The sequence below is a fragment of the Parabacteroides distasonis genome (assembly GCF_004793765.1).
GTDB classification, from domain to species: Bacteria; Bacteroidota; Bacteroidia; order Bacteroidales; family Tannerellaceae; genus Parabacteroides; species Parabacteroides distasonis_A.
Window position 1 is genome coordinate 1 of record NZ_SRYM01000022.1, and the last position, 57,671, is coordinate 57,671.

40 protein-coding genes, 3 pseudogenes and 2 riboswitches (1 of these 45 running past the window's edge) are annotated in these 57,671 nt (G+C 45.3%); of the genes and pseudogenes, 23 read left to right on the forward strand and 20 right to left on the reverse strand.

Annotation, left to right across the window (positions count from 1 at the left end; genetic code table 11):
* Window positions 1–365: 365 nt before the first annotated feature.
* On the reverse strand, window positions 366–1,373 hold the full coding sequence (locus E5342_RS09385) for a winged helix-turn-helix domain-containing protein (RefSeq protein ID WP_121735153.1): 1,008 nt from the start codon (window positions 1,371–1,373) through the stop codon (window positions 366–368).
* A gap of 192 nt (window positions 1,374–1,565) precedes the next feature.
* Between E5342_RS09385 and E5342_RS09390 the strand changes: the two genes are divergently transcribed.
* The 13 genes from E5342_RS09390 to E5342_RS09450 all read left to right on the forward strand — a co-directional run bounded on the left by E5342_RS09390 (window position 1,566) and on the right by E5342_RS09450 (window position 20,074).
* Window positions 1,566–1,784: an NVEALA domain-containing protein gene (locus tag E5342_RS09390; RefSeq protein WP_005867482.1), complete on the forward strand. Its 219-nt coding sequence runs from the start codon at window positions 1,566–1,568 to the stop codon at window positions 1,782–1,784.
* An 8-nt stretch (window positions 1,785–1,792) separates the two neighbouring features.
* Window positions 1,793–2,842, forward strand: coding sequence for a TolB-like 6-bladed beta-propeller domain-containing protein (locus E5342_RS09395; protein WP_121735151.1), 1,050 nt, complete (start codon window positions 1,793–1,795; stop codon window positions 2,840–2,842).
* A 12-nt stretch (window positions 2,843–2,854) separates the two neighbouring features.
* Window positions 2,855–3,709 (forward strand): DUF1573 domain-containing protein, encoded by an 855-nt coding sequence (locus E5342_RS09400; RefSeq protein ID WP_121735150.1) that lies wholly within the window; start codon window positions 2,855–2,857, stop codon window positions 3,707–3,709.
* A 213-nt stretch (window positions 3,710–3,922) separates the two neighbouring features.
* Complete coding sequence (locus E5342_RS09405; RefSeq protein WP_121735149.1) at window positions 3,923–4,138, forward strand: NVEALA domain-containing protein; 216 nt, start codon at window positions 3,923–3,925, stop codon at window positions 4,136–4,138.
* 71 nt (window positions 4,139–4,209) lie between these two features.
* Window positions 4,210–5,313, forward strand: a complete 1,104-nt coding sequence (locus tag E5342_RS09410) for a 6-bladed beta-propeller (RefSeq protein WP_121735148.1) — start codon at window positions 4,210–4,212, stop codon at window positions 5,311–5,313.
* Window positions 5,314–5,524: 211 nt separating this feature from the next.
* Window positions 5,525–6,436 (forward strand): signal peptidase I, encoded by a 912-nt coding sequence (lepB, locus tag E5342_RS09415; protein WP_135959269.1) that lies wholly within the window; start codon window positions 5,525–5,527, stop codon window positions 6,434–6,436.
* On the forward strand, window positions 6,433–7,842 hold the full coding sequence (locus E5342_RS09420) for a transglutaminase domain-containing protein (RefSeq protein WP_121735146.1): 1,410 nt from the start codon (window positions 6,433–6,435) through the stop codon (window positions 7,840–7,842). The genes lepB and E5342_RS09420 overlap by 4 nt, the downstream gene beginning before the upstream one ends.
* A gap of 2 nt (window positions 7,843–7,844) precedes the next feature.
* Complete coding sequence (locus E5342_RS09425; protein ID WP_121735145.1) at window positions 7,845–9,653, forward strand: O-antigen ligase family protein; 1,809 nt, start codon at window positions 7,845–7,847, stop codon at window positions 9,651–9,653.
* Between the two features lie 101 nt (window positions 9,654–9,754).
* Complete coding sequence (locus tag E5342_RS09430) at window positions 9,755–10,822, forward strand: efflux RND transporter periplasmic adaptor subunit (RefSeq protein ID WP_121735183.1); 1,068 nt, start codon at window positions 9,755–9,757, stop codon at window positions 10,820–10,822.
* A 20-nt stretch (window positions 10,823–10,842) separates the two neighbouring features.
* Entirely contained in the window at window positions 10,843–13,965 is a 3,123-nt protein-coding gene (locus tag E5342_RS09435) for an efflux RND transporter permease subunit (protein WP_135959270.1), read from the forward strand.
* On the forward strand, window positions 13,962–15,455 hold the full coding sequence (locus E5342_RS09440) for a TolC family protein (protein ID WP_121735143.1): 1,494 nt from the start codon (window positions 13,962–13,964) through the stop codon (window positions 15,453–15,455). The genes E5342_RS09435 and E5342_RS09440 overlap by 4 nt, the downstream gene beginning before the upstream one ends.
* The gene (locus tag E5342_RS09445) at window positions 15,445–18,675 is read left to right on the forward strand and encodes an efflux RND transporter permease subunit (RefSeq protein ID WP_121735142.1); all 3,231 of its coding nucleotides are present in this window, start codon (window positions 15,445–15,447) and stop codon (window positions 18,673–18,675) included. Before E5342_RS09440 ends, E5342_RS09445 begins: the two co-directional genes overlap by 11 nt.
* A 52-nt stretch (window positions 18,676–18,727) precedes the next feature.
* Window positions 18,728–20,074, forward strand: coding sequence for a family 10 glycosylhydrolase (locus tag E5342_RS09450; RefSeq protein ID WP_135959271.1), 1,347 nt, complete (start codon window positions 18,728–18,730; stop codon window positions 20,072–20,074).
* 130 nt (window positions 20,075–20,204) lie between these two features.
* Here E5342_RS09450 and E5342_RS09455 read toward each other — a convergent pair whose 3' ends face one another.
* From E5342_RS09455 to E5342_RS09485, 7 genes are all read right to left on the reverse strand, one after another.
* The gene (locus E5342_RS09455) at window positions 20,205–21,893 is read right to left on the reverse strand and encodes a hypothetical protein (RefSeq protein ID WP_121735140.1); all 1,689 of its coding nucleotides are present in this window, start codon (window positions 21,891–21,893) and stop codon (window positions 20,205–20,207) included.
* Between the two features lie 12 nt (window positions 21,894–21,905).
* Window positions 21,906–24,644, reverse strand: a complete 2,739-nt coding sequence (locus tag E5342_RS20330) for a TonB-dependent receptor (RefSeq protein WP_121735139.1) — start codon at window positions 24,642–24,644, stop codon at window positions 21,906–21,908.
* Window positions 24,644–25,363, reverse strand: coding sequence for a hypothetical protein (locus E5342_RS19665; protein WP_246867085.1), 720 nt, complete (start codon window positions 25,361–25,363; stop codon window positions 24,644–24,646). The genes E5342_RS20330 and E5342_RS19665 overlap by 1 nt, the downstream gene beginning before the upstream one ends.
* A 35-nt stretch (window positions 25,364–25,398) precedes the next feature.
* Window positions 25,399–26,496: a DUF4249 domain-containing protein gene (locus E5342_RS09470; protein ID WP_121735138.1), complete on the reverse strand. Its 1,098-nt coding sequence runs from the start codon at window positions 26,494–26,496 to the stop codon at window positions 25,399–25,401.
* A gap of 83 nt (window positions 26,497–26,579) precedes the next feature.
* Window positions 26,580–27,017, reverse strand: a complete 438-nt coding sequence (locus E5342_RS09475; protein ID WP_121735137.1) for a hypothetical protein — start codon at window positions 27,015–27,017, stop codon at window positions 26,580–26,582.
* A 311-nt stretch (window positions 27,018–27,328) separates the two neighbouring features.
* Complete coding sequence (locus E5342_RS09480; RefSeq protein WP_121735136.1) at window positions 27,329–28,432, reverse strand: DUF4249 domain-containing protein; 1,104 nt, start codon at window positions 28,430–28,432, stop codon at window positions 27,329–27,331.
* A gap of 95 nt (window positions 28,433–28,527) precedes the next feature.
* A complete protein-coding gene (locus E5342_RS09485) occupies window positions 28,528–28,935 on the reverse strand; it encodes a hypothetical protein (protein WP_121735135.1) in 408 nt (135 codons plus the stop codon).
* 823 nt (window positions 28,936–29,758) lie between these two features.
* Here E5342_RS09485 and E5342_RS09490 point away from each other — a divergent pair.
* Complete coding sequence (locus E5342_RS09490) at window positions 29,759–30,193, forward strand: DUF6078 family protein (protein ID WP_183128533.1); 435 nt, start codon at window positions 29,759–29,761, stop codon at window positions 30,191–30,193.
* Between the two features lie 218 nt (window positions 30,194–30,411).
* Here E5342_RS09490 and E5342_RS09495 read toward each other — a convergent pair.
* A pseudogene (locus E5342_RS09495) lies at window positions 30,412–30,669 on the reverse strand (AAA family ATPase); the annotation flags it as partial.
* A gap of 322 nt (window positions 30,670–30,991) precedes the next feature.
* Between E5342_RS09495 and carB the strand changes: the two are divergent.
* The 3 genes from carB to E5342_RS09510 all read left to right on the forward strand — a co-directional run bounded on the left by carB (window position 30,992) and on the right by E5342_RS09510 (window position 37,927).
* The gene (carB, locus tag E5342_RS09500) at window positions 30,992–34,210 is read left to right on the forward strand and encodes a carbamoyl-phosphate synthase (glutamine-hydrolyzing) large subunit (RefSeq protein ID WP_121735134.1); all 3,219 of its coding nucleotides are present in this window, start codon (window positions 30,992–30,994) and stop codon (window positions 34,208–34,210) included.
* A 77-nt stretch (window positions 34,211–34,287) separates the two neighbouring features.
* Window positions 34,288–36,348 (forward strand): transcriptional regulator, encoded by a 2,061-nt coding sequence (locus E5342_RS09505; protein WP_168354473.1) that lies wholly within the window; start codon window positions 34,288–34,290, stop codon window positions 36,346–36,348.
* Between the two features lie 202 nt (window positions 36,349–36,550).
* Entirely contained in the window at window positions 36,551–37,927 is a 1,377-nt protein-coding gene (locus tag E5342_RS09510) for an NAD(P)/FAD-dependent oxidoreductase (protein WP_135959272.1), read from the forward strand.
* A gap of 164 nt (window positions 37,928–38,091) precedes the next feature.
* Here E5342_RS09510 and E5342_RS09515 read toward each other — a convergent pair whose 3' ends face one another.
* Genes E5342_RS09515 through E5342_RS09525 form a run of 3 tightly spaced genes read right to left on the reverse strand, consistent with a single transcriptional unit; the run spans window position 38,092 to window position 42,342 of the window.
* Window positions 38,092–39,210 carry an ABC transporter substrate-binding protein gene (locus E5342_RS09515; protein WP_121735132.1) on the reverse strand — a complete coding sequence of 373 codons (1,119 nt, stop codon included), beginning with the start codon at window positions 39,208–39,210 and terminating at the stop codon, window positions 38,092–38,094.
* Window positions 39,210–40,322 (reverse strand): DUF5074 domain-containing protein, encoded by a 1,113-nt coding sequence (locus tag E5342_RS09520; RefSeq protein ID WP_135959273.1) that lies wholly within the window; start codon window positions 40,320–40,322, stop codon window positions 39,210–39,212. Before E5342_RS09520 ends, E5342_RS09515 begins: the two co-directional genes overlap by 1 nt.
* 16 nt (window positions 40,323–40,338) lie before the next feature.
* Window positions 40,339–42,342 carry a TonB-dependent receptor plug domain-containing protein gene (locus tag E5342_RS09525; RefSeq protein WP_135959274.1) on the reverse strand — a complete coding sequence of 668 codons (2,004 nt, stop codon included), beginning with the start codon at window positions 42,340–42,342 and terminating at the stop codon, window positions 40,339–40,341.
* 38 nt (window positions 42,343–42,380) lie between these two features.
* A riboswitch (cobalamin riboswitch) is annotated at window positions 42,381–42,585 on the reverse strand.
* Between the two features lie 49 nt (window positions 42,586–42,634).
* On the opposite strand from E5342_RS09525, the gene E5342_RS19345 reads away from it, so the two are divergent.
* The 5 genes and pseudogenes from E5342_RS19345 to E5342_RS09545 all read left to right on the forward strand — a co-directional run bounded on the left by E5342_RS19345 (window position 42,635) and on the right by E5342_RS09545 (window position 47,918).
* Window positions 42,635–42,808 (forward strand): hypothetical protein, encoded by a 174-nt coding sequence (locus E5342_RS19345; protein ID WP_160217463.1) that lies wholly within the window; start codon window positions 42,635–42,637, stop codon window positions 42,806–42,808.
* A 194-nt stretch (window positions 42,809–43,002) separates the two neighbouring features.
* Window positions 43,003–43,251: pseudogene (locus E5342_RS09530) on the forward strand (TerB family tellurite resistance protein); the annotation flags it as partial.
* A gap of 243 nt (window positions 43,252–43,494) precedes the next feature.
* Entirely contained in the window at window positions 43,495–45,702 is a 2,208-nt protein-coding gene (locus E5342_RS09535; protein ID WP_135959275.1) for an anaerobic ribonucleoside triphosphate reductase, read from the forward strand.
* Window positions 45,703–45,714: 12 nt separating this feature from the next.
* Window positions 45,715–46,215 carry an anaerobic ribonucleoside-triphosphate reductase activating protein gene (gene nrdG, locus E5342_RS09540; protein WP_008772872.1) on the forward strand — a complete coding sequence of 167 codons (501 nt, stop codon included), beginning with the start codon at window positions 45,715–45,717 and terminating at the stop codon, window positions 46,213–46,215.
* Window positions 46,216–46,481: 266 nt separating this feature from the next.
* Window positions 46,482–46,605, forward strand: a riboswitch (cobalamin riboswitch).
* Window positions 46,581–47,918 carry a threonine/serine ThrE exporter family protein gene (locus E5342_RS09545; protein WP_432707218.1) on the forward strand — a complete coding sequence of 446 codons (1,338 nt, stop codon included), beginning with the start codon at window positions 46,581–46,583 and terminating at the stop codon, window positions 47,916–47,918. Its footprint overlaps the riboswitch before it by 25 nt.
* 114 nt (window positions 47,919–48,032) lie before the next feature.
* Here E5342_RS09545 and E5342_RS09550 read toward each other — a convergent pair whose 3' ends face one another.
* From E5342_RS09550 to E5342_RS09565, 4 genes are all read right to left on the reverse strand, one after another.
* A complete protein-coding gene (locus tag E5342_RS09550; protein WP_135959276.1) occupies window positions 48,033–49,136 on the reverse strand; it encodes a PepSY-associated TM helix domain-containing protein in 1,104 nt (367 codons plus the stop codon).
* On the reverse strand, window positions 49,133–49,963 hold the full coding sequence (locus E5342_RS09555) for an alpha/beta hydrolase (protein ID WP_121735126.1): 831 nt from the start codon (window positions 49,961–49,963) through the stop codon (window positions 49,133–49,135). Before E5342_RS09555 ends, E5342_RS09550 begins: the two co-directional genes overlap by 4 nt.
* A gap of 9 nt (window positions 49,964–49,972) precedes the next feature.
* The gene (locus E5342_RS09560; protein ID WP_135959277.1) at window positions 49,973–51,388 is read right to left on the reverse strand and encodes a DUF4374 domain-containing protein; all 1,416 of its coding nucleotides are present in this window, start codon (window positions 51,386–51,388) and stop codon (window positions 49,973–49,975) included.
* Between the two features lie 63 nt (window positions 51,389–51,451).
* On the reverse strand, window positions 51,452–53,833 hold the full coding sequence (locus tag E5342_RS09565; RefSeq protein ID WP_135959278.1) for a TonB-dependent receptor: 2,382 nt from the start codon (window positions 53,831–53,833) through the stop codon (window positions 51,452–51,454).
* Between the two features lie 287 nt (window positions 53,834–54,120).
* Between E5342_RS09565 and E5342_RS09570 the strand changes: the two genes are divergently transcribed.
* Window positions 54,121–55,113, forward strand: coding sequence for a sugar phosphate isomerase/epimerase family protein (locus tag E5342_RS09570; RefSeq protein WP_135959279.1), 993 nt, complete (start codon window positions 54,121–54,123; stop codon window positions 55,111–55,113).
* A gap of 134 nt (window positions 55,114–55,247) precedes the next feature.
* Here E5342_RS09570 and E5342_RS09575 read toward each other — a convergent pair.
* The 4 genes and pseudogenes from E5342_RS09575 to pflB all read right to left on the reverse strand — a co-directional run.
* Window positions 55,248–55,493: pseudogene (locus tag E5342_RS09575) on the reverse strand (alkyl hydroperoxide reductase subunit F); the annotation flags it as partial.
* A gap of 83 nt (window positions 55,494–55,576) precedes the next feature.
* Window positions 55,577–56,167 (reverse strand): Crp/Fnr family transcriptional regulator, encoded by a 591-nt coding sequence (locus E5342_RS09580; RefSeq protein WP_121735179.1) that lies wholly within the window; start codon window positions 56,165–56,167, stop codon window positions 55,577–55,579.
* A 200-nt stretch (window positions 56,168–56,367) separates the two neighbouring features.
* Complete coding sequence (gene pflA, locus E5342_RS09585; RefSeq protein ID WP_409072530.1) at window positions 56,368–57,087, reverse strand: pyruvate formate-lyase-activating protein; 720 nt, start codon at window positions 57,085–57,087, stop codon at window positions 56,368–56,370.
* Between the two features lie 3 nt (window positions 57,088–57,090).
* Window positions 57,091–57,671: the 3' portion of a formate C-acetyltransferase gene (gene pflB / locus E5342_RS09590; protein ID WP_135959280.1), read on the reverse strand. 1,660 nt of this gene lie beyond the right edge of the window; the window shows 581 of its 2,241 coding nt (coding positions 1,661–2,241); the start codon falls outside the window, past its right edge; it ends in the stop codon at window positions 57,091–57,093.

Here is a 57,671-nt window from a genome sequence, read left to right on the forward strand (position 1 = left end):
TGGGCCAAATTTATTTAATGTTTAACTAGTCCCTATTTTTTATGGGACACTAATGTCGCATCTTATTTATAAAGCAGGTTGACCGGTTTGCGACTTAGTAATAAAAGAGGTTGACCATGTTCTATCTTATTCATGAACGAGGTTAAGCCGGACAAAAATAATTAACATTGTTTGCACAAATTCATTCAACTCACGATATAAATAGGTGACCTTAGACTGGCAATCCTAAGACCAATACAGACTTGGCTAAGTAATATATACTGTGTTGGGCAAGTCAGTATATATTACTTAGCCAAGTCAGTACTACTGCCGATAGCAAACTCATCACACAAATAAACCATCAAATGAACGTTGAGATAGAGAATTTACTCTCCCGAAACGATCTTTAGCGAATATCCTTTACCCCGAGCACTCTCTATCACCAAACCCGGAATAGGAGACAAATCCTCTTTAAGCCTTTTAGCCGTAGCGGTAAGAGCATCTTTGGACACACTTCCATCCGGCCAGATTTCTTCTTTCAGCTGATCGGACTCAATGAAATATCCTTTATGTTCTAATAAAATACAAAACAGTTTCAGCCGTTGATTTGCCAATTCGATACGATGCCTATGATAATGCAATACGCCATGTGTTTCATCGAACAAGATATCTTCTGTTATTTGTATCATCTCTTTAGGTGCTTCTTGTAGCGGTAAGATATTTATCCTTGGTCTTTTCCATGTCAAGACAATAGCGATAACCCAGAGAATAACCATTGCCAGAATCCAAAATATATTTCGCAAAAACACTTCACCTACTATATAAAGGAAAGGAAATTGAACAAACGCTTGCAAAACGATCGCCCGATTCGCTCCAAAAACAATTTCTTTTAATGGTATGAAAGATTGATAAAAAGAAGTATCTGAAGAGCTACATTCCGTCTTGTCTATAAAGGTATAACAAGTTACGGTCTGAGCCGAAATCGCATGTTCATACAAAGATGCACGAAAAGCGCTATCCAGCAAGGCGACCTGAATCGGATTCTCCATGGACAAAAAAAACTGGAGACAAAAATCGGACTTCTCCTGTGAAGACATCCTTCGTGCCACCTCCTTATTATTCTTCATATGTATAATCGTATCGGCAGTCTGGATCGTAATGGTATCTCGTTCCAATCGATTAGCACCTGAATAGGAAAAACAAAAAGCATCCCCTAAATCTTTTATCCGCCTATTTGTATCATCTTGAACTGCCTGCTGAAATAAAGTTTGAGACTCTTCTTGTAATTCATACTTTACATTGTGGTATGATTTATAAAAAGACAACAAGCAAAGCATCGTCATCAGAACAAATACACTCCACTTCCAATAAAATTTCCAATTTTGCTTCTCCATAATGATTCCTCGTTGAAACTACAAAGATACGTTTTCCATCCCTTTCTACGAATAAATTCATTCAACTCGCAAGATGAAAGATGACTATAGGTAGACTAAAGGCTTATTTTTCAACTGTCAGCTAAAAGTCACCTAAAAAGATTGGCTATCCAAAGACCAAGCCGTACGTTTGTAACAAAAATTAGAAACGACATGAAACAAATTACTTTTAAGAAAGCTTTCGCTATCATTTTCATTTGCGCCTTGTGTGCTTCGTATTTTCTTTTGAAAGAAGGAAAACAAAATTTCACAGATCTTACTTTCTCTAATATTGAAGCTCTAGCTTCCGGTGAAAGTGGATCCGGAGATTGCTATGGGGCTGGTTCTCTATCATGTAATGGAGGATATTACAAATATATATACAACCGTTAAAATAAAACATGAGCTACTACGTATACATAGTTCTATTAATAGGTAGTCTGGTATCCTGTTCGGAATCCTCACAGCACTTCCCCCGCTACGAGGATTTTCCCGATGAAAAGGCATTAAATGCGCAGGTTATCCACCTAGATACCGCCTTGTTCCGCTATCCTTTCCGGGTAGCGGTCAAGGATGGTATCGCTATTATCATGGACTTGCACAACGTAGATTATTTCTTCCATGCCTTCTCTTACCCCGAATGGGAATATATGACATCGTTTGGCAAACGAGGCGAGGGACCCGAGGAAATGGTATCGGCAGATTGCTTCCGATTTATCTCCAAGGATTCTATCTGGACGCTCGATGCGAACAAAATGCGAACAACCCGGTGGAAGATTGAACAAAATATGAACAACATCATCCCCGTAGAAACGATCGATATGGACAAGCGGCTGGTTAGGGCATTGGACTTTTACCCGATGGAATCGGGCTTTTTGGTATCTGACTACCTCGGTGAATATAGACAAAAGTGGACAGACCGAGAAGGGAAATGGATTCACTCCGCTAATCAGATCCCAACCGAAAATAATTATGAGGACATTGCTCGCCCCGCATTGGCGCAAGCGTGGCGAAGCTTCTTCGACTATAATCCCCAAAAAGGCATCTTGGTCATGGCAACCCAACTAGGAGAAGCATTAGAAATATACAACTTCACAGATACTACACGAACCGTACGATACGGACCTAATGGAGAACCTCAATTCGCAATCTCACGATCGGAGGGAATTCCAACCGGCATCATGGGATTCAGTGATGTTCATATCACAGACCATTTCATTTATGCCGTATTCCATGGGCGTAGCTTCAAAGATATCGGGCAGGCATACCAACGAGGGGAAGAGATTGAGGATGGAGGACGATATATCTATGTATTCGACCTCAAAGGAAACCCCGTCCAGAAATATGTGCTCGACCATGCCATTTACGGTATCAACGTAGATGAGGATACGGGGACGATCCTTGCCACGGATGTAAACAGCAACGATCCGATTCTTTCATTTAAAATATAACGACAAAATATCATGAAATACTTAAATCTAATCATACTATTATTATTCCTTCTAGCTTGCCAAGACAAGAAAAAAGACAAGATCAAGCATTTAGTATCCGAATGGCAAGGAAAAGAGATACGATTTCCGCAGAACATGGTCTTTACACGGTTTGCAACCGATACGGTAGACTTCACCCTGCCAAAATCACCCCACAAGGTGCTGGTTTTCGTGGATTCCATAGGATGTACCAGTTGCAAACTCCAACTGCACCGATGGAAAGAACTGATTCAATACACCGACTCCATTACCCAAGGCAGCATACCGTTCTTGTTTTTCTTCCAGTCCGATGACAAGAAAGAAATACGGTATATATTGAAAAAAGACAATTTCGACAAACCTATCTGTCTGGATCAATCGGACAGGCTGAACGAACTAAATCATTTCCCGGCCGATGGGAGATTTCAAACCTTCCTATTGGATAAGGACAATAAGGTCGTAGTGATAGGAAATCCTATCCACAACCCGAATATCCGGGAGCTATACCTAAAAGAGGTCACCGGAAAACAACCCGCTTCACAAATACAGACCACCGTGAAAGTGGAAGAGGCATCCATACAGCTAGGAACTATCCAAATGGGAGAAAGCAAAGAGGCTGTTTTCCGATTAACAAACACAGGAAACAACCCGTTAGTCATACTAGATGCGGCTACGACCTGCGGCTGTGCCCGCCCATCTTTCGACAAACATCCCGCCAAGCCGGGGGAGACCCTTCAAGTAAGAGTCATCATGACACCGAAAGACAAAGGAGTCTTTGACGAGACGATTACCGTGAAATGCAATACGAATCAACTGATAAAATTAAACATTCGGGGGATGGCTCAATAAATAAAAAAGAAGGGAGAGCTTGGCGGATATATTGGAACGATCACAAGCAAGCCTCCCACCCCACTTTTACTCATGAAGCAGAAAGGAGGTGACACAAAAGTAGTAAATTAAATTGAAAGAGGAATTCGAGAATATCCTTATCTTGCAGAAGAATAGTAAGCAAGAGATTAAATTCTCAAAAACATAAAACATAAACAATAAAAAATAAGATACATGAAAAAAGGAATTTTCGGCTTAATTATTATAGCCGTAACAGCAATCGCAGGTTGGAATTACAGTAAGAATAATAACGATGTTAAGTTATTAGACTTAACCCTCAATAACATTGAGGCCTTGGCTAGTGATGAGTATCATGACTCAATATGGGACATATACTCAACATCAACAGGCCACTCTTGTGTACGAGGAGGTTCACATAGTTGCTTATAACAAAAAATCTAATAAAAAATTCACAGAAGCCTATAAATAAAGACTTCTGTGAATTTAAAATACAAATACCCATGAATAAACTATCATTCTTTATTATCTTTATATCAATAGGTTTACTTTCCGGTTGTTCTCAGAAAGAAAATAGAGCAGACTCTCCTATCATTGATTTTGGAGAGTCCATCAATTCTATAAAAGCTAGTCAATTAATCAAAATAGAAAATTCTGTCAAACTTGAGACAAAAGACGAGTGTTTAATTGGTCATATAGACCACGCATGTGTTTATGATAGACATATATACATATTAGACTCATGGATTTCTAAAAGCCTATTTGTCTTTAATGACGAAGGTAAATATATAACAAAGATATCTGCTGCATCTGGTGGGGAAGGAGAATTTTTAATTCCTTACAACTTTGAAATAGATAAAGAAAACAACACTCTTTTATTAAATGACATCGCACAAAACAAGTTGCTATTTTACGATATAAAAGATTTTAAATATATCAAGTCAATAAACTACAAAGAAAAGTATAACGCTATTTGTAAATTAACAAATAAGGACTTATACATTGGTTACAAACCGATGCGTAATATTCATGAAAACAATAATACACAAATAGATATCCTAGATAGCGACCTAAATAAACAAAAAGGACTAATAAAAGCAGATCCTCGCACCTCTATATTAAGTGGAAAGGTTTTCAATTTTTATAATACGAAACAAGGTGTCGTTGTCTTTCCTTTTTTCTCTAACAAGCTATACAACATCACAGCTGACACTGCAATGGTTCGCTACGAGCTAAGATTTGGAGAATACGATTTCCCACCAAATGATTTTTTCAGTTCAAAGCAATACGAGCCTATCCCTATATTCCAACAGTTAGAAAAAGAAGAGTTTATACAAAACATATATCCATACGAAACGACAGATTATCTTTTAGTTAAATATGATGTCAAAAAAAATAATTTTATGGCCATACACAACAAACATACAAAGAAAAGCATTAATATCGCTTATAACAACATCATCAATGATCTAAATATAAGCAATTTCCCTATACCTATATTTAATGAGGGAGAGAATATTACAGGATATATAGATGCCAGCAACATTGACAGTACTATAAAAAAAGGAGACAATCCTATTCTTATCACATTTAAAATAATTATCTAATAAACTGTGAGATATATTTGCATCATAATAAGACGTGAATATATCTCTTATAAATTACACACTAGACCAAGGAGTCTCCTCCATCGCAGTAGACAATCAAAAGCGGAAGATTTATGGCATCAGCGATGGTCCGGAATATCATAGTGGAGTTCTGCTATTAATAGATCTCCAAAGAATTGGGATATAGGAGAAAAATTATAAGTACAAAAGAATGAGAATAAAAAAACGTATATACAAAACAAGTATAAATCAGATACTAGACTATCTGGCACTTATACTCTATGGAACATTTGGAGTCTGTTGTATATACATATTACTCCTTATCTTTTGTTTCAGCACGTTCAAAATCCCTTCCGATTCCATGGAGCCTCAACTCCAAACCGGAGATCAAGTATTAGTAAACAAATGGATCGCCGGACCTAGGCTATTCAATATTTTCGCATCTATGAAAGGGAAGCGGGTAGATATATACAGAGTACTCGGAGTCGGGCAAATCAAACGGAATGATATTCTCGTATTCAACTACCCGCATCCCTATTCATGGGAGCGGATCGAAATGCACATCATGCAATATTATATCAAACGCTGCCTCGGGTTACCGGGAGACTCCATCCGGATCGAACAGGGATTCTACCGAAACAACCATACAAAAGAGCCTTTGGGGAATGTGGAAAGTCAAGCGAACCTATCCAGACAAAAAGCGGATCGGATGCCGGACGGTGTCTACCGTTGTTTCCCTTTTGATTCTACATTCAATTGGAATGTTCATGATTTCGGTCCTTTGTATATCCCCCGAAAAGGGGATAGAATTACCGTGAATCAAACAAATTATAAGCTATACAAACAAATGATCGAGTGGGAATCAAAAGATTCCCTATCGTGGAAAGAGAATAAGGCTTATAGGGGGAACAAAATCATAGAGCACTATCAATTCCAAAACAACTATTACTTCGTGGCGGGAGATAAAACCGAAAACTCCCGGGACTCGCGATATCTCGGGCTTATACCGGAGGATTTCATCGTGGGTATCGCTTGGAAAGTGTGGAAATCCAAAGATCCTTACACGGGAAAATACAGGAAAGATCGTTTTTGGAAAAATATTCGTAACAATCAAGAGCCATGAATAGAATCATTACATTTCTGCTATGCGCGACAAGCCTGCTTGCTTGCGACTTCACCTCTAGTCCGGAAGAAAGAATGCTGGAGTATGCTTTGCGACAAGCCGGTGATAACCGAAAAGAGTTGGAATACGTTATCGAACATTACGAAGGTGACTCATTAAGAAGAGAAGCCGCCTGTTTTCTTATACGTAATATGGTCTATCACTTCGGATTTGATAAACGAGACAAGGTTCCTGACATTACATCCATATCCTCAAGCTACTTAATTAATAACATCGAGTTAGCATTCCAAGTCTGGCCTAAACCTTGGAACCGGAATGTCTGCTTTAACGATTTTTGCAGGTATATACTTCCCTATCGAAGTTTACATGAACATCCCTCCAGCCTGCGAGAGACACTTATGAAAACATATCTTCCTTTGCTAGACAGCCTGCATATCAACAATACATACGATGCGGTAATGACAATGCAAAAGATTTTAAAGACCCGAGTGGCCTATCACGAAGTTATCCCCCAATATTATCCTACAGCGGAAGAAATTCATGAAACCGGACTTGGACGTTGTGACGGGATGGTGATGTATGGTGTTAACATGATGCGTGCGGTTGGTGTTCCCACCGTAGCAGAACATACCATTTGGACTCGGAGGAATAGTGAACATTATTGGTGTGCCTTTTTAAATGATGATGGGAAATTCTTACCTTTCGCCCCGGAAAATGAGGGGCCGGACTCTTTAATTTATAATCTTACAAGGCCATTTCTAACCCCCGCCAAGATATACAGATACGGATTCGCTCCTTTTGAGCCGGTAATTCTCGAATCATCCGATGAATACCGGACTTTCCTAAAGAACCCTTTATTAACCGCTGTCACCGAGCAATATTTACCTCCCGTCACTGATATACAGACAATTTGCGACTTCCCCGTGAAATCGGAGAAAGCACCTGTTTACCTTTGTACCTACAATTACAAAAACTGGCGACCTTTCGCCCTAAGTGAACGGATCGGGAAACAGTGCGCATTTTCCAAGATCGTAGGTGATGACGTATTCATCATCGCAGAGTATGACAAAGACACGCATGGATTCTTACGCTTTATCACATATCCATTTCATGTGAGTGCCAACGGTATTATCACTAAAATAAAACCGGACTCCACTCACTTCGAATCGATCTTCATTAATTCGGATAACGCTTATCAACAAAAAGTCCCCCATACACTCTGTTATTGGGAACAAGAGCAACAATGTTTTAAAACCGGACATTTCCCGATGGAGACATTGCCGAAAGGTATCATTATTCGCGACATCCCCAAAGGCAGCTTATTAAAAGGCATGATATCTTGGCCGGGAAAAGCCGCAGAAGACCGCATTTTCTTGATCGACAACGACACGATAAAAAGATATTAAACATGAAAGATCTACCTTTTTCCGGAACATACGCATTATTGGGGGTTCTTTTATTAGGTAACCCCCTCATAGACTTGGGGCAGCTATTCTCTAGCCTAACAGCGCAGAAAGTCTTTTGGATTCAGCTCATCGCACTTTTCCTCGCTATTACATGCTTATTATCGTTACTTTTTCACAAAGGTCGAATCTTCTATGCATGGACTTGGGTAGATACCCTGCCAATCGTATGCTTTGTCTGGACCCTCTTTTCCTATCCTTATCCTATAGATGCGGAGCCGGAAAAAATTCTATTTATCGGGCAGGTCATTGTCTTATGGTATGTTTTTAGGCACATAACACACAGGTTTCCGGTTCTCAATGGCTATTATCTATCCATCTTTCTCTCCATTGGCCTCATTGAAGCGATATGGGGCTTCCGGCAATTACAGGGTTGGGAGTATTCGAATCATTCTTTATTCCGTTTAACCGGCTCTTTTTTCAACCCGGGGCCTTATTCCGGCTATTTAGCGGTAACGCTACCGGTCGCTTTAGGCATCTTGCTGAAACAGCCCAAACAGAATATCATATATTATTTTTCCGCGGCATGTGTACTTTCAATCATCATGGTTCTTCCAGCAGGGATGAGCCGGTCGGCATGGATAGCCTCCATTAGCTCTTGCCTTTGGGTATACGCTATGTACCGACTGAATTGGGAACAGATAAAAGCAAAAGTAAGACAACATAGAAAACTATATATAACAAGTACCATCCTCGGATGTATTTTGCTATCCGGAGGTAGTATCGCCCTTTATTCCTTAAAAAAAGATTCCGCGGACGGAAGGTTCCTAATGTGGAAGATCACGGCAAAAGCGATACAGAAACAACCGATTACAGGTACCGGCCTAGGTGGGTTCCCTGCCGCTTACGCTGAAGCGCAAGCGGAATATATGGCTTCGGGAAAGGCTACCGAACAGGAAAAACGGATAGCCGGATGTCCGGAATATGCTTTCAACGAATATCTACAAATTGGATTGGAGCAGGGAGTCGTTGGGCTGACTTTATTTACCGCATGGCTAGGGCTTCTATTTTATAAAGGAATAAAGAACAAGAGATATGCTTGTTGCGGGGGATTGATGTCTCTGGCTCTATTCGCTTTCTCTTCTTATCCATTGCAATTGCCGGAGTTTTGGGTAGTATTGATATTCCTAGGGGTGATGAGCGTAACACCGGACAAGGATGAGATCCGTGAAAACCAAGCCGAATCAAATGCCCATAGATGGGGCAAACAGATATTTTTTATGGGAATCTCTATCCTTGGAATTGGTTTGTTCTGGATGCAAAAAGATCATTATAAGGCTTATCAAAAATGGAACAAGGCGCAAATGTTTTACAACAATAAAGCTTACGAAGCGGCCTTGGAGGTATATGAACCTTTGTATCCATTATTGAAGCATAAACCGGAATTCCTTTTCGAGGCCGCTCAATCTCTTAGCAAAACCGGACGATATGAGAAAGCGAATGAATATCTGGAAAGAGCTATCTTATTAAGCTCCGATCCCATGCTTTATTACGTAATGGCTAAAAATGAGCAGTGTTTAGGTGAATACCGACAAGCGGAAAAGCACCTGTTACATGCCATTGATATTTTACCGGAACGTATCTATCCGTATTATCTGTTAATGAATCTTTATACGGAACCATCTTATTTTCAACCTGCAAAATTGAAAATGGCGATTGATTCCGTATTAACTAAGAAACCCAAAGTGGAAAGTTCCGCTATTAAAGAAATGAAAGAGAAAGCACGAAGTATGTTAAACAACACATCAATATGAATACAATATACTTATTTTTATGGCAATTACGACTATATCGTAACAATAAAATACTTACATTTGCAAATGATAAATTGTACAAACCGATCAATCATACGAGTATGAAGTACTATAAATTGTTGACCTTTACGCTCTTATTCTGTTTAAGCGCATGCGGTGGAGAAAAGAAAGATACAGATGCCACACAGGATTCCGTAGAAACCGTATTGCCGGATGAGGCGAACGAAGTCACGATTATAACATTGAAGCAAATGGAATTTAATCATGAGTTGATAAGCAATGGTAAATTATCCGCTCGCAAGTTGGTGGACTTACGGTTTGAGTCGGCGGAACCCGTCGCCCGAATCTACGTGAAGAACGGAGACCGGGTAAGCAAAGGACAGAAAATAGCGGAACTCGCCACTTTCAGGCTCACCAACAAAACAGCGCAAGCCAAAGACGCCTTAGAGAAAGCGAGACTTGAATTAAAAGATGTATTGATCGGCCAAGGCTATATGCTGGAAGACTCAGCGAAAGTCCCGCCTGCGACGCTCAACCTAGCACGGGTAAAAAGTGGATATGATCTGGCGCTCGCCCAATATCAACTTGCCCTATATGAGGAACAGAACGCGACGCTAATCGCACCTTTCGATGGTATTATCGCAAACCTTTTCGCTAAACAAGAGAACGTGGCATCTACGACGGACGCATTCTGTACCGTTATCGATCCTCATAGTCTGGAAGCCTCTTTCACCGTATTGGAAAGCGAGTTGCCGCTTATCCAAAACGGAGATAAAGTGGAAGTTACCCCTTTCGCTACCACCAGCTTAAAGACTGAAGGCCGTATATCCGAGATTAACCCGCTAGTGGATGAGAACGGGATGGTACAAGTGAAAGCGGCGGTAAACGACAAAGGTAAATTATTCGAAGGCATGAATGTACGGGTTAGCGTACAACGCTCGCTCGGGAAGCAATTGGTCGTACCGAAAACGGCCGTGGTATTACGTTCTGGAAAGCAGGTCGTGTTCACTTTAGTTGATGGGCACGCTTATTGGAACTACGTGCGCACCGGACTGGAAAACGCAGATAGTTATACCCTTTTAGAAGGATTGAAAGAAGGGGATGTCGTGATTACAAGCGGCAATATTAATCTGGCGCATGAGTCACCGGTCAAGGTAATTGAAAATTGAGAATTGAAAATTAACTGCGTATGATTCGCTTCCTGTTACAACGTCCGATAGCGGTATTGATGGCTTTTACGGCCTGCTTTATCGTAGGGTTGGTGACTTATTTCACCATACCGGTCTCCCTATTGCCTGATATCGCCATACCTGAGATTACCGTTCAGATATCCAGACAAAATACATCCGCACGGGAATTGGAAAACACCGTCGTGAAGCCGGTCCGTTTGCAATTGATGCAAGTGGCAGGATTACGGGATATCCATAGTGAGACTCGTGATGGAGCGGGTATTATCCGCCTTAGCTTTGACTTCGGCACCAATACGGATCTTGCCTTTATAGAGGTTAATGAGAAAATAGATGCCGCCATGAATTACCTGCCCCGTGAAGTAGAACGTCCACGGGTAGTCAAGGCGAGCGCCACGGATATTCCGGTGTTTTGCCTCAACCTCACACTCAAGACAATTGAAAATGGAAAATTGAAAATTGAAAATTCACAATCCACTTCTCCTAATTCTCAATTAGAAAACGACGAGGCTTTCCTCGATCTTTGCCAATTTGCGGAAACCGTGATCAAACGAAGGATCGAGCAATTGCCGGAAGTGGCGATGGTGGATATCACGGGCATATTAGGACGGCAATTACAGATCGTACCGGATATGAAGCTCTTGGAAATGGCCGATATTACGCTAAATGATTTGGAATCTGCCTTGTCCGCCAACAATATAGAGCCGGGAAGCATGACCGTACGGGATGGCTATTATGAGTACAATATCAAATTCTCTACCTTATTACGTACACCGGAAGATGTGCAAAATATCTATATCCGTAAGAATGACCGGATCTTCCAGGTAAAAGACCTGGCAAAAGTAGCTGTCGTACCGGAAAAAGAAACCGGCTTATCGCTAGCCAACGGGAAAAGAGCCGTTACATTAGCTGTTATCAAGCAAGCGGACGAGAATATGGACAATATGAAAGAGGCGCTTGCCGAGGTTACCGATTATTTCAAGTCTATCTACCCGGATATTGAATTTACGATCACAAGAAACCAGACCGAGTTATTGGATTATACGATCTCCAACCTCAAACAGAATCTATCGTTAGGTTTCTTATTTATCTGCATCGTGGCGATCCTTTTCCTCGGAGACGTAAAAAGCCCGGCGGTAATCGGACTAAGTATGGTAATCAGCATCATCATTAGTTTCTTGTTCTTCTACCTTTTCAATATGTCCTTAAATATCATCTCCCTATCCGGATTGATTTTGGCATTGGGTATGATGATAGACAGCTCCATCATCGTAACGGAGAATATAGCGCAATACCGGGCAAAAGGAGATAATCTGGAAGAAGCGTGTATAAAAGGAACCACAGAAGTAATCACCCCCATGCTTAGTTCCACATTTACCACGATCGCTGTATTCGTTCCGCTAGTATTTATGAGTGGTATAGCGGGAGCTATTTTCTTCGATCAGGCGTTTGCTGTTACAGTCGGCTTAATGGTTTCTTATTTCACCGGAATCATGTTACTGCCTGTACTTTACAAATTAGTTTACAGCATACCGGAGATCAAGTGTTCCTTTTTCAATCTGAAAATAAACAATTTGATTAAGGAGCATACGCTAGACCGGTTCTATAACGGAGGTGTTGATTTCATATTCAGGCATAAGACCACTAGCCTACTATTTATAGCTGTCACCGTTCCCCTTTGCGCAATCCTATTTTATATGATCCCCAAAAGCCGGATGCCGGAAATCGATCAGAATGAGTTAATCGCACATGTTGAATGGAACGAGAACATCCATATTGATGAGAATAGAAAGAGAGTCACCGAATTATTTGGTGAGGCCGATCGATTAGGCACGCAACACACGGCCTATATCGGACAGCAACAATTCCTGCTTAACCGAGACAGGGAATTATCCATCTCGGAAGTAGAACTTTATTTCAAGACAGAAGAGACCCGTGCTATCGCCCCTTTACAACAAGAAATCTCCGCTTGGGTAAAGCGAAATTATCCTACAGCCGTATTATCGTTCTCTCCACCGGAGACCGTGTTTGAGAAACTGTTCGTAACCGGTGAAGCCGATATCGTAGCCGAGTTCTATGCCCGTAACAAAGAGCAGGCTCCGGATGCCCCTACTTTGCAAAAACTAGAGAAAACACTAGAGAGTAAGACCGGCCTCGCTCCTGTTGGCGTAGCTTTCGAGAATCAATTAAACATATCCATTGACCATCAGAAATTATTGCTTTATAATATCTCTTACGAAGAGGTCTACCGGGTGCTTAAGACGGCTTTCAAGGAAAATGAAGTCGCCACCTTACGCTCTTATCAACAGTATTTACCGATCACGCTAGCCGGAAACGAGTTAACGGTCGATCAGATCTTACATAATACGTTAATCCGTACCCAACCGGACGAAAACCAAAAGACAAACTACATCCCTCTCAGCGCAGTGACAAAGGTTACTCCTGGAGAGGACTTGAAAACACTCACCGCAGGAAAGAATGGGGAATATATTCCTTTTAGCTTCTATCAGGTAGAGAACGCAGAGCAGTTGATGGAAAATATACGAGAGCTCGTACGCAGTGAATCCAAAGATAAGACAAACTGGGACATTGATTTCTCGGGAAGCTTCTTCTCAAACCAGCAAATGCTGAACGAATTGGTTGTTATCTTGTTCATATCCATACTCTTGATGTACTTTATCCTAGCGGCACAATTCGAGAGCTTCTTGCAACCCTTGATCGTCTTGCTGGAAATTCCGATAGACGTAGCCGCCTCCTTACTGGTATTATGGATATGCGGGCATACCTTAAACCTGATGAGCGCAATCGGTATCGTGGTAACTTGCGGTATCATCATAAACGACTCTATCTTGAAACTGGACGCGATAAATGAGCTTCGGAAAGCAGGTGTGCCCTTGATGGAAGCAATCCATGAGGCCGGTCGCCGGCGTCTTCGCCCGATTATCATGACCTCATTGACAACTATATTCGGTATGGTACCGCTACTATTCACGTTCGATATGGGAAGCGAGTTGCAAAAGCCGCTATCCATAGCCATGATCTCGGCGATGCTGATCGGTACGGCTGTCAGTTTATTTATTATCCCTTTGGTTTATTGGTTTATCTATAGGAGACATGCATTATGAAAAAAAGATACAAGAGAACATTCCTTCTTTTATATGCGTTCTGTTCGCTATTAACCGGAGAAGTATCGGCTCAATCGCTTGTCCTTTCCCTTGAGAAGACGATCTCATTGGCCGCCGATAGCTCGCTGGAGGCTTTTCGTACGAAAAACCTATTCCTGTCCGGCTACTGGGAGTTTCGTAATTACAAAGCGGAGCGACTGCCTAGTCTTACGTTGAATATCACGCCCGCCGAATATTATCGGGACATCACGAAACGATACGATTCGGAGAAAGACATTGACGAGTATCGTGAGCAACAATCATTCTACGCAGGTGGTAATTTGCAAATCAAGCAAAACTTTGATCTATTAGGCGGCAGTTTCTATATCAATTCCAATCTTGGATATATGCGATACTTCGGGAATAATACGTATAACCAGTATACTTCCGTGCCGATCAGTATCGGCTATACGCAAAACCTGCTAGGATATAATCCTTTCCGATGGGAGAAGAAGATAGAGCCCCTGAAATACGAGAAAGTCAAAAAAGAGTTGCTTTACAATATCGAGACAGTTAGCGAGCAAGCTACCACCTACTTTTTCGCATTGGCCATGGCTCAAGTAGAATATGATATGGCCAAAGAAAATGTAGCGACAACCGATACGTTATACCGTACCGGCCAAGAGCGACATAAGATCGCAGCTATTAGTCAAGCGGATTTACTAACACTCAAGCTGGATGCGATCAATGCCCGCAATACGTTACAAAACGCCGATATAGCCTTGAAACGAGCCATGTTCAGTCTGGCCTCGTATCTGAATTTCGATAAAAATACGGAGATACGGCTTCGGTTGCCGTCACGCCCCCATGATATGGATATTCCGGTGGATCAAGCACTAACGTTAGCCCGGGAGAATAACCCCAAGTTTCTGGAAGTGCGGCAAGAAGTATTAGAGGCCGAGCAGCAAGTGGATAAGACCAAAAAGGAAACCTTATTCAACGCTTCCTTGAATGCCAGTATCGGTTTCAATCAAGTAGCGACCCAGTTTAAAGAAGTCTACAAGAATCCGCTACAGCAGGACTTGGTATCGATCTCTATCTCTATTCCCCTTATAGACTGGGGAGTACGGAAAGGCAAATACAATATCGCCAAAAGTAATCTAAATGTTACGCAAATATCCGCACGACAGACGGAAATCACTCTAGAGGAAGACGTAATCATGACTGTCGGTGATTTCAATGTACAGCAAAACCTGATCGCCAGCGCCGAAGAGGTTTTGGACATCGCGATCATGGCCTATAACGAGACCAAACAACGTTTCATGATCGGCAAAGCGGATATCAATAGCCTTACGCTCTCCTTGAATCGACAGCAGGAAGCGCAACGAAACTACATCACGGCCTTGCAAAATTATTGGTTGAGCTATTATAAGATACGCAAGCTCACCTTACATGATTTCGAGACAGACATCTCATTAGCCAACGAATTTGATTACGAGCATGGGTTCTAAGCCGAACATATCATCCTTTACGATCATCGTCACCTTCCTCTGCATCGCATTGGCGGGGATCGCTTTCGTGCCTTTATTGCCGATCAAGCTATCTCCCTCCCGTACGTTGCCGAAATTGAGTATCAGCTATAATATGCCCTCCAACTCAGCAAGGATTATCGAGATGGAGGTAACCTCCCGTTTGGAGGCGATGCTTGCTCGTATCAAAGGAATCAAAGAAATCTCCTCGACCTCAGGAAACGGATGGGGAAGGATTACCTTGGAGCTGGATAAACATACGAATATAGATGCCGCACGTTTTGAGGCCTCTACAATTGTAAGGCAGACATGGCCAGACCTTCCGGAGGAATTAAGTTATCCGATCTTAGAAATGAGCCGTCCGGACGACAAGGAATCACGCCCGTTCATGAGTTATACCTTGAACGCTTCCGCTACCCCGATATTCATCCAGCGATTCGCCGAGGATCAGATAAAGCCCCGGCTTAGCAGCGTGCAAGGTATTTATCGTATCGATGTTAGCGGGGCAACCCCTATGGAATGGCGCTTGGAATACGATAGCCGCCAGCTACGGGATCTGGGGATCACGATAGAGGATATCCAATCGGCGATCAGCCAATATTATAAGAAAGAGTTCCTCGGCACCGCCAATATGGGAAAAGGGAGTACCGGTAAGGAATGGATTCGTTTGGCATTGATACCGGAAAAGATCACGAACGGATTCGAGCCATCCCATATTACCGTCGCAAACAAAGACGGTAGCTTAATCCGGTTAGATCAATTGATAAAAGTAACCCGGCAAGAAGAGGCTCCGCAAAATTACTACCGGATCAATGGTTTAAACTCTATTTACCTGTCTATCCATGCGGAAGAGACTGCCAATCAGTTGCAATTAGCAAAGAAAGTGAAGGAAGAAATGGAGCATATCCGCACCTTGCTTCCTCCCGGTTACGAAATCCATACCAGTTACGATGCTACCGAATTTATCCAAGAAGAATTAGATAAAATCTACGTCCGTACAGGCTTGACCGTCTTGATCCTCTTGCTCTTCGTTCTGCTGATTACCCGAAATGTACGTTATCTGTTCTTGATCATCATCAGTCTAAGTATCAACCTATGTATAGCCGTTATCCTTTATTATTTATTAGGGTTGGAGATGCAATTGTACTCGCTGGCGGGTATCACGATCTCTCTCAGCTTGGTGATCGATAATACGATCGTGATGACCGACCACATCCGGCATCATCATGACCGGAAAGCGTTCTTGTCTATTCTGACGGCAACTTTGACGACTATGGGCGCCCTCGTGATTATCTTTTTCTTGGATGAGAAGATACGGTTGAATTTACAGGATTTCGCCGCTGTCGTGATCATTAATCTGGCCGTATCTTTGTTCATCGCATTATTCTTGGTTCCGGCATTGATCGATAAGATGAATTTGCACCGGAAGAAAACCGTTTCTTCTTCCTCTAAAGCTCGAAGTCATTGGAAACAACATCCGGCGATCCGTCCGATACGGTCGTTCACACACCGTTTCCCTGTCTATTTCTCTCATTATTACCAAACGCAGATCCGTTTCTTTTGCAATTGGAAAAAACTGGCTTGTCTTATTCTAGTACTAACATTCGGACTACCGATATTTTTATTGCCGGAGAAGATCGAACCGGAAGAGAAGAATCTATCCGCAAGGGACTCTCTGTGGATCGCCCGCTACAATGAATTCGCTGCGAAAGATATTTGGAAGGAAACGATAAAGCCTATCGTCGATAAGAGTTTAGGAGGAACCTTGCGCCTATTTGTCCAAAAGGTATACGAGGGAAGTTATTTTACCCGAAATGAAGAAACGGTATTAAGTATCAGTGCTTCCATGCCGAACGGTACGACCCTTGATCAAATGAACCACTTGATCAACCGCATGGAGGCCTACCTAAGTACCTATAAGGAAATACGGCAATTCCAGACCAGCATCTATAACGCACGTCAAGCCAGTATCAACGTCTATTTCACCCGTGAGAACGAACGGAGTGGCTTCCCTTACACCTTGAAAAGCAGGGTGATCAGCAAAGCGTTGGAATTAGGAGGCGGAAGTTGGGCCGTATGGGGACTTATGGACCAAGGTTTCAGTAATGATGTCCGCGAGAACGCAGGTTCGTTCCGAATCGAGATGTACGGATATAATTATGACGAGCTGTACGAATGGGCAGAGAAACTGCGGGAAAAATTACTTACGTATCGCCGCATCAAGGAAGTATTGATCAATTCCGAATTTTCTTGGTGGAAGGATGATTATCAAGAATTCTACTTCAACTTGAATAAAGCCCGTATGACACAAGCGGATATATTGCCGATCGACTTATTCGCATCTATCCGACCCGTTTTCGGAAAAGATATCTACGCTGGTACCATCATCGTTGATAACGAGACGGAAAAGCTAAAACTTTCTTCCCGCCAATCGAAAGAGTTCGATATATGGAGTATGCAATATGTACCTCAAACCATCCGTGGTAAATCCTATAAATTATCCGAACTCGCAACCATCGAGAAAAGCCAGACTCCTCAAAAGATAGCGAAAGTAAACCAGCAATACAGGCTCTGCCTGCAATATGAATATATCGGAGCTTCCTCACAAGGCGAGAAGATACAGAAAAGGGAACTTAGAGAGTTTAACAAGATCCTGCCTATGGGGTATACGGCTAAAGCGGAAAAAAACTATTGGTCATGGGATCAGAAAGATAATAAACAATATGCGTTATTATTCTTGATCATCGTTATTATTTTCTTTACGACCAGTATCTTGTTTAATTCCTTGAAACAACCGCTGGCGGTCATTTTTGTCATACCGATCTCTTATATCGGAGTATTCTTGACCTTCTATTGGTTCAAGTTGAACTTCGATCAAGGAGGATTCGCCTCCTTTGTTTTATTATGCGGTATCACGGTAAACGCCTGTATCTATATCTTAAACGAATATAACCAAATCCGGGAACGGATACCCGCTATCTCCCCGATCCGTGCGTATCTAAAGGCATGGAATGCCAAGATCACGCCGATATTCTTAACTGTAATATCGACCATACTCGGATTTATCCCGTTCATGCTAGGCACCGATAAAGAAGCCTTTTGGTTCCCGCTCGCCGCCGGAACGATAGGTGGCCTTATCATGTCTATCCTAGGCATATTCTTTTATTTACCGATATTTACGCTGAAGAAAGAACAGCATTGAACAAGAATACGTATCTTTAACGGATAAATCGTTAATCAAATTCACTAAACTTATGAGACACATAAATTATTTAGTATTACTTCTGGTAGCTTGCTGCGTAGGTGCTTGCAGTTCCCCGAAAAAAGATACGAAAGATGCTTATCCGATGTTCTGGACCTGGTTGGATTACCGGCCCGGAATGAATTTCGACTCCATCTGTACGATCATGAATGAGGCGGGGATAGACGGTGTCATGCTAAACGCCCCTACTCCGGATGATTACCGGGACGCTATTCCCATCGCCCAAAAACATGGGATAGAAGTCTACGCTTGGTTGTGGACGATGAATCTGGAACATGACCGAGACGCTATCTTAAAAGAACATCCCGAATGGTTCAGCGTAAACCGTAACGGACAAAGCTTGACCGATACGACCGCTTACGTGGGTTACTATAAGTTTATGTGCCCCGCCTTACCCGAGGTACGGGAGTTTATCAAGAAGAAAATAGAGGCTTACTGCGAGGTAGAGGGCTTGAACGGTATCGCAATCGATTACCACCGTTTCGTGGACGTTATCCTGCCGACTACCCTTTGGCCGAAATACGGTATCGTACAAGACCAAGAATATCCGCAATGGGATTTCGGCTATCACCCGGCTATGATCGAGAAGTTCAAGACCGCTTACGGATATGATCCGAGAGAACAAGAAGATCCCTCGCAAGACGAGAAATGGCTTCAATTCCGTTGTGACCAGATTACCGAAGTAGCCAATATGATCGCCGACGTGGTTCACACTTATGGAAAGAAAATGGCGGCCTCTCCTTTCCCAACCCCCAAGATGGCATCCAAAATGGTTCGTCAAGACTGGGGGAAATGGAATCTGGATATCGTCTTCCCGATGGTGTATCACAATTTCTACACGAAAGATATCAGCTTTATATCCGACTGTATGATCGAAAACGTTCGGGATAAGGCCCCCAATACGACACTGTATTGCGGATTGATGGTAGGCGATGATATCGAGGAAGCCATGGATGCCGCACTCAACCATGGGGCGGAAGGTATCTCCATCTTCACCGTATCCGGTTTGCGCACACCGGAAAGCAGGGCTAAGTTCCGTGCTTATACGGATAGTGTCCGTGCGATCCGTGCCGAGAACAAGGGAGTGAATCCGGCTTTATCCAAGAGCACCCAGGTAACGAACCCATTCGAGAACATGAACATCTTGGGCATGATAAATGCGAAGATCAAAGAACTGGCCAACGTGCCAATCCCCAATATCGCCGATTACAAATTGGTGAAAGAGCAGGGTGCCACGAAATATTACGAGGTCAAGGAGCTGAACACCGGCAAGACGTTCTGTGTCGATTTCTACTTCTATGGCGGTATTCTTTCCGGCTGGAACGTGACGGCCAAGTAGCCTCCGATAGTAACATTCCTTGAATGCCCATTCAAGGGTACTGACAATGCCCATTCAAAGGAGCTTACGACTGCGATTGTAAGTTCCTTTGAATGGGCATTGTAATTTTAACAAATCAACCGGCTAATTATCAGCCGCCTCCCGCTACACGGAACCGTGTGACAGCCCTTATGGGCTTGCCGTCGCGGGTGAGTCCCTCCACGGTCACGGTGTACTCGCCCGGCAGATCGGAGGTAGAGAAAGGGATCTCCAACTCGCTCGCTCCACCGGTCTCGACGGTGGGTAGCCACAACAACGTATGCCGATAATCGGGGATACGGCTCTTCTGGCTCTCCTCGTCCGGATAGGCGGGGGCATAGAATAGACGATGCGACTGCGTGCCCTCATAGTCGAACAGCTGCGTGGAAGTATCCACTTTTAACCTAGGATAGTCGTTCTTGTAGGTATAGAACGCCAAGATTCCCTCAAACACCTGCCCACCGAAGGCATACCGCTCCCTGTACACATCCAGGCGCTTGATCAAAGAGGGATCATATGTATAGATCAACTCATGATCCATGATCGGAATCCCATCCAGCAACACAAGCGGGGTATTTAGGGAAACCGTCTGGTTGGAGAGATCCGCCAGCAAGATAAACAGCGAATGACCGCCATCTTGTCGGCTCCGGAAAGAAACTGACTCTACGAACTCGAAGACCGACTCGCCCATGGTGGAGAATCGGGTCCACTCCTCCATCACGTAAGTTTTATAAGGCCGGCCCCGAAAATGCGCTAGTGCCGGAGCCACATGTCCCAAAGAATCAGCCGTAAACAAGCGAGTCGCCTGCAAACCTACGTATCGTCCCGTCAACTCTGTACGCCAAGCAGGATTCAAGCGAAACCGAGGCATCTCCGCAGCCGCATGTACCGCAAACGGCGACTGTATATCCACCCGATACGTTTCCCCCGTATTCGAATACGTAGAAGTAGCTAACTCACGCATCCCTCCAATCTGCGTCGTATAGAACAAGACAGAGGCATCCGCTTGCCGTTGTCCGCCAAACACACGTACCTCGTCCCCCACGAAACCCAGCAAGGCAGATACGCCCGTCTGCTCGGCAGACTCGCCGGTACGGGCATTCACCAGCTTGGCCGTTATCAGGTGTCCCTCATATTCCGGAAGGAACCGCTCTCCCAACCTACCTTTTCCCAAGGTAGGCAACGCAGCCTTCCAATGCGTTACCGACATATCGTCCGGTACCGGGATAAACTCCCGCCCCGCCACCGAAACGGATAGTGTATGCGTATCCTCCGGAATGCCCCGTAAACGGATATGCCCGTCCTCTCGGCGGGAGAAATTCTCCTTGTCCAAGGAAAGCTGGAGCGTATTCCCTGAGAAATCCGCAGAAGCGACCGCCAGGAGTGTATCCGTAGGGACACTCTCATCCTTCCGGAAGGTATTCACCACACCGATCGTTTTCTGGAAAAAGACCGCCTCTCCCTCATTCCGCATATAACGGGTATAGGCCACCAACCGGTAATACCCCGTCGGCAACACCGCAGGCAGTTCCAGCCACCCTTCTCCTACACCATTCCGGATCTCAATCTTCGCTTGGACCACCGCCAACGCATCATCCAGCAACTCCACATATCCTACCTTGCTAAAGGAAGCCGGCACGCCCGACGCATCGGTCAGGCAAAGCTTCAACCACAGCAACTCACCTGCCAAATAAACCTGCTTATCCGTCTGAGCGTACACACGCTCTCGGAAATCCTCTGCCGCACGCAGGCCTTCCTGCCCCAACAACAAAGCCACCAGTAACGTTATGATCTGTTTCATGCTCCAAGCTTTTTAGAATTTAATATTATAGGAGATATAAGGGATCGGTGCGCCGAAGATCGCAAGCTTATAACCCTTCAGCCGCCCGTCCTCGGCCACATAATACACGGAATAGGCGTTATCCCTTCCCGTCACGTTGTAGACACCCAGCGACACGGTGCTATGGGTAAGCAGCGTCAGGTGGTGGCTCGGCTCAATGTTGATCGACAAGTCCATCCGGAAATAATCCGGTATCCGGTACTGGTTCCTGTCGGAGAAATAGACGAACTCTCCCCCGGCATAGTTGTACTTGCTCACCGGTATGGAAACCGGACGCCCCGTACTGTAATCGCAATTCATCGACACGCTGAAACGCTGCGTGAACTTATAGTTGCCCACGAACTTCAAGTCGTGCGGCTTATCGTAATCCGCCGGATACCACTCGCCCCGGTTCACGGGCTTCAAGATACGAGGATCCTCCTGGCGCAACTGCGTACGCGAGTAGGTATAGCTCACCCAGCCATTCAACTTCCCTTCCGGCTTACGGATCATCAACTCCACGCCGTAGGCCCGCCCGGTCGTGTTCACCACGTCCTGCTCGATGCGGTGGTTCATGATCAGGTTCGCCCCGTTGCGATAATCCAAGTAATGATCCATCGTCTTGTAGTAGCCCTCCACGGAAGTCTCCAGGCCCGCCTTCGCAAAGTTCTTGTAAAGGCCCACGGCCACTTGCGATCCGGTCTGCGGCTCGATGTTCGCATCGCTCAGCTTCCAAGTATCCGTAGGCGACATGATCGTGGTGTTCGACAGCTTATGGATGTTCTGCCGCATCGTGTTATAGCCCGCCTTCACGGAGAAACCATCCACGAACTCATACCGTGCGGAGACGCGGAACTCCGGCCCCTGATAGGTCTTGTAGATCCCGCTTCCCTCCTCGTGCGTCTCGATCACGCCCGAGGGCGAGGGCAACTTATCCGGCTCATACAGGGCATAGGAGCGCGGCCCCATCACGTTGAACAAGCTGTAGCGTACCCCCGCCTCCACCGAGAAGGAGGAGGTGATATCCCAACGGTCGCCCACGTAGAGCGCCGATTCCAATGCTTTCTCCCGCTGCATCCGGTCATCGAGCACCAGCGACCGGTCACCTTTGCCCAGGTATTCGCCGGGGTTCAAGTTGTAATAAAGCGAGCTAAGCCCGAAATTCAGCAGATGCTGGTCGTGCGCCTGCCAGTTAAAGTCGGCCTTCCCGTAAAACTGGTCGATGCCGAACGACAGCTCGTAAGCCGTAGCCGGATTGTCGGTATTCTCCGTATGGTTGCGATAATGGTCGTAGCCGGCGGAGAAGGTAGCCGTCAGGTCCGGATGGAAGGCATGCGTCCATCGCAAGGAGCCGCTCGCGTTCTGGTAGGCGTATCGCTCCGCCTCGTCGAAGCGGAAGCGGTCGTGGCTGAAATAGCCGGTCAGCGCCAAGCTGTTGTTCGGGTCGAACCGATGATCGATCGAGGCGTTCAAGTCGTAGAAACCCGCCTTCCCGTCCTTATACCCGCTCTTCTCGGGCAAAAGTCCCAGGAGCCAGTCGGAATAGGTGGTACGCGCCCCGATGATATACGAGGTATTCTTCCCCGGCAGCGGCCCTTCTAGGGTCAGGCTGCTCGTCAGCAGGCCGATACTGGCCGAGCCCTTGAATTTCTCCTTGCTCCCCGTCTTTGAGTTGATGTCCAGCACAGACGATATGCGGCCGCCGAACTTCGCGGGGATACTGCTCTTATAAAGCTCCATGTCCTTCACCACATCCGCATTGAAGATGGAGAAGAGGCCGAACAGGTGGGTCGGGTTATACACCGTCCCGCCATCAAACAAGATCAGGTTCTGATCTGTGGCGCCGCCCCGCACGTTAAAGCCGTTCGAGACCTCGCCCACCGATTTCACGCCCGGCAGGGCCAGGACAACCTTCAATATATCCAGCTCGCCAAAGGCGGTAGGGATGTTCTTGATCTCCTTCACGTCCAGGCGTGTCACGCCCATCGCCGTACTCCGCACGTTTTCCACCAGGTTGGCCGACACCGACACCTCGTCCAGCACATACACCTGTTCCTCCAGCTCGATATCCAGCCTACCCGAGGCATGCAGCATGACCTGTCGCTTGGTATCCTTCAGCCCCACCGAGCGGATGCTCAGATCGTGCCTGCCCGCCGGAAGCCGGATCGAGTAGTGCCCGGCGGCATCACTCGTGACACCGATGGCCGGATCCGCCACCTGTAAGGAGACTCCCCTCAGCGGCTCGCCGGTCTTGAAGTTCGTAACCGTACCCGCCAATGTCACCCATTCCTCCGGTTGCCTGCTTGGGGTACCTACCTCATACACCTTGTTCTCGGAAGAGGCCCGCTGCTTGCGGCGCAAGGAGGCGTAAGAGACCGTATCCCCCGTCTCCCGGATCTCCACCGCGTTGAAATAGCCCTCCGGTAAGGAGGCCACCAGCTCATCCCCCGCCGTCACGATCAAGTCGTCCGCATACCTCGTCACGAACAACGAGGCCGGACGGAACGCGTCTCGCAAGACCTGTTCCGCCTCCGCGTCCTTCACGTCCACCGTGACCGTCAGCGCATTCAGCGTCGCCGTATCCCCCAGCACACGGAGCCCCGCCTGGCGCTCGATCGCGTCGATCAATTCCATAGCCGGACGCCCGTCCAGCCGGACCGTCACCCGTCTCTCGGCAAAAGCCGTCAGCACGGCAAGCGACAAGACTGCCCACATATATACCCGTCTTCCCATCAGCGTAGATTTAAGGTTTCACAATATTCCAGCACACGGATCAACGAGCGTTCCCGCCCATCGCCGAACGAGAGCCCTTGCTCCTTTATATACCGTTTCAATTCCGCGCCATGCTCCTTGAACAGCTTCAGTAGCGACCGCTTGCCGCTCACCGGATAATACACGCCCTCCTTGCAGACCCAGAAAGAAGTCCGCTCCACGAAACGATCCGTCATCGTCAGCCCCTCCACCTTCCGTTCCAGCATCTTCGAGGAGCGTTTCCACAAGGCATATTTTCCGTCGTGCAAGCGGGCATAAAACCCTTTCGGGAAAGCACTCTTTTCCCCCATCGGTTCCATATAAAACAGATCATACTCCGGCAGCGAAGCGAAACCGACCCGTTCCGAAGGGATCAACACGTGCAACCGCTTGTCCAGCGAGAGAACGACCAGCCTGTCCAACTGCACGTTCAGCCGCATCGCCACGGCGGGATAGACCACCCCATCGAACGCCAGCGTCCCCGTCCGGTACTCCTTCGTATCCAGATAAGGATGCCCCTCCAGGCGGTTCAGGTAGCGAGGCTCCAGCTCCCCCGTATAGAGCAAGGACTGGTTCGCGGCCCGCTCCACATACCGCCCCTCCTTGCCGTCCGCAGGCAAGCGATCCGCCACGGCAAGCTCCTGCCCCGTGGCAATGCCTCCGCTAAGGAGACAGTACAGATAAATGATCTTCTTTCTCATGTGCATCGCATGGTTTAGATTTATGTTAACTACTATCACAAATGATCCGTCGGCCACCACGAGGGCTTGTTCTTCGTGGCGTTGTAACGCTCGCGGCAATCCACGCAACTAGGGGTAGCGACCACTGACGGATAAGAATACCAAGGTAAAGAGGGATACTCCTTGGCGGAGTAGGTCCAGCAAGGCATCCCGCAACCTTCATAAATATCACGGCTGAAAGGAATGTAAAGAGCTTTTTTCGTCACATTGCAGACTTCCACATACCCTACTGTCACCTCTTTCGGATCGGACAAGCAATAGACATTCCCATTATCCCCGGCCGACATCACCACATTGAACAGGCCGCCCGTCCGCTCAATCTCGTCTTGTAAAAGACGGTAATACCTATACGAGTCCTCTCTCAATTGCATTTGCGAGACCTCGATATAATACAATTCCGCAAGCCTTTCGTCCACGCAAGGGATCTCCAGCAGTTTTTTCTGGGGGATCACATTGTCTATCAACCGGGTAGACTCATCTAAAATGATCATCTTGGACGAGTCTCTGCCCCAGCAATAGTAGGTATTCTTAGGCGTATCCCGTTCGAACATCATAAACTTACCGTCTATATAGCCGGCGTTGGCGAACAATTCCGACCTCACCTCCCAAACCTCCTGGTAGCTCCAGCGATAATAGGGCGACTCATTGCGGGAGGCATGCGTGGTGACATGGATAGTGACCGGCTTCTCCAGTCCGGCCTTCTGCCAGGAAACGCTATCGATCTCCGCGGTTCGCATCGGCTTCAGGAAAGTGGATTGATAGTCTTTCTCTCCCAAGGAGAAGTTCAAACGATACCCCAGATCGGGATCAAGATCGCCTGTATGAATACGGTATGAGCCATTTCCCTCATAAACCGCAGGAAAAAGCACGCCATTACTGCACTCTACGTTCATCAAGGCATCGGCTATCACCTCATCTCCCCGCAAGGTATCCAAGATACCCACACTACGGCTCAACCGGACGACCGACTCGCCATTCGTGATCATCCCGTCCACCACAAGGATGCCTCGCACGCCCTCTACCTCCGGGGTGAAGTCGGAGATGCAGCTTACAAATACAGACAAGAACAACCAATAAGCGGTCAATCTTTTCATAACACTACAAAACTTTGCTTTCTAATACAAAATTGTGCTCTCTCCTTAAATACAACGGAGAAAGCACAACACTCCTAATCAAATTAGAAATAAATATATCCCGTCGCTACTCCCAAATAAGAGCCAGAAGAAGAGGATACCTCACAATGAATCCGCACATTACCTGATGTATTACTATAAATGCTCACATCTGCATAAGGACCATTTCCATAAATATAAGCAGTTGTACCCATCGGTTCAATACTCCAAGCAAATTTATAAGAAGAAACAGAAAGAGTATACAATTTCTCCAATCTAGGATCTTTTGCTGGGCCTAACCAACCATAAACAGTATATCGACCTCCAGCATATCCATTATTCAAAACTAAATTCTCTTGCCCAGTCACCACAAAATACTCAGTAGAACTTGCAGATGTCATCTCTGTTGTAGCAATAACCACCTCATCTGCCGATAACGAAACCTGTGAATAACCGAGTTGTACAGCAAAAAATGCCAACAAACACAAAAAAAATCTTTTCATTCCTTTAATAGTTTTATAATTAAACGACCTAACCTCCTCCTTGGATATTAAAATCCATGTGAAAAGGGGGCTCCATCACTTATATTATCATGCACAAGACGAGAGGAGGTTTATGACAGTGCCCCCTTATAAGGGCCACTTATTCTTCCCCAGCACAAAAAGGTTCAACTTGAACCTTCGGGAGATTAAGAAAGGTTGTACATTCACGCTCTTCATAAGACTACAGATTTAAGGTCACTTCTTTTATTTGTTCACAATGTAAGCATTATTTTCGAGACCACAAACGATTATCGCATAAATATTTATTTTCTTCACAAATGATCCGTCGGCCACCACGAGGGCTTGTTCTTCGTGGCGTTGTAATGCTCGCGGCAATCCACGCAACGCCATGAGGAATACGTTCTTTTATCATAATCCACCCACGGCAATTGATAATCTTGAGATACAGACTCAAAAACCCAGCATGCTTTCTCTGCGCTCTCATATAGACTCCCATCCGCTATATACAAGCCCTTGGTCGTAACGGTCGCCACCTCCACGTAGCCAATGACCGGCTCCTGGGGATCCGACGCACAACGAATGTTTCCATGATCATCGGAAGCGGTCATCACCTTGCAGAACAATCCCCCCGTACGCTCAATCTCTTCCTGCATACGTAAATAATACGCATACGCCTCCTGACGCAACTGCATCTGGGAGACCTCCACATGATAAAGCACGGACAATTTCTCATCCGTACGAGGAATCTCATACAGCAACCTGTCCAACATGAGATTCTCGGACAACTCTTTCGTTGTCCCCAGCAACAACGACTTCGAGGTATCACGTCCCCAACAATAGTAATGGTTGCGAGGCGAGAGCCTGTCCGATACCACCAACGCACCATCCTCGTAATACTGCTTCGCCCATATGGAAGCCGTCACCTCCCAAGTCTCACGATACCCCCACCGGTAATAAAGGGAATTCCCGGATCTGCCGTCGCTTGTCAAATAAACGGCGACATGCGTACCCTTTCTTTCCTTATACGAAAGGCTGTCGATCTCCGCCGTCTGGATAGGTCTCAAGAACTCGGACTGGTACTCCTTATTGCCTATAGAAAAACACAAGCGGTATTCCATCCCAGCCTCCAGGTCGCCTACAAGGACGCGATAAACGCCCTCACCCTCATGAGTGGCAGGAAAAAGCGCCCCATCGTCTCGTTCCACATACATCTTCGCCTCCGTGATGACCTCCTTGTCACGTAACAGATCCGCGGAGATGTCTACACTGCGGCTTAAACGGAACACCGGATCCCCGTTCGTTATCGTCCCGTCCACCACGAGTATGCCGCTCACACCCCTCACCTCCGGGGCGAACTCAGAGACACAAGAAATGAACGACAATATTGCCAACAAACCTATAATACACAATCTCATATCATACAACCTTTTATAAAAAGGGAGAAGTACCAAAATCACTTATGCCCAGCAGGACTTGATGTAAAATCTTGGTACTCCTCCTTACTACCTAATTAAAAATATACATACCCATAGAGTGTCCCTTTATAACTACCATTTTTATAAACCTCACAAGCTACTTCCGCCCTTCCTGAAGTAGTATAATAGACACTAACATCAGCAATACTTCCTTGTCCTGCCGCACGAGGCCAAATATATGCCGTCGTGCTAACAGGAGATCCTGTGATACTCCATGAATAGGTATAAGCTCCCTGCGGCTCCATACTTTGATTATTTTCATCTAACACACGAGCGACAAACTCTATGTGACCACTTGATTGAACCTCATTAAAAAATTTGAGAATCACACCTGGTATTTGTGAAACACTCTTAGTCTCAAGACCTACAACTTCTTGCATTGGCTCCTGTGCCATCATATTTATTGCAAAAAAGAAAGAACAAACAATAAAAAAGAGCTTCATGATAAATACAATTTAAATTATTACTACTAAAAAAAATCAAACAGCCATTACATCGGTACTTTACTTCCAATGAATAGCGCATCCCGCACAAATGAATTTCCACTTCATTTACATATCAATCTATATTATAGAGGAAATATCATTCACACAAAATGACTCACGATTTTTAGGGCATTACATGGGGATCACGTAGAGAAAACGACATCACCTATGGCAATGCCCCCCCATAAAGGCCATTTATTCTTCCCCTGCACAAAAAGGTTAAACTTGAGCCTTCGGGGGATTAAGAAAGGTTGTACATTTGCGCTCTTCATAAAACTATCGATTTAAGGTCACTTCTTTCTATTCGTTCACAATGTAAGAATTATTGTCGAGACTACAAGCGATTATCGCATAAATATTTTCCTTTTACCGAAATATTCCGGCAGACGAAGCGACACCAGCGTAGCCGTCACCTCCCATGTCTCGACACATGAATCGTCACAGGCTTTTCCCACCCTGCTTTTTGATAAGTATGCTGTCTGTCTTTACGATCCGCACAGGTTTCAAAAAAGAAGACTCATACCGTACTCCATCTATCGAGAAAGCCAAACGATATTCCAGATCCGGGACAAACGTACCGGTTTATAACCAGCAAACACCATTACCCTCATGCTTGGCAGGAAACCAAACGCATCACGGCACTTACCCAACAAATATCGAGGCCCAACCAGACAATTAAGCCATAAATACCGTATCTGTCTCCATTTTATATTTACATTCGCGGGAGAACAACCATTTAATCCGGAAATACCACGATAACAAACTATTTATACATAAAAATATGGAAGAAAAACTTGACAACGCTACAATACCGCCCCAATATACCCTATGCCTAGACCGGCAATGCCCCAAAGCCACTACTTGCCTCAGGCAACTGGCAGAGCAAAGTATGACCGACGAGACGGCCTATTGGCAGATCATCAGCCCGAGACACCTCGCCTCATTGAAGGGAACTTGCCCTTATTACCGTCCGAACAAGAAAGTACGCTATGCAGCGGGATTCGTAAGCTTATTGGAGAGCTTGCCGCACAAACAGATGCTCTCCGTTATCCCGGGACTCATGAGGCACTTCAGCCGGCGCACTTACTACCGTGTCCGCAAGGGAGAAAGGCCGCTCTCACCCTCCGAGCAACAGATCGTATTGAATGCGCTTAAACGCTGTGGGGTGAAGGAACCAAAAGACTTCGACGCTTATTTCGAGGAGTACGACTGGTAAACCAAGGAAGAGAGGCTTGTGTCACTACCCATGTTACGAATGTGCCATCACCGTGGCATGCGTGTGCCATCGCAGTGGCACGCCTTTGCCATCGAGGTGGCACGGGCATGCCAGCATGGTGGCACAACTGTGCCAATAGCATGGCACATCATTGGCACCACAAAGTACTATTAATAAAGCAATTGGAATGATATCACGAAGTCACCTCCCAGCATTTCCATCCCCTCCATGTCATCGGCCATAACCATGGCTGAAAAATCATAGCGCACGATCATATAACGATTATGTTCCTTCGTCGGGTGCTCCCCGATCCAAGTCCCGCCGAACAATTCCTCAAAACGACGGGGGCGCAGGAAAACAGGAGCGTTATACTCTTCCAAGCCCGGGATAAAGTCGGTTTTATCCACATAATAGAAATTACGTTCCCGTAAATCTATAAAATCCGCTACCGCATAAGGAATCGTTATTCGTGCCATAAGCTTTCTTTTTCTGACTAATACCACAAATCTAATGAAAATAACTTGTTCTTTCAAACAAAACCCCTATCTTTGCCGAAATTTTGAAGAGAGAGCAGATGACAAATAAGATACATACGGATAATCCGAAGTTCTATTCCGGTTATATGTCGGAGGTTGAGGCTCTTTTCTCTATTTTACGGGATTATCATTTGGTTATATAAGATGCGTTGGTTACTTTTACTAACGCATTTTTTTTGTGTCCATCGGTCCGGTGATATAATATATTTAAGGTGTAACATTCTATAAAATCATTATAACAAATAAAACAACCCAAATTACTATGTCGAAAAGTGATATCAAAAAGGTGATTGTTCTGGGCTCGGGTGCCCTGAAGATCGGACAAGCCGGGGAGTTTGACTACTCTGGTTCGCAAGCGTTAAAGGCTCTGAAAGAAGAAGGGATCAGTACCGTATTGCTAAATCCGAATATCGCGACTATCCAAACATCCGAGGGAGTAGCCGATAAGGTATATTTCTTGCCTATCACTCCTTACTTCGTGGAGGAAGTTATCAAAAAAGAACAACCGGACGGAATCCTATTGGCGTTTGGCGGGCAGACCGCTTTGAACTGCGGTACTCAACTTTACACCAGCGGCACGTTGGCCAAATACGGCGTGAAAGTGTTGGGTACATCGGTTGAGGCGATCATGTACACCGAGGACCGTGACCTATTTGTTAAGAAACTGAACGAGATAGAAGTGAAGACCCCGATCAGCCAAGCCGTCGAGAGCATGGATGATGCCGTGGCTGCCGCTCATAGAATTGGTTTCCCTGTAATGATCCGTTCCGCTTATGCGCTAGGTGGTATGGGTAGCGGTATCTGTAAGGACGAAGCCGAGCTTCGTACGTTGGCGGAAAGTGCTTTCGCTTACTCCTCCCAGATCTTGGTCGAGGAATCGTTGAAGGGTTGGAAAGAGATCGAGTTCGAGGTGATCCGCGACAAGAACGACCATTGTTTCACGGTAGTGAGCATGGAGAACGTTGACCCGCTAGGCGTACATACCGGCGAGAGTATCGTAGTAGCTCCGACTTGCTCCTTGACCGAGAAAGAATTAGACCTGCTGAAGGATCTTTCCACCAAGACGATCCGTCACTTAGGTATCGTGGGTGAATGTAATATCCAATACGCTTTCAACTCCGAGACTTGCGATTACCGTGTGATCGAGGTGAACGCCCGTTTGAGCCGTTCCTCTGCCTTGGCATCCAAGGCCAGCGGTTATCCATTGGCTTTCGTCGCCGCGAAGTTGGCGTTGGGCTATGGATTGGACGAGATCGGCGAGATGGGTACTCCGAATTCCGCATACAAAGCACCGGAGGTAGATTATATGATCGTGAAGATCCCTCGTTGGGACTTGACGAAGTTCGTAGGCGTTAGCCGCCAGATCGGTTCCAGCATGAAATCCGTTGGCGAGATCATGTCGATCGGTAAGAGCTTCGAGGAGATCATGCAGAAGGGTCTTCGTATGATCGGACAAGGCATGCATGGTTTCGTAGGAAACAACGATATCCATTTCGATAACTTGGACGAGGAGTTGGCGAACCCTACCGACTTGCGTATCTTCGCCGTGGCGCAAGCCTTGGAACAAGGATATAGTGTAGACAAGATCCATGAGTTGTCAAAGATCACACGCTGGTTCTTGGAAGGCTTGAAGAACATCGTGGATTACGCCAACGTATTGAAAGGCTACAACAAGATCGAAGATCTTCCGGAAGATGTATTGAAAGAGGCGAAACGTCTTGGTTTCTCCGACTTCCAGATCGCTCGTTACGTAGAGAACCCGGAAGGCAATATGGAGAAAGAGAATATCCGCGTACGCAACTTGCGTAAGAAAATGGGCATTCTCCCTACCGTGAAACGTATCAACACGGTCGCTTCCGAACATCCGGAATTGACCAACTACCTATATATGACCTACGACGGCACGCCGCACGATATCACCTACTACCCGAATGAGAAGAGCGTGATTATCTTGGGCTCCGGAGCTTACCGCATCGGATCGTCCGTTGAGTTCGACTGGTGTTCGGTGAATGCCGCCCAGACCGCTCGTAAGCTAGGTTATAAATCGATCATGATCAACTATAACCCGGAGACCGTATCTACCGATTACGATATGTGCGACCGTCTGTACTTCGACGAGCTTTCATTCGAGCGCGTGCTAGACGTGATCGATCTGGAATTGCCGAAGGGCGTGATCGTCTCCGTAGGTGGACAGATCCCGAACAACTTGGCGATGAAACTGTACCGCCAGAATGTTCCGGTATTGGGTACTTCCCCGCTATCGATCGACCGTGCAGAGAACCGTCATAAATTCTCTGCGATGTTGGATTCGCTAGGTATCGACCAACCTCGTTGGGCAGAGCTTACCAGCATGGAAGAGATCGACGCGTTTATCGAGAAAGTAGGTTTCCCGATCTTAATCCGTCCGTCTTACGTATTGTCCGGTGCCGCGATGAACGTTTGCCATACGAAAGAGCAGATGATCGAGTTCTTGGATTTGGCCGCCAAGGTTTCCAAGGAATATCCGGTGGTCGTATCCGAGTTCATGCAAGGAACGAAAGAGATCGAGTTCGACGCTGTCGCTATGAATGGCGAGGTGGTTGAGTACGCGATCTCCGAGCATATTGAGTTCGCCGGTGTTCACTCCGGTGACGCTACCTTGGTGTTCCCGGCTCAGAAGATTTACTTCGAGACAGCCCGCCGTATCAAGAAAGTAAGCAAGATGATCGCAAAGGAGTTAAATATCAGCGGTCCGTTCAATATCCAGTTCTTGGCGAAGAATAACTTCGTGAAAGTAATCGAATGTAACTTACGTGCCTCACGTAGTTTCCCATTTGTATCTAAAGTATTGAAACGTAACTTTATCGAGACGGCTACCCGCATCATGTTGGACGCTCCGTACACGAAACCGGATAAGAGCGCATTCGATATCGACTGGATCGGCATCAAGGCTTCCCAGTTCTCATTTGCCCGTCTACATAAGGCAGACCCTGTATTAGGCGTGGACATGAGCTCCACCGGCGAGGTAGGTTGTATCGGCGACGATTTCAACGAGGCTTTGCTTTCCGCCATGATTGCCGTAGGTAACAGTATTCCTAAGAAGAACGTCTTAGTATCTTCCGGTGCCGCCAAGAGTAAGGTTGATTTATTGGAGCCTTGCCGGATGCTAGATGCCAAGGGTTACACGATCTATGGTACGCACGGAACCGCCAAGTTCCTAAACGATAATGGCATCAAGGCAACCGCCGTTTGTTGGCCGGATGAGGAAGGTGATTTGAACATCATGGACATGTTCAGCAATCACGCTTTCGAATTGGTAGTAAATATCCCGAAAGATCATAGCAAACGTGAGTTGACCAATGGCTATAAGATCCGCCGTGCGGCGATCGATCATAACATCCCATTGATCACGAACGCCCGTTTGGCCAGTGCCTTTATCGACGCTTTCTGCAATATGAACGTAGAAGACATACAGATTAAGAGCTGGCAGGAGTACAAATAATCAAAATTTGATTATATTTGCATATGTGTAATATAAAGAGACAAGGCTTCATGCCTTGTCTCTATAGTTTAAAGACCATGTACAGACGACTACCTTTTATCATATTATTATCCATAGTGGCGATCTTCGCCTTGCGTGCGTCTGTGGTCGCTCCCTCTATCCTCGTACAAAATTATTCCGTAGATGATTATAAGGCTAGTTGCCAAAATTGGGATTTAGCGGTTTCCTACCATGGCATCTTATATGTCGCTAATAATTCCGGTCTGGTCACATTCGACGGGAATACATGGAAAACGTATCCTTTACCGGATAAAAACCCTATTTATAAAGTATCTTTCCAGAACGATTCTATCTATACTCAAGGCAAATCATCATTAGGCTATTGGCTTTACGACGAACTCGGGAATCTGGAATATCATCCGATCGATACGCTCCCGTCACACATAAGTCTCGATGATCCCGAGACGAATTACACGATCCCGAAAGAAATCGAGGAAAAGTACCCAACTTCCTTCGCTAGTGCCGGAGGTCTCAATTTCACGGGAACATCGATGTCCGGTATTTATATCACCAGTGACGAAGGGGAAATCTTTCAACATCTCAACATCAACAATCAGTTACAAGATAATATCGTACGCTCCATCTGCATACAGGATAATAATTTAATTTGGGTCGCCTTGGATAATGGTATCTCCCAAATAGATATCAATCCTCCCATCGCCATGTTAGGTAAAAGAAGCCAGATCGGAAAGTTGGAAGACGCTGTAAAAGAAAATAATCGCCTCTATATCCGGACAAATATCGGTTACTTCAGTCGGAGTCTGATGTTTGGTGATAAGTTTACCCCGATATCCGATGAGATCGGACGTTCATATATCTATCCGGATACGACCGACAACCATTTATCAATAAGCACTTTATTCAAGGATAAAGATGTATTGGGCGTATTCGCCAATGCGGAAAGTTTTTACCCGGTAACAGACGATTTGTATTGGCTCACGACCAGCAACGAGGCAGGACTCTTCCATAGGAAAAACGGTACAGGAACTTTAAAATGCCGGATCCTATTCGATAATTACGATCTGAATCTAGTGACTAACGGCAAACGGATCATCCCCTTGAATGATTCCCTTGATTTGGTATCTGCTATGCAAGGAACCCTATTAATCAACACTCGCCAATTAATAGAGGGAAGCCTAGGAGGATTAACGATGCCACAGTTTATGCGCATCGAATATCAAGATCAAAAAGGTACACATTATTTATATCCGGACACACAAAGAATTGACCTGCCCCATAACTTCCAAGAACTCTCGCTATACATCGGAACAACAGTATTCACCCCCAATCATCAAATCAGCTATAAGCTGGAAGGGGTATCTGCCGATTGGTCTTCATGGCAGAAGGACGGCAAAATTACCTTCTTACAACTTCCGGAAGGAACTTATGAGCTAAGGATACGTAAATATGTAACCCGTGGGCCGTTTCCCGAGATCACGATGCAAATTACGGTTCGCCCTCCTTGGTATAATACCGTATGGGCCTATTTGATCTACGTCGCTTTGATATGGTTCGCCATTCAAGAAGGGCTTCGGTATCATTTAAGGAATTTACGGAAAAAAGAACAAGAAATGCTGGAGGCTGAACGACAAGCCGAACAGCAAAGGCTTCAACAAATGAAAAGCGAGATGCTGGAAACGGAATTGCAAAACAAAAACAATGAGCTTACCCTCCAAACAACGGCCCTGGTAAAAAGAAACGAGGCAATCCAAGCTCTGCTGGAAGAACTCGATAAGCAGAAAGAGACATTGGGTGACCGATATCCCAACAAATTATACATCCGTTTACGTTCTTTAATGGAGTCGACTTTGAACGATCAAGCGGATTGGGTGCAGTTCGAAACCTATTTCAATAGCGCCCACCAAAATTTCATGGATCGTTTACGCCAGCAATACACAGATATAACGGCAGGAGATTTACGTATTTGTTGCTTACTCCGCATGAACCTTTCCACGAAGGAAATCGCATCGTTAATGAATGTATCCGTACGGGCTATCGAACTGAGAAGATACCGCTTAAGAAAGCGATTAGCCCTTGATGGGGATACGAATCTTGTTGATTTCCTAATGAACTACTAAAAATATTTTCTAAAATACGCTTAATATATAACATACTATATAACAATATATTATATATACTAAAAAAGAGCTTGAGAAAGCTTTGTAGTAGTTTCATCCAATTAAAAAATCATTTGTGCAAGTCGTGTAGTAGTCATTTTCATGGCTACCGCTATTTATTGTGTTTCCTTTGCCACCGAATAAAATCTTAAATTCTTTCGACATGATGAAACACGAATTGGAAAAACAATTAGATGCGCTAGAAAAGAAAGGTGTCGACAGACGGCATTTCTTTAAGTTATTAGCGGCGACAGGACTGATCGCAGGAGTTAATACCAGAAAAGCAAACGCTTTTTCAAGCAGCGCAAAAGGTAAAATCGTTATTATCGGTGGAGGAGCCGCTGGTATCAGTATGGCTGCCCGATTAAAACATTGGCTTGATGAACCAGATATTACCCTAATTGACCCCAGCGATCGTCAGTTTTATCAACCGGGATTCACTCTGATCGCCTCAGGTGTGTATCAACCGGAAGATGTTTGGAAAAAGCAAGAGGATTGTATACCCAGCGGCATAAAATGGATTAAGGATTCGGTTACCGCAGTTGATCCTGTATGGAACCAAGTGACAACGAAAAGCAACGGGAAAGTTCCGTATGATTTCTTGGTATTAACGCCCGGATTACAATGTAACTGGGAAAAAGTAGAGGGAATTACCCAAGCTACACTTGGACAAGGTAACGCAAATTCTATATATGATTTCGAAGGAGCCCAAAAGACTTGGAAAGCTATCCAAGAATTCGCAAAAAAAGGAGGAAAAGGTGTTTATACCGATACCTACACAAAACATAAATGCGGAGGTGCTCCCAAGAAGATCTGCTTGTTAACCGAACATTACGCAAGAAAACAAGGTACACGCGACAAGTTACAACTAAATTTCTATACAGCGTCGAAACAGTTGTATGACGTCCCGTTCTTCACGCCCCGACTGCTGGAGATCTATGAGGAGCGTAACGTGCCTATTAATTTGAATGTACGTGTGAAGGGGGTGGATACATATGCCAAGCAAGTACACTTCGAGAAGATAGAGACACGAGGCGAGGAAAAGATCGTAACCCCATTCGTGGAAGATTATGATTTCTTGCACTTCACGCCACCAATGTCTGCACCCGATTTCGTTCGCGAGGCCGGACTAGGATGGACGGAAGGTAAGTTGGCAGCCGACGCATGGGTAATGGTAGACAAGGAGACCTTGATCCACAAGAAATATCCAAACATCATCTCCTTGGGCGATGTAGCCGGTATTCCTACTAGCAAGACATCCGCCGCAATCCGCAAGCAAGTGCCCATAGCCGCCAAGAACCTGATCGCGCTTATGGAAGGCAAAGAACCGACTGAGAAATATAACGGTTATGCCGCATGCCCGATCGTTACGGATTACGGCCATGTATTGCTTTGTGAGTTTGACTACGATAAAAAGCCAGATATCACATTCCCGTTCTCGCTGATCGACACGTCGAAAGAGCAATGGTTGGCCTGGCTCTTAAAGGTATACATTTTAAAACCGATGTATTTCTACGGAATGCTTAACGGTTACGCATAACATGGATAAAGAATCTATAAAACAAAACTCCCTATAATTTCGAATGCCAAACTACAAAGCCCCAGGTTTCAGTTGTACGAAACCGGGGTTTTTGATTTTTAGCGAGTAGCCTTTTCTACTAAATATACGATCGACTTATAATATATATGAAACCTTTAAGACAATCACGGCATTTTACGAAAATAACGGGGAGAATATCCAGATACTAGCTCCGGATGGAAAATCCAGATCAAATCTTTCAATAGAAATTCCGGATGTAAAGGGAATTCCTCGTAATAAGGAACGAGCCCTGTATTACAGGTATAAATCCGTTGTTTTTTAAAAGCATCGAAATTCTCGTAAGGAGTATATTCGGAGCGTAAGTCATTATAGGTCATCTCGGAAGACTGATTATATTTAACAAGCCAGATATCCGCATGGATCGCTTTATCAAACACGGTCTCAAACGCTAAGGGGATACTTCCAGCACCCGGTAAATCTTTAAACATATAATCGGCTCCGGCATCCTCAATAAGATGAGCCATATAACTATCTCCAGATGGTACATACCACGAAGAACCAAACTTCTTCTCCGACAAAACAGTAGGACGATCATCTATATGCGCCGTTAAGTCCTTTAGAGACAAATAGGCTTGCTCTGTTTCTCTAAATATAGAATCGGCCATTTCTTCCTTTCCGAATAGCAAGCCATAAAAGCGGATCCACTCCGTACGTCCCAAAGGGAATGCCTCCATATAGTCGGCTCCTTCGATAATGGGTATCCCAATCTTCTCAACAGGCCCATAACTACTGTTCTGGAACGGGGAAGCGATTACGAGTTCCGCACCGATCTCTATCATTTTCTCTATATTCGGAGAGGTAGCCTCGCCTAAATCAGCGATTCTTCCGGCCTGTATGCCCGCTTGTATGGCAGGCGTATCCATATAACGAGGCTCACAAACACCTATCACCTTGTCGATCTCGTGCAATTGGCCGATAATCGCCGCATGGACAGAGGTGTACACCACGATATCTTTTACCGGCACCTTCACGATCGTCCCTTTGGGTAATCCACCGGAAACCGGCTTTGTCCGGTCTACCAATAAATAACGTTGAAGCAGACGGGTGCTATCCCACGGATCACGAACTTCCACCATCGTATAAGCATCAAAACGCCGGACTGTAAAACCTTGGGCATATCGAATACTATCAGAGGAAAGAGCTTCCCCAGAAGAAGTTTGCTTCCCGGATGGCGTACATGCCACCATCCAGAAAGCGAACCCTATGAGAATCAGTAATCGCATTAGATATTATCTTTTTGAGCGAGGACTACTTTCATGGGATTTAAACCGGCACCTGCCTTCAAGATTAATTTCCCCGCAGTATCGAAAGCATAGACATCTCCATTGTTGGTATAATCAGACTCTGTCACGTAGATATTGCTTCCGGCCACACAGATTTTATAGGGCTTCTCGACCGTTGTCTCTTTCTTCCACTCTTCCGCTACGCCGGTTTGGGTGTTATACGCCGTATAAGTAATAGTCGTGTTCCAGTTTGCGTCATATTGTGAATAATAAGAGTACAGGATACCGTCCTGATAAGCGATCTCCGTGGCATTCGGGCAAGCTGCTACGGGAGACACCTCGTCGGTCTTCGAATCGATCCGCTGCATCGTGTTCAATACATCCGCATAATTTCCCATGGATACCACATAAACATACCCTTGCTCATCCGCCAGCACGCAAGTCGGGTTCAGCGCAACCTCTAGTTTCTTGGTCTCGGTGAAAGAAGGGATATCAATCACGGATACGGTCTTGTCGTATCCTACTTCCGTATTATAGTCCATACCTCCCGAGTTGGCGACATACAATTTGTTATTAGCGACAGCCAACTGTTCTGGGTTACGTCCGACTTTTACGATCTTTTCCACTTCCAATGAAGCGGTATCCAAACGAGCTACGTAGCCATTATAGTAGGATATATATACTTTCCCTCCATCCGATACCATCGCCCGCGGTTGGCCTTCCGTCGGGACTTGCTTGATGGATTTCGCACGCAAATCTGTAACCTCAATCGTCGATTCACCATAAACAGCGATATACATCTTATCGCCATACACAATCATATCCTGCGCCGTATCTCCCAGCCCCCTGCCATTTTGAGCCAAGAAGTAATCGGGAACTACCTCTTCCTTCTCTACATCATACATATACAAGCTGGAGTTATTGTTGCCCATTTTTCCCGAGTTCAAGAAATACAAGGCCATAAAAGAACCATCTTCCGTAGGCTGGTCGGGAGTGGGATCGGGGTTCTCGGGTACTTCCGGAATCGGATCCTCATCATCACCACAACTCGTAAACGAGAAAGACATCAACGCACATAAGGCAGAGATGTAAATAAAGTTTTTCTTTTTCATTGTTCTACTATATTTATTAATAAGACAAACATACGCTGAATCGCCAAGAGCGTCCCGGCATCGGATAATACTGGATCACATCATAATTCACATTCGCGAGATTCAATAATTCACCTTGCAGACGTAAGCCAAAATGGCGGAAACGGAAATCCTTGTTTAAGGAAATGCTTTGTTCCATATAAGAATTAATCCTGTTCCGATCGATATTTTGCGGCAGGGCATAACGATCTCCTACCGCAGTTAATATATAAGAGACATTCACCCACGGATTCTCCAAGGAAACGGAAACCGTTCCGGAATGACGGGGTGTATAGGGTATCTGATCCTTATAGTTCTTTGCCCCCGGATCTGTTATATCTACCGCATGCTGATACGAATAGGTAGAAGCCAAAAGCAATTCCATCCTCAACGGTAAAGGGAATTGTGCCGAGAGATTCAAATCCGCTCCCTTAATATCTACCTCCCCAAGGTTCATCATTTTCCAGATATACATGGTAGGCAACGCCACGATCTTATCTTTCACAGTGTTATAATATCCATCCACGGAGATAGCTAAATGCCGCAACCAATCCCCGCATGAAGCGCTCCATGTTACGCCTACATTATATTGGGAGGTTTCCTCCGGCTTCAAGTTGGTATTTCCCATACGTAGATAATATAAATCCGTAAAAGTCGGAACCCGGAAGATATCTTTATAAGAAGCTCTTACCCTTAATGTACTCTCCGGAAAAGGTCTCCAAGACAAACTCACCGCGGGCGACAATCGTTTTTTATCCGTCGGTTTCTCGCCTTGCTTCACCTTATCCGTAATATAAGTTCCCAATAGACTTCCGGTAGCCGTAAACCGGCTATCCTTATATTGCACCGCTAGTACCGATTGAGAAGCCATTCGCTTTGGATTAGGTCCGTTCACAAAATTATTGTCCAGCATAGAGCGAGTTAAATCCGTTGTCAACGTCGCCGATACATGCTTTATAGGAGTATACAGCAAACCCACAGAGCCATAATACTCATTCTGTGTATTCAAATCGACTTGTTCCCCGGCCGCATATTTATCATTTACATCTAAATAACGAGTAAAAGCATAATTATACTTAGCCATAGTCCGCAGCGTAAATTTCTCATTAAGAACATTCTTATAACCCGATTGCACGAAGAAATTATTATCCCATAACCGTTCCGAAGTGTTCTTGTTATATAAATTGATAGAACCGGGCAGTCCTCGCTCCGAATCAAAATAGTACGCCTTAAAGGAAAGTTCGCCTCCCCTTCCAAAATCGCCGAATAGATTACCTTCCAAATGGTAAGCATGGATATCGCTATTTCTACGCTTTTCTCTCGTCTCCAATTCTCCATTAATTAATGTATAGGGATATTGCCCATCCGCACGCACGAAATCACCATATAAGGATGCGCTCCAACGCTTTCCTAATTTTTGATCATAATGCAGCACGGGATTAAAAAGCCCGAAGGAACCTCCCTTAACCTTCAGATAAGTACGAAACGATTTGTCTTTAAACGTAGGCTTTCCGGTTTGTATATTCAAAGCTCCTGCCGAGGCATACACCCTTGCCGTTTGGAAGATGTCATCCGATTGTCCGATCGATAAGGAAACCATCTCCACGTTATCCAACGAGAAACGGCTGATATCGACTTGCCCGCTTTGCGCGTCCGTAATCGTCACCCCATCGTAACTGACGGCGGTATGCTTCGCTCCCAAGCTACGTACCGAGACCGTTTTCAATCCTCCGATCCCCCCATAATCCTGTACCGTAACTCCCGAGAAGCGTTTCACGGCCTCGGATAGGTCTTGTACTCCCAAGCGATCGATTCCCGCCCGGTCCATAATTTGCAAAGGCGTACCTTCACGGGTGACCGACGGACGTACCTTCTCCACCACTTCCACCCCGGAAAGCTCGTGATAGGCCGTCGTATCGATCTGTTGACCGTAAGCGACACCCAAAGAGAATAACCATGCGCTAAAAACGCATAGGCATCTTATAAGATATAAATCTCGCATAGCAACATTTAGATTTACCAACGTCTTCACCCGAAACGTCGCATAACAAAATCATGGCAGGTTTTCTGGCTCGTCCACCCTCTGTCGGCTACCTTCCCACCTATCCGATAGGCAGTGGCAACAAGATTTGCCAGGGTCTCATGGACTTACAGCTACGGGTACAGCTCCGGACTCACACCGGATTCCCTTTTACTAACTGCCACCGGAACTGGCGACAGTTACACCATAATCGGCAGCGAAGATATAAACTATGCTTTATTTTCGCAAGTTATTCACCACTTAATAATAAAACATGATACAGAAAAGAAAGAAAAAAGACGTTTCTCCCCTGTTGCAGACCTACGCAGAGGGACGGATCCGGCAGAAACAGGCGTTAAACAAGATGGTATCCCTGCTGCGCAACCTGACGGATGACCCGCAGGTAGGCACGCAAGCGAAAGACAACCTGAGACAGGTGGAGGAATGACGCTCCATCCACCCCATATATATTATATGTATAACTAAAAGAAGGAGGTAAATCATGCCAATCAGGTACAAATAGGGATTAGAAATGTAACAATCACGATGAAAGAAGATTTGGGCATATCCGCATACGGCGTTCCCATGCGGGAACAATCCTTACTACCAGTGGGGACGAAAAGATCCGTTTATTGGAAGGCCAATCTAAGTTATGAGGAGCGTCTGCAACTGCTTGCGTTTCTCACCGAGATCGCTAAGAGTGACGGGAATGTTTGCGCAGCCGAGATCAATGCCTTAAAAGAAGTAGCGATGGCGATGGGAATGTCTGATAGAGAAGTTGAATCCATGTTGAGCCTAAAAGGAAACTCCTTGGACGATGCCTACAAGGTGTTAGAGATAGAACCGACCGCCACGGACGAGGAAGTCCGCACCGCCTATCGCCGGATGGCCGAAAACATATCTCGGCTTATATTCTTTAAAAGCTTTACAAAGAGAAGCTTATAATGCATCATATTGCCAAAAAGGAAAATAAAAACAATCACATAAGACGCAAAGTTTTCCAAAACTTTTCTCAACATACTATATATCAAATAATTAACATACTTTAATTAGCTAAAAGTTTTCCAAAAAGAAAATCATACGTAGTAATAAGATACCTTTGCGCACATAATCAATCACAAATTAATCGACATCATGATACAGACAGTTGTTAAACGGGACGGGCGTATCGTTGGTTTCAACGAGGAGAAGATAGTAACCGCTATCCGTAAAGCCATGTTGCATACAGACAAGGGAGAAGATATGCAACTGATTCGCCAGATCACAGACCATATCTCATTCAAGGGAGAACCTCAAATGACCGTAGAGGCGATTCAAGATGCCGTGGAACTGGAATTGATGGCCAGTAGCCGGAAAGATGTAGCGCAGAAATATATCGCTTACCGGAATCAGCGAAGCGTAGCCCGCAAGGCGAAAACACGGGATATGTTTTTGGAGATTATCAATATCAAATCCAACGATATCACCCGTGAGAACGCAAACATGAACGCTGATACACCCGCCGGCATGATGATGAAATTTTCCAGCGAGACCACCAAACCGTTTGTCGATGACTATCTATTGAGCGAGGAGGTCAAGGAAGCCGTATCTAACAACTATCTCCATATTCATGATAAAGATTATTATCCGACTAAAAGCTTGACCTGCGTACAACACCCGTTGGATCGCGTCCTGAAATACGGATTCTCTGCCGGCCATGGCGAATCACGTCCGGCTAAACGAATCGAAACCGCCAGTATCCTTGGCTGTATCTCTCTGGAGACCGCCCAAAACGAGATGCATGGCGGACAGGCGATACCGGCGTTCGACTTCTACCTAGCGCCTTACGTACGTAATAGCTTTATCGAGGAAGTAAAGACCTTAGAGGATCTATACGGACAGGACTTCTCCCACTTATATAATAAACCTATCGACGACTACCTGACACAGACCTTGGATGGACTAAGCGGTGATAAACGCATTATACAACATGCCATCAACCGCACGGTAAGCCGTGTACACCAATCGATGGAGGCTTTTATCCATAATATGAACACGATCCATTCCCGTGGAGGCAACCAAGTGGTATTCAGCTCCATCAATTATGGTACCGATACCTCTGCGGAAGGCCGTTGCATTATCAGGGAGTTATTAAAAAGTACTTACAGAGGCGTAGGTAACGGCGAAACCGCTATCTTCCCGATCCAGATATGGAAAAAGAAACGAGGCGTAAGCTATCTGCCGGAGGACCGCAACTACGATCTTTACCAATTGGCCTGCAAGGTTACCGCCCGTCGCTTTTTCCCGAACTTCTTGAATCTCGACGCAACCTTCAACCAAAGCGAGGATTGGAAAGCGGACGATCCCGGGCGCTATATCCACGAGGTAGCGACCATGGGATGCCGTACCCGTGTATTCGAGAATCGTTTCGGACCGAAGACTTCTATCGGACGAGGTAATCTCTCTTTCTCGACGATCAATATCGTACGATTGGCTATCGAGTGCATGCAGGTGGAGAACAAGGAGGAACGTATCGCCCTGTTTTTCGCCAAACTAGATCATATGTTAGAACTTACGGCTCGTCAGTTGCATGAGCGTATGGAGTTCCAGAAAACCGCTTACGCAAAGCAATTCCCGTTGTTGATGTCTTCCTTGTGGCTAGGCTCGGAGAAGTTGAAGCCTAACGATTCGATTGCCTCCGTTATCAACCAAGGTACCTTGGGCATCGGCTTTATCGGACTGGCCGAATGCTTGGTAGCCCTTACCGGGAAGCATCATGGCGAAGATGAGGATTCGCAGGCCTTAGGCATAAGGATCGTTACGTATATCCGGGATCGTGCCAACCAATTCTCTGAGCAATACCAACACAATTATAGCGTACTGGCAACTCCGGCTGAAGGCTTGTCCGGCAAGTTCACGGGAAAAGATCGTAAGCAGTTCGGATCGCTCCCCGGTATCACGGATCGGGATTATTATACGAACTCTAATCACGTCCCGGTATATTATAAGTGCAGCGCCCGTCATAAAGCCGAAGTGGAAGCTCCTTATCATGATTTGACTCGTGGCGGCCATATCTTTTACGTAGAGATGGATGGCGACGCTACCCATAACCCCGAAGCGATCATGCGTGTCGTGGATATGATGGATAAATACAATATCGGATACGGTTCCGTAAACCATAATCGTAACCGTTGCCTGGATTGCGGCTACGAGAACTCCACCCCGAATCTGGAAGCCTGCCCGAAATGCGGCAGCAAACAATTGGACAAACTTCAACGCATCACCGGTTACTTGGTAGGAACCACCGACCGTTGGAACAACGCCAAGCTATCCGAGCTGAACGACCGCATCACCCACAACTAATTTTCAATTACCATGTTGTCAATCATAGATATCATCGAAGATACCACCGTAGACGGTCCGGGATTCCGGACCGCCATCTATGCGGCGGGTTGCCCCAATAAATGCCCGGGTTGCCATAACCCCGAATCATGGGACATCCATAAAGGGAAGAAAGTAAGAACGGAAGAGATCGTGGAAAAGGTACTGGCCGACGAGTTCGCCAACGTCACCTTCAGCGGAGGAGATCCCATGTTCCAGCCGGAAGGCTTCACCGAGGTAGCCAAGGCGATCAAGGAAAAAAGCCAAAAGACGATCTGGTGCTACACGGGATATAAATTCGAGGACCTGATAAAGAACCCGGCACAAGCCGCCCTATTATCCTATATCGACGTATTGGTAGATGGCCGCTACAAACAAACCCTTCGGGATGAGAGCCTTTTATTCCGGGGAAGCAGCAACCAACGGTTAATTGACGTACAAGCTTCTTTAAATAAAAAGGAAATCGTAAAATACAAGTACGATCCTTTTATTTAAGGCTTTTAAGGCACACACATGCATAAAATCTTGTACGGAACAAGAAATAAACATCCATTCTCTTATATATAAAGAGAATTACATCAGCATCTATTCCTCAATTTTCAACGTGGTCTGTACAAACCACGGCGTGGTTTATAAAATCCACGGCGTGATTTGTACAGACCACGTCGTGATTTATAGAATAGAAGCGCATTCAACAAAGAATATATAAGTATCCGAATAATTATTCTTACTGAAGCGAGACGGATATTAGCATGATTTCATACCTTTGCATCCGAATTGGTTCCGTACGCTCGTTCGGGCATACGGATTAAAAGGGAATCCGGTGAGAATCCGGTACAGTCCCGCTGCTGAGAAAGAAGATGATGACAGACAAGGAAGTATTGTTACTACGGCGCAAATTGGATCTTTTGCTCCGTACAGGAAAATTGTTGATGGAAAGTGCCGCCGACACGAACCGTATCGAGCGCAACATGAAACGGGTGGCCGCCTTTATGGGGATTCCCGAGGAGAAATTGCATATCGATATCCGATGGACCATGATTATGGTGAACGTAAGCGATGAGCGAAACTCATTCTCCAAATTCCAGAAATGCGAGAAGCACGGTATTAACATGACAACGATATCACAGGTCAGCAAGCTCTCATGGCGGGCGATCGAGCAAGATTATTCCTTGGATAAATATGAGGAAGAACTGGAGAAAACAGCTCATCAATCCCGGAATTATACCCCTTACATGATAGCGGTCGGAGCGGGATTCGCTTGCGGAGGATTCTGCAAGCTGTTCGGATGCGATTGGATGGCATTCCTGTTCGCCTCTATTTGCGCTTTCATCGGATTCAGGATACGGGCTCGCTGTGTAGAGGCGGGGCTTAACGTATATATGGGCATAGCGGCAGCCGCTTTCATATCTACCTGCCTAGCCTATGCGTCTTCTTTCTCGGGGTTATCAGACACGCCCTATCATCCGCTACTAGCCTGTGCGTTATTTATCGTGCCGGGCGTACCTTTGATTAATTTCGTAGATGATATGATCGACAATCATTTGCTAGTCGGTATTACCCGGGCGGCCAACACGGTCATGATGATAGGCGCCATGACTTTCGGTATCACATTCGCCATGCGGATTCTTGTGATGAATGACGTCGAGATCGATCATAAATTCAGCGAACTAAGCATGGTCCCGCATGATCCGTATTATGTATATGCGATAGCGGCCGCCATATCCGCCGTTGGTTTCTCGATGATATTCAATATCCAACGCCGTTTGTTATGGGTAGTTGCTTTAGGCGGTATTATCGCCGTATGCATTCGGAACTTCGTGAACTTCGAGCTGGGCTATGGTCCCGTGATCGGCTCGTTTATGGGAAGTTTCGTTGTCAGCCTGATCGCGGTTAAAGCGGTTCATTGGTTCCATGTACCGAACCATGTATTGACGATCCCTTCTGTTATCCCAATGATCCCGGGAGTATTGATGTATCGCTCGTTATTGGGTTTCATCAACCTTCACGGGGTGATCGGCGAGGTTACGAACGCCTTCTCCAATGGTATTAACTCCGCCCTCATCATCCTTTGCATCTCCTTAGGCGTAGCCGTCCCCAATATCTTCGCCCGTCGTTACATCGCCAAGGATCGCCAACGCTATCTGCTAGAGGAGCTAGAGAAACGCAGGCTAAGAGGCAAGTTCATTGAGTGGTGACTTTAGCTGATCATTCATGGGTATTCGCACCCTTACTATTGTAACGTTTGCGTATTCAACTTGATTGGTTTAGATTTATGAAGAGGTATGTGGGTCAAACATACCTCTTTCTTTTCATCTCAGTTTCCTGAATTGTTTCTTTATCCAAAAATAATAACCGGTTATCGCGAAGATCGTCCCCAACAAGGAAACTAAGCAAGTCAATATACGAGTAGTCATTCCCCCCCACGAGCCGACGTGTACGGAATAAATCCATCCTCTTATCTTCCCCGATTTTGGGAGATCTTTATATAATTGAACTTCCGTAATCTCACCCGTAGCAGGATCAAAGGAGTAACGGTCGCTTCCTCTTGTATTCCCATAACGGGCCGTAGAAACCGTAGCGGAGCCATCTTGGATCGTGATTGAGTTAAAGTCCGGATAATGGCTTTTCAATGCCGATAACACCTCAGCCCATTGTGTGTAATCCGTCTTTTTCTTCGCGGGTTTCTTCGCGCCGGAAGAAGCTGGAGCATGATGCGCTTGAGGCGGGTTTGCACTAATACCGAAGACACTATAAAAGGCATTTCGATACCAACCAAACGACCATGTTAATCCGGTTAACGCTAAGATAAGCAGGAGCAATGCCGCATAGAATCCCCCGGAGACATGTAAATCATAGAAGAAACGGAACCAACCAGCCTTGGTCTTTACTTTCAACCGGTTTCTCAATACTTTTTTATTACGGGGATACCAAATTACGATTCCACTTATAATAATAATCGCCAAGACCAAAGTCGCATAGCCAACTATTGATTTTCCCCAAGAAAAACTTCCATCCCGTTTATACTCATCAAGTAACCAACGATGAAGACGCATCATTTTCAGGAAAAAACCTTGTCCGTCATCCATCCCGGTCACCTCCCCGGTGTAGGGATCAATAAAACCCGCGGCCTTTTTCCCCGGTAATACCAGTTGATAAGTTCGTCTCGGGTCAGACGATACCCGAATACCGTTTATTCGAACCGAATCGGGTAATTGTTGGCGTGCCGATTCTATCAAGGCGGCAGGCGAGAGAGGTTCCCTTTTTACTTCCTTTACAAAATAACGGGAAGGGTAGCCTAATTCTAATATCTCTGTCTCAAAGACGAGAATCGCCCCGGTCAGGCAGACAATCGCAATAATAATGCCAAAAGGTATCGATAGCCATAAATGTACTTTTGCAAAGAATTTTCTCATTTTCCGAATAATTGTTTAATCCCGTCATATATACCCGGAACCGCTACCGTTCCATGGTTCTCGTCGGGAAATGATTTACTAAAGAAACGCAGGTTCTCCGCTTGTGGCAAAACCTCCGAAAGAAGATAACTCACTTTGTCAAGATGAATGTCCACTCGGTCCGTCCTTTTTTTAGACGCGACACCGATATACAGGCTTTTCCCTTTAAAATTCCGGCCTGCAACCAAAGCCTCCGCCTCCCGGACCAACCGCCCCTGATCCCACCACAAACTAGGGTCGACCGCTAGATAGGTATCAAATAATTCCGTATGACGAAGAAACGTATTCAAGGTGAAAAGCCCCGCATACGAATGACCGATAAGCATATTCCAGCCGTTCGCGCGATAGGCACTATCAATAGCAGGACGAAGTTCTTCCGTAAGAAACTTACTGAAAGCCTCACTTCCCCCTCCTTGCGGAATTGCATCTATGGAGATTTTACCATCCCGTCCGGCGGCTGAAGCGGTAGGCGTAAAATCACGTGTCCGATCCGTATTTAATACCCCGACAATAATACAGGGAGGTAGATATTTACCTCTACCGGATGCCAACGTTTTCCTTATGCCTACCAGCGAATGAAAGAAAGAATCTCCATCTAGCAGGTAAACAACCGGATAGCGTTGTTTCGTATCCATATTATAATGCTCCGGCAGGTGTATCCAATAACTCCGGTCTTCTTGCAATACGGTAGAGTACAAAACCAGTTCCTTTCCTATACAAATATCCTCCTGGCTCCGCAGGGTTAGCGGGAGCAGAAGGAATATCAAAAGAATGTGAGTCCGACTCATACTTGCTTATTACTCTTGAGCGGCAGTCAATTTACCTACACCACTGATTTGCTCTGCCTCAACGGTAAGACCTTTTGTTGCGGTAGCTGTCTTCGGATCGATACGATACACGGCAGGTTGACTTCCATCGGTAGTCGTAACCGCCATATAAGCGATACCATCCTCCGAGAACGGAGTATTGCTAAATCCGGAAATAACATCCGTGGAAGGCAGCCCCTTCACGTAAGTAAGACTCTTATCCTCTCCTTTATAAATAGCCAACTCTTTCGCGGCGAATCCGGATTCAGTCAACGGACGATCATACATCAACAACAAGAAATAATCTTCCGTGATATGCCAACAACGCAAGAATGCCTTACCACCCGTCTGTGCCTCCAAATTACAATAATAATCAGGATCAAACCCCTCCGCGTTAGCCTTAATACGAACTACACCGGCCGGCAAAGTCGTTTTCTGTACCTCCGCAGTCATCGTCTTGGCATAGCTGGGCGAGAACACATACACATCGCCGTTGTCTGCCGTCCAAATGGTCTGGTAGTATTGAGAACGGTTACGTCCGCAAGCATAACTGATCTTATCCGTCTTTATCAGTTTCGGGTTCTCGAATTTCTCGTTCGCATAAATAGCGACCCAAGCCTCGTTCGGATATTGCGTCCATTGCAATTCCCCTTTTTCGTAAGCGCCACTACCGCTTCCTCCGGATTCTGTCTTTACCAGCTCCGGGTATTTAACATATTTACCTCCCTCCGCTTTCACACCGTACTTACTCAATCCCATCGGGATAGCCGCAGAATAGATCCGGCCGTTCGCTTGGAGAATACCCGCTAACGTAACAAACTCGCCATTTCCCAAATAATTCTCCGACAAGATCGTATTCGTGTTTGTCGTAAACGTCTCTTTGGCCACATCCAGATAAGAGAGCAAGAAACCTTTAGGCAGATAACCATTCTCGTCCGCATATTCCTCACCCAGATCACCGGTAGAAGATGTAATGATATAGTCGCCGTAGATACCATAAGAAGTAAACCGCTTGATCTCGTAAGTATTATCACGCTCCTTAACCTTGCCTTCCGTATTCAGTACGTATGAAGAAGTAACACCGGCATTTCCCTGGTTGTAAACCAAACGATACAAATATTTATCCTTATAGAAGATCCATTGCGTACCGCTTTCCGTAGTGAGTCCGTTGTTTTTAGCGGAGATAGAGCCATCACCCAGCGTATCGGCTGTCAACAAGTAATTTGCGTCACCGACAGAAGCGGCGACTACATAGCTCGAAACCGCCTCCGAGGTCGATCCTCCGCCATTTCCATTCCCGTTGCCTCCGTTATCCGGGTTTACAGGATCGTCGTCACTACAAGAAGTAAATACTCCCCCAACCAATAACGCGACGGCAAGACCTGTCATTAAATAATTCTTCTTCATGTTGTTTTAATCTATTATGTTTTGAATTAATTATTGATAAATAAAAGATAGTCACACTTTAAATTAATTACCGAAATAAACCCTCACCTTACCATAGAAAGCCCTGCCAGCCTTCTGCAAGCTGAAGTTATCGTATAATTTCTCGCTCGTAAGATTCCTGCACTCGAAAGAGATATTGTAACGCCCGTTCTGTATACCATAAGAGAGTGTCAGGTTATGCGAGAATTGAGTTGGTACCACAAATTCGGATTCACTGCCTACCGCCTCCGAATACAGCGGGAAACTATGCATATATAAATTATCGTAAGTGACACTTAGCGTATTGCCTTTCTTCCACAAATTACGCCAGTAGAAGGTCACATCCGAGTTGGCAAACTGATAAGGAAGATTCGGCATACGTGCGCCATATGTCAAGCTCTCTTGGTTCGTCCCACTGGTAACCGCCTTCACGTTATCCCTTACATTCATCTGCGTAAAGTTTCCTCCTACGCTTACCCAGTTAGCGAAACCGTAGCGAACCGAGATATTGTAACCCTTGGTCTCTACACGACCATGATTCACATAGGTAGCGCCATATTTACCGCCGCTCAAATCCGATATATTCCGTTGGATATAATCTTTCGTATTTCGGTAGATCAATCCTCCTTCCACATATACGGAATGCTTACCGAATGTCTCGTTGTAGCTTAAATTCAGATTCACGTTATCGCTGTTCTCCGGTTTCAAGGAAATATCGCCGGTCTCAAGATCCTCATCGCCAAACATCTCCTCATTGGTCGGCAGGCGATAGGCTTTCTCATAGGACAATTTCGCTTGCAAGCTTTTCAAGATAAAGTAAGTTCCCGCAGCCCCATATCCCATCGCACTTACCGAATTGGTCGTACGTATATAGTCATCTTGAGCCGAGGAAGTAGCGACAGGCCCCGCGATAAACTGGTTGTAATATTTACCGAACACAGACAAGTTCCAATGTTCCGTCGGCATCAAGCGATACGAAAGACCGCTGATATTTTTACGAGTTTCCTTCGGGATAGCGTTCGCTTCCGAGTCCTCGTTCAAAAGAGACTGATTCGAACGCCGGAACGCGTTGATCACGTGATTGAACGTGAATGTATGTGCCTTACCGATACGGTAGTTAGCCGTTAAGGTTCCGTTCCAGTTATTATTATCCAACCGGGTGTTCTGATAAGATTGCTCACCGGGCATCCGGAGCGGACGCATCTCGCCACGCCAATTATATTCATAGGAAGAGGTATCTACATTGTTCGTCATGTTCTTATTATAATTCGCCGTCAATACCACATCCAAGCCCCTAACGAAGAAATCACGCTTGCGATAGTCCAACGACGGCATGATCGAGTATCCCTTCCGATATTTGCCACCAAACACCACTTCTTGACGCACGCCCGTCTGTATATCTTTATACATATGTGAATAGGTAAACCCGAACATCAAACGATCCGCCCATTTCTTATCCACGAAACCGATTTTTCCGATAACGGCCTCATTATGATACGTATCATGAAAACGCTTCACACGCTCGATCTTTTTCTTATTGATCGCTCCGGTCGTAAAGTCCTTCACCGGAGTATCCACATAGTAATTATTATCCGAATAATTCTGGAAAACGTTGATCTCATACGTGAGTCCGCTCCGGAAAGTCTGTCCGAAGTTCACATAAGATTTATGCGTATTGAAAGACCCGTATGAATAAGAAGCATCCAAGAACCATTTGTTCCGGTTCTTCTTAGTGATGACATTGATAACACCTCCAATAGCGTCTGTTCCGAAACCCACCGGTACCACACCCTTATAGACCTCTATACGCTCGGCATAATTCACCGGAATGTTATTCAGTCCGAAAGAACTGCCGACACCTTCTTGCGGAACCCCATCGATAAAGATCTTGATATGCTTGCCAGTAAATCCATCCATCATCAGTTGCATATCCGAGCCGACACCGCCAGACTCCCGGATCTTCATTCCGGGCGCTTGAGCCAAGGCTTCACTCAAGTTCTGGGTCGAATTTTGCAAGGCTTTCGTATCGAGGGCCACGGCATTGAACGCAGAACGCTTGAGCCGGGTCACGCCATTAGAAATGACAACCACCTCATCCAACTCCGTAGCTTGAGGGCTGATTACCACATTCATCTTCGTCCGTTCCCCACGCATCAGTTTCACGGGTTTCTCTACCGTCTTATATCCGATAGCCGATACTACTAATGTATATTCTCCCGCGGGAGCTTGAAGATGATAGATACCCTCCTCATTCGTAGTCCCGCCGTAATTCGTACCTTTTAGATAAACGGTAGCGAAATCCACGGTTGTTTTTTCCGTGGACAGGACTTTGCCCGATATCATTGTTTTATGTTGGGAAAAAGCCGAGATGGAAATAAGCAACAGTAAAAAGGAGAGGAAAAGCCCTCTGATTTTCTTCATCATCATTTAATCAATTATGTTATTTAAAACGTTGCAAAGTTACGATCAGAGACTACCGCTCCACAATACCTAAGAATGGGTAAAATCACATTAAAAATCTACGGAGGTATACCAAACAATCCCCTTATTCAGGTAATCGGGTGTATGGAGTAAGTCCGTAAAATTGAGTTATGTCAAATTTTAAATCTATTTAAACCCAATCGCAAGTTTTTGAGAGAGATTTTCTTAATAAACTTCAAAAAGGTTAACTATATTTGCGAGAAACAGATGTTTAATTTTAATTCTTTATCACCATGACAGACAGAAGAACATTTTTGAGAAACATTTCATTACTTACTTTAGGGGGCATAGCCAGCCAAAAAGTAATGGCTTCAAATCCCACCAGATCCATACCCGCCACAGATGCGGTATCCTCGGCAACCGCCGGGAAAAAGATGGGATTGCAAACCTATTCGCTCGGACAGGAGTTACTGCAAGATATGCCTAACGGATTGAACCGTCTGGCAAAAGCGGGATATACCGATCTGGAAATTTTCGGATATAGGGAAGATACCGGTAAATTCGGTGATTATAATCCTAAAAATACGACATTCATCGCCTCCAAGGATTATAAGAAAATGGTGGATGACGCAGGCTTACGGATCAGTAGCTCACACCTTACCCCTTCCCTTCGTGAGTATACGAAAGAGAATATGCCTAAATTCGACGAGTTTTGGAAAAAGGCAACCGATATCCATGCCGAACTAGGTGTTAGTTGTATGGTACAACCAAGCTTACCCCGCATCGAAAACGAGGATGATGCTAAAGTAGTATCAGAGATTTTCAACCGTGCCGGAGAGATCACGAAGAAAGCGGGAATCCTGTGGGGCTACCATAATCACAGCAATGAGTTCAAACGGGTATTGAAAGCAGGTGAGAAACCGGAAGAGAAACCGAATCCGTGGGCACCTCCTAAGGGTACTTATATTGAGGAGTTATTCCTAAAAAATACCGACCCGGATAAGGTCATGTTCGAACTAGATGTATATTGGACTGTTATGGGGCAGCAAGATCCCGTGGAATGGATGGAGAATTATCCGGATCGTTTTAAGTTATTGCACATCAAGGATCGTTGGATAATCGGTGATTCCGGTATGATGAATTTCCCGAATATATTCAAGAAAGCGTATGAGATCGGTATCCTCGGCTACTATGTGGAACTGGAAGATGACAAGAAAGGCCGTACCCAGTTTGAGGGCGTAGAGAAGAGCGCCGCTTATTTGCAAGCCGCTCCGTTCGTTAAATAAAACATTTCGATTTATCCCATAAAAAAGACCGTGTTTCCGCAGGGTGATCATCCTCATGGAAACACGGTCTTTTTGTTTTTATAAAGGGTATTTCCCGATCAAAAACTCATCTTTACACCGGTAAAATAACTTCTCAAGCTAGCCGGCTCTCCACTGGTCATAACCACGTCATATTGCTTTACCGCCTTCTCCGTCAGGCTCTCATTGATTCCATACTGGGCTTCTAGCTTGAATAACAATTCACCGAATTCCCCGCATCCTACATGAATCAGTTTGCCATCCACAAAAACAGAGGGGACACCTTGTATCTTCAAGGCATCGACTTCTGCCTGATTAATAGCTCCATCTACCATCTCATGATGGATCTGAGGATTTAATGTTTCTATTTTTAAATGAATACTATTTGCTTTTATTTCCGGTACGAAAATATATCTTAGCTTTTGGATTACCGCATCAATAACGATTATAACACTCCCGCCCGCACCCGGCTTAAAGATTCGGGTGTCATCAACAAATATGAGGCGATATGATTTACTGAAGCACGCTTCGCCACTTCCGGATATTCCAGTTGAAAACGCAGATAACGTTTTCTCGCCGACTCAAAACGCCAAGAGTCCGCTTTCTCTTGCGAAAGTATCAAAGCCCACTCCAATATTTTCTGGTACAATCGATTAATAGCTAAAGATGTTTTCAATAACTCACTAAGTTCCGAATAAGAGATCCGGTGATAAACCGTCGGTTCCAACGCCTCTATTAATAAATGCGTCGGTTCTCTTTGGAATGTGCTGGCTATACAAATAACAATATTTCCCTCACAGGAGAAATGCTCGGTAATATCACGTTTATTCTTATAGTAAAACTGACGTAATAATCCCGATTCCACGTAATATAAATATTTAGATATTTGTCCGTTATCCAATAACAACTCTCCTTTCGCAACCTTACTTGATTCTATGATCGAGGCCAGAGAATCCAAATCCTCATCGGGCAATGGATGAAAACGTTTGGATATCATTTCGGCTATTTCTTGTGGCGTCTTCATACTATTTATCATTTTCTGATCTATATCATTTTTTATCTCCTTACAAAAATAGATATTTGTCGCATATAACAAAACAAACACATATTAAATAGTCAAGGTTAGTCTAGGCAAAAAATTATTACTATCGTTTAAAAGCTAATCAGATTAGATTGTTTTCCCAGATTAGCTGGTTACATAATCGCAAGGCTTGATCGAGAGATCAGGCCTTGTTATTAGTTGGGTTTGTAGCGAGAAAATATCGCTTTCGCATTATCTAGACGTTCTTTTGATAAGGGTTCCACACCCTTTAAAGGATAATCGAGCCCTAATTGCTCATATTTATAGGTTCCCATCGTATGATAAGGTAGCAATTCCACTTTACGAACCACTTTATATTGACTAACATACCGAGCTAACGCCTCCAGCCACTCATCATTATCCGTATATTTGGGGACGATAACATGGCGAATCCAAGTATCTATGCCACGCCTCTCCAATTCTTCCAAGAACAGAAGCGTATGATCCTGCTTGACACCCGTCAGCAACAAATGTAAATCCGGGTTTAAGGTTTTGATATCCAACAATACTAAATCCACATAATCTAAAACTTCCAAAGCTTTTGAAGTACATACGAAACCGGATGTATCCAAGGCCGTGTGAAGACCTTGCTCTTGGCACAAACGGAAAAACTCTTTCAAGAACTCCGGTTGCAATAAAGGTTCTCCACCGGTAACAGTCACTCCCCCACGGGCGATAAAACTTTTATACCGTAAGACTTCCACCAATAACTCGTCGGAAGCCATCTGATATTTCACCTCCCCTTTCGGATTCCAAGTATCCGGGTTATGGCAATACAGGCAACGCAACGGGCAACCCTGCATAAAAACGACAAAGCGAATTCCGGGACCATCTACGGTCCCGAAACTCTCTAATGAATGTATCTTACCTTTTATCACTTACAATGAATGGTTTATGGTTCTTGAAATAACATCCAACTGTTGTTCACGGGTCAGTTTCACAAAGTTTACCGCATATCCGGATACACGGATCGTAAGTTGCGGATATTTCTCGGGATGCTCCATTGCGTCGATCAATAGTTCCTTATCAAATACGTTAACATTTAGATGCTGACCTCCATCCGGAGTAAAATAGCCATCCAATAAGCTAACCAAATTATTGATCTGCACATCACGTTCCTTTCCCAACGTAGCCGGAGAAACAGCAAATGTATAAGAAATACCGTCGTGCGCATGCTGGAACGGAAGCTTCGCTACCGAAGCTAATGCAGCGATAGCACCTTTCGTATCACGACCATTCATCGGGTTCGCGCCCGGAGCGAAAGGAGTTCCACCGATACGGCCATCCGGTGTCGTACCGGTCTTCTTTCCATACACCACGTTGGACGTGATCGTAAGAATCGACTGAGTCGGTTTCGCATGGCGATAGGTCTCATGCTGGCGCAAATATTCCATAAACTTCTCGGTGATCTCCACAGCGATACTATCCGTACGATCATCGTTATTACCGAAAGGAACAT

Bases quoted from the DNA above. Each gene is read 5' to 3' on its own strand.
- carB (WP_121735134.1), top strand. From the start codon at position 30,992: ATGTCGAAAAGTGATATCAAAAAGGTGATTGTTCTGGGCTCGGGTGCC.
- E5342_RS09520 (WP_135959273.1), bottom strand. From the start codon at position 40,322: ATGAAAAAGAAAAACTTTATTTACATCTCTGCCTTATGTGCGTTGATG.
- E5342_RS19665 (WP_246867085.1), bottom strand. From the start codon at position 25,363: ATGAGAAAGAAGATCATTTATCTGTACTGTCTCCTTAGCGGAGGCATT.
- E5342_RS09545 (WP_432707218.1), top strand. From the start codon at position 46,581: ATGATGACAGACAAGGAAGTATTGTTACTACGGCGCAAATTGGATCTT.
- E5342_RS09490 (WP_183128533.1), top strand. From the start codon at position 29,759: ATGGAAGAAAAACTTGACAACGCTACAATACCGCCCCAATATACCCTA.
- E5342_RS09410 (WP_121735148.1), top strand. From the start codon at position 4,210: ATGAATAAACTATCATTCTTTATTATCTTTATATCAATAGGTTTACTT.
- E5342_RS09560 (WP_135959277.1), bottom strand. From the start codon at position 51,388: ATGAAGAAGAATTATTTAATGACAGGTCTTGCCGTCGCGTTATTGGTT.
- E5342_RS09580 (WP_121735179.1), bottom strand. From the start codon at position 56,167: ATGATAAATAGTATGAAGACGCCACAAGAAATAGCCGAAATGATATCC.
- E5342_RS09425 (WP_121735145.1), top strand. From the start codon at position 7,845: ATGAAAGATCTACCTTTTTCCGGAACATACGCATTATTGGGGGTTCTT.
- E5342_RS09450 (WP_135959271.1), top strand. From the start codon at position 18,728: ATGAGACACATAAATTATTTAGTATTACTTCTGGTAGCTTGCTGCGTA.
- E5342_RS09395 (WP_121735151.1), top strand. From the start codon at position 1,793: ATGAGCTACTACGTATACATAGTTCTATTAATAGGTAGTCTGGTATCC.
- E5342_RS09570 (WP_135959279.1), top strand. From the start codon at position 54,121: ATGACAGACAGAAGAACATTTTTGAGAAACATTTCATTACTTACTTTA.
- E5342_RS09555 (WP_121735126.1), bottom strand. From the start codon at position 49,963: ATGAGTCGGACTCACATTCTTTTGATATTCCTTCTGCTCCCGCTAACC.
- E5342_RS09430 (WP_121735183.1), top strand. From the start codon at position 9,755: ATGAAGTACTATAAATTGTTGACCTTTACGCTCTTATTCTGTTTAAGC.
- E5342_RS09475 (WP_121735137.1), bottom strand. From the start codon at position 27,017: ATGAAAAGATTTTTTTTGTGTTTGTTGGCATTTTTTGCTGTACAACTC.
- E5342_RS09385 (WP_121735153.1), bottom strand. From the start codon at position 1,373: ATGGAGAAGCAAAATTGGAAATTTTATTGGAAGTGGAGTGTATTTGTT.
- E5342_RS09515 (WP_121735132.1), bottom strand. From the start codon at position 39,210: ATGCGATTACTGATTCTCATAGGGTTCGCTTTCTGGATGGTGGCATGT.
- E5342_RS19345 (WP_160217463.1), top strand. From the start codon at position 42,635: ATGATACAGAAAAGAAAGAAAAAAGACGTTTCTCCCCTGTTGCAGACC.
- lepB (WP_135959269.1), top strand. From the start codon at position 5,525: ATGAGAATAAAAAAACGTATATACAAAACAAGTATAAATCAGATACTA.
- E5342_RS09510 (WP_135959272.1), top strand. From the start codon at position 36,551: ATGATGAAACACGAATTGGAAAAACAATTAGATGCGCTAGAAAAGAAA.
- E5342_RS09470 (WP_121735138.1), bottom strand. From the start codon at position 26,496: ATGAAAAGATTGACCGCTTATTGGTTGTTCTTGTCTGTATTTGTAAGC.
- E5342_RS20330 (WP_121735139.1), bottom strand. From the start codon at position 24,644: ATGGGAAGACGGGTATATATGTGGGCAGTCTTGTCGCTTGCCGTGCTG.
- E5342_RS09550 (WP_135959276.1), bottom strand. From the start codon at position 49,136: ATGAGAAAATTCTTTGCAAAAGTACATTTATGGCTATCGATACCTTTT.
- E5342_RS09390 (WP_005867482.1), top strand. From the start codon at position 1,566: ATGAAACAAATTACTTTTAAGAAAGCTTTCGCTATCATTTTCATTTGC.
- E5342_RS09405 (WP_121735149.1), top strand. From the start codon at position 3,923: ATGAAAAAAGGAATTTTCGGCTTAATTATTATAGCCGTAACAGCAATC.
- E5342_RS09400 (WP_121735150.1), top strand. From the start codon at position 2,855: ATGAAATACTTAAATCTAATCATACTATTATTATTCCTTCTAGCTTGC.
- E5342_RS09480 (WP_121735136.1), bottom strand. From the start codon at position 28,432: ATGAGATTGTGTATTATAGGTTTGTTGGCAATATTGTCGTTCATTTCT.
- E5342_RS09485 (WP_121735135.1), bottom strand. From the start codon at position 28,935: ATGAAGCTCTTTTTTATTGTTTGTTCTTTCTTTTTTGCAATAAATATG.
- nrdG (WP_008772872.1), top strand. From the start codon at position 45,715: ATGTTGTCAATCATAGATATCATCGAAGATACCACCGTAGACGGTCCG.
- E5342_RS09565 (WP_135959278.1), bottom strand. From the start codon at position 53,833: ATGATGATGAAGAAAATCAGAGGGCTTTTCCTCTCCTTTTTACTGTTG.
- E5342_RS09525 (WP_135959274.1), bottom strand. From the start codon at position 42,342: ATGCGAGATTTATATCTTATAAGATGCCTATGCGTTTTTAGCGCATGG.
- E5342_RS09455 (WP_121735140.1), bottom strand. From the start codon at position 21,893: ATGAAACAGATCATAACGTTACTGGTGGCTTTGTTGTTGGGGCAGGAA.
- E5342_RS09420 (WP_121735146.1), top strand. From the start codon at position 6,433: ATGAATAGAATCATTACATTTCTGCTATGCGCGACAAGCCTGCTTGCT.
- E5342_RS09535 (WP_135959275.1), top strand. From the start codon at position 43,495: ATGATACAGACAGTTGTTAAACGGGACGGGCGTATCGTTGGTTTCAAC.
- E5342_RS09445 (WP_121735142.1), top strand. From the start codon at position 15,445: ATGGGTTCTAAGCCGAACATATCATCCTTTACGATCATCGTCACCTTC.
- E5342_RS09440 (WP_121735143.1), top strand. From the start codon at position 13,962: ATGAAAAAAAGATACAAGAGAACATTCCTTCTTTTATATGCGTTCTGT.
- E5342_RS09505 (WP_168354473.1), top strand. From the start codon at position 34,288: ATGTACAGACGACTACCTTTTATCATATTATTATCCATAGTGGCGATC.
- E5342_RS09435 (WP_135959270.1), top strand. From the start codon at position 10,843: ATGATTCGCTTCCTGTTACAACGTCCGATAGCGGTATTGATGGCTTTT.